Annotated in this window: 38 protein-coding genes and 1 tRNA gene (2 of these 39 cut by a window edge); 20 read left to right on the forward strand and 19 right to left on the reverse strand. The window is 74.7% G+C overall.

All coding sequences use genetic code 11. From position 1 onward, the window contains the following. The 3 genes from ABZ873_RS10810 to ABZ873_RS10820 all read left to right on the forward strand — a co-directional run. Nucleotides 1–12,526 carry the 3' portion of an amino acid adenylation domain-containing protein gene (locus ABZ873_RS10810; protein ID WP_360868393.1) on the forward strand. The gene continues 878 nt to the left of window position 1, outside the view, so 12,526 of the gene's 13,404 nt are visible here — the last part of the coding sequence; its start codon lies beyond the left edge, outside the window; it ends in the stop codon at nucleotides 12,524–12,526. A 6-nt stretch (nucleotides 12,527–12,532) separates the two neighbouring features. Continuing rightward, nucleotides 12,533–13,828: an MFS transporter gene (locus tag ABZ873_RS10815; protein WP_360868396.1), complete on the forward strand. Its 1,296-nt coding sequence runs from the start codon at nucleotides 12,533–12,535 to the stop codon at nucleotides 13,826–13,828. A gap of 219 nt (nucleotides 13,829–14,047) precedes the next feature. Continuing rightward, complete coding sequence (locus ABZ873_RS10820) at nucleotides 14,048–14,281, forward strand: hypothetical protein (protein WP_360868399.1); 234 nt, start codon at nucleotides 14,048–14,050, stop codon at nucleotides 14,279–14,281. A 7-nt stretch (nucleotides 14,282–14,288) separates the two neighbouring features. Here ABZ873_RS10820 and ABZ873_RS10825 read toward each other — a convergent pair whose 3' ends face one another. Beyond that, nucleotides 14,289–17,519: a BTAD domain-containing putative transcriptional regulator gene (locus ABZ873_RS10825; protein ID WP_360868402.1), complete on the reverse strand. Its 3,231-nt coding sequence runs from the start codon at nucleotides 17,517–17,519 to the stop codon at nucleotides 14,289–14,291. A 280-nt stretch (nucleotides 17,520–17,799) separates the two neighbouring features. Here ABZ873_RS10825 and ABZ873_RS10830 point away from each other — a divergent pair, with 280 nt between their 5' ends. Continuing rightward, the gene (locus ABZ873_RS10830; protein ID WP_360868404.1) at nucleotides 17,800–18,831 is read left to right on the forward strand and encodes a hypothetical protein; all 1,032 of its coding nucleotides are present in this window, start codon (nucleotides 17,800–17,802) and stop codon (nucleotides 18,829–18,831) included. Nucleotides 18,832–18,847: 16 nt separating this feature from the next. Here the strand turns inward: ABZ873_RS10830 and ABZ873_RS10835 are convergent, their stop codons facing one another. The 5 genes from ABZ873_RS10835 to ABZ873_RS10855 form a co-directional block, all read right to left on the reverse strand. After that, nucleotides 18,848–19,963 (reverse strand): substrate-binding domain-containing protein, encoded by a 1,116-nt coding sequence (locus ABZ873_RS10835; RefSeq protein ID WP_360868407.1) that lies wholly within the window; start codon nucleotides 19,961–19,963, stop codon nucleotides 18,848–18,850. A 65-nt stretch (nucleotides 19,964–20,028) separates the two neighbouring features. Then, nucleotides 20,029–21,087 (reverse strand): ABC transporter permease, encoded by a 1,059-nt coding sequence (locus tag ABZ873_RS10840; RefSeq protein WP_360868410.1) that lies wholly within the window; start codon nucleotides 21,085–21,087, stop codon nucleotides 20,029–20,031. Further along, nucleotides 21,084–22,637, reverse strand: a complete 1,554-nt coding sequence (locus ABZ873_RS10845) for a sugar ABC transporter ATP-binding protein (protein ID WP_360868413.1) — start codon at nucleotides 22,635–22,637, stop codon at nucleotides 21,084–21,086. The genes ABZ873_RS10840 and ABZ873_RS10845 overlap by 4 nt, the downstream gene beginning before the upstream one ends. A 133-nt stretch (nucleotides 22,638–22,770) precedes the next feature. Next, nucleotides 22,771–25,491 carry a SpoIIE family protein phosphatase gene (locus tag ABZ873_RS10850; protein ID WP_360868416.1) on the reverse strand — a complete coding sequence of 907 codons (2,721 nt, stop codon included), beginning with the start codon at nucleotides 25,489–25,491 and terminating at the stop codon, nucleotides 22,771–22,773. 118 nt (nucleotides 25,492–25,609) lie between these two features. Then, the gene (locus tag ABZ873_RS10855; RefSeq protein WP_360868419.1) at nucleotides 25,610–26,587 is read right to left on the reverse strand and encodes a cyclase family protein; all 978 of its coding nucleotides are present in this window, start codon (nucleotides 26,585–26,587) and stop codon (nucleotides 25,610–25,612) included. Between the two features lie 86 nt (nucleotides 26,588–26,673). Between ABZ873_RS10855 and ABZ873_RS10860 the strand changes: the two genes are divergently transcribed. From ABZ873_RS10860 to ABZ873_RS10870, 3 genes are all read left to right on the forward strand, one after another. Then, nucleotides 26,674–27,825, forward strand: a complete 1,152-nt coding sequence (locus ABZ873_RS10860) for a PP2C family protein-serine/threonine phosphatase (protein ID WP_360868422.1) — start codon at nucleotides 26,674–26,676, stop codon at nucleotides 27,823–27,825. Continuing rightward, a complete protein-coding gene (locus ABZ873_RS10865) occupies nucleotides 27,822–29,423 on the forward strand; it encodes a phospholipase D-like domain-containing protein (RefSeq protein WP_360868425.1) in 1,602 nt (533 codons plus the stop codon). Before ABZ873_RS10860 ends, ABZ873_RS10865 begins: the two co-directional genes overlap by 4 nt. 170 nt (nucleotides 29,424–29,593) lie before the next feature. After that, complete coding sequence (locus ABZ873_RS10870) at nucleotides 29,594–31,036, forward strand: glyceraldehyde-3-phosphate dehydrogenase (RefSeq protein WP_360868428.1); 1,443 nt, start codon at nucleotides 29,594–29,596, stop codon at nucleotides 31,034–31,036. An 85-nt stretch (nucleotides 31,037–31,121) separates the two neighbouring features. On the opposite strand, the gene ABZ873_RS10875 is transcribed toward ABZ873_RS10870, so the two are convergent. The 3 genes from ABZ873_RS10875 to ABZ873_RS10885 all read right to left on the reverse strand — a co-directional run bounded on the left by ABZ873_RS10875 (nucleotide 31,122) and on the right by ABZ873_RS10885 (nucleotide 34,161). Beyond that, nucleotides 31,122–32,315, reverse strand: a complete 1,194-nt coding sequence (locus ABZ873_RS10875; protein ID WP_360868431.1) for an MFS transporter — start codon at nucleotides 32,313–32,315, stop codon at nucleotides 31,122–31,124. Nucleotides 32,316–32,381: 66 nt separating this feature from the next. Then, on the reverse strand, nucleotides 32,382–33,410 hold the full coding sequence (locus ABZ873_RS10880; RefSeq protein WP_360868433.1) for an NUDIX hydrolase: 1,029 nt from the start codon (nucleotides 33,408–33,410) through the stop codon (nucleotides 32,382–32,384). A 121-nt stretch (nucleotides 33,411–33,531) separates the two neighbouring features. Next, a complete protein-coding gene (locus ABZ873_RS10885) occupies nucleotides 33,532–34,161 on the reverse strand; it encodes a LysE/ArgO family amino acid transporter (protein ID WP_360868436.1) in 630 nt (209 codons plus the stop codon). Nucleotides 34,162–34,230: 69 nt separating this feature from the next. Between ABZ873_RS10885 and ABZ873_RS10890 the strand changes: the two genes are divergently transcribed. From ABZ873_RS10890 to ABZ873_RS10910, 5 genes are all read left to right on the forward strand, one after another. Then, nucleotides 34,231–35,136 (forward strand): LysR family transcriptional regulator ArgP, encoded by a 906-nt coding sequence (locus tag ABZ873_RS10890; RefSeq protein ID WP_360868439.1) that lies wholly within the window; start codon nucleotides 34,231–34,233, stop codon nucleotides 35,134–35,136. Between the two features lie 83 nt (nucleotides 35,137–35,219). Then, nucleotides 35,220–35,612 carry a TOBE domain-containing protein gene (locus tag ABZ873_RS10895; protein ID WP_360868442.1) on the forward strand — a complete coding sequence of 131 codons (393 nt, stop codon included), beginning with the start codon at nucleotides 35,220–35,222 and terminating at the stop codon, nucleotides 35,610–35,612. A gap of 120 nt (nucleotides 35,613–35,732) precedes the next feature. After that, nucleotides 35,733–36,815: a magnesium/cobalt transporter CorA gene (corA, locus tag ABZ873_RS10900; protein WP_360868445.1), complete on the forward strand. Its 1,083-nt coding sequence runs from the start codon at nucleotides 35,733–35,735 to the stop codon at nucleotides 36,813–36,815. Nucleotides 36,816–37,082: 267 nt separating this feature from the next. Next, nucleotides 37,083–37,439: a DUF805 domain-containing protein gene (locus ABZ873_RS10905; protein WP_360868447.1), complete on the forward strand. Its 357-nt coding sequence runs from the start codon at nucleotides 37,083–37,085 to the stop codon at nucleotides 37,437–37,439. Between the two features lie 221 nt (nucleotides 37,440–37,660). Then, a complete protein-coding gene (locus tag ABZ873_RS10910; RefSeq protein WP_360868450.1) occupies nucleotides 37,661–39,880 on the forward strand; it encodes an NADP-dependent isocitrate dehydrogenase in 2,220 nt (739 codons plus the stop codon). Between the two features lie 54 nt (nucleotides 39,881–39,934). Here the strand turns inward: ABZ873_RS10910 and ABZ873_RS10915 are convergent, their stop codons facing one another. Further along, nucleotides 39,935–40,348 (reverse strand): hypothetical protein, encoded by a 414-nt coding sequence (locus tag ABZ873_RS10915; protein WP_360868452.1) that lies wholly within the window; start codon nucleotides 40,346–40,348, stop codon nucleotides 39,935–39,937. Nucleotides 40,349–40,801: 453 nt separating this feature from the next. Between ABZ873_RS10915 and ABZ873_RS10920 the strand changes: the two genes are divergently transcribed. Next, nucleotides 40,802–42,535: an endo-1,3-alpha-glucanase family glycosylhydrolase gene (locus tag ABZ873_RS10920; protein ID WP_360868455.1), complete on the forward strand. Its 1,734-nt coding sequence runs from the start codon at nucleotides 40,802–40,804 to the stop codon at nucleotides 42,533–42,535. A 100-nt stretch (nucleotides 42,536–42,635) separates the two neighbouring features. Further along, the gene (locus ABZ873_RS10925; protein ID WP_360868458.1) at nucleotides 42,636–43,796 is read left to right on the forward strand and encodes an aminotransferase class V-fold PLP-dependent enzyme; all 1,161 of its coding nucleotides are present in this window, start codon (nucleotides 42,636–42,638) and stop codon (nucleotides 43,794–43,796) included. 13 nt (nucleotides 43,797–43,809) lie between these two features. On the opposite strand, the gene cobF is transcribed toward ABZ873_RS10925, so the two are convergent. Continuing rightward, nucleotides 43,810–44,562, reverse strand: coding sequence for a precorrin-6A synthase (deacetylating) (gene cobF, locus ABZ873_RS10930; RefSeq protein ID WP_360868461.1), 753 nt, complete (start codon nucleotides 44,560–44,562; stop codon nucleotides 43,810–43,812). Between the two features lie 18 nt (nucleotides 44,563–44,580). On the opposite strand from cobF, the gene ABZ873_RS10935 reads away from it, so the two are divergent. The 4 genes from ABZ873_RS10935 to ABZ873_RS10950 are packed head-to-tail and all read left to right on the forward strand — an operon-like array spanning nucleotide 44,581 to nucleotide 47,857. Next, nucleotides 44,581–45,336, forward strand: a complete 756-nt coding sequence (locus ABZ873_RS10935; RefSeq protein ID WP_360868464.1) for a (Fe-S)-binding protein — start codon at nucleotides 44,581–44,583, stop codon at nucleotides 45,334–45,336. After that, nucleotides 45,333–46,802 carry a lactate utilization protein B gene (locus ABZ873_RS10940; RefSeq protein WP_360868467.1) on the forward strand — a complete coding sequence of 490 codons (1,470 nt, stop codon included), beginning with the start codon at nucleotides 45,333–45,335 and terminating at the stop codon, nucleotides 46,800–46,802. The genes ABZ873_RS10935 and ABZ873_RS10940 overlap by 4 nt, the downstream gene beginning before the upstream one ends. Beyond that, nucleotides 46,799–47,434: an LUD domain-containing protein gene (locus tag ABZ873_RS10945; RefSeq protein ID WP_360868470.1), complete on the forward strand. Its 636-nt coding sequence runs from the start codon at nucleotides 46,799–46,801 to the stop codon at nucleotides 47,432–47,434. Before ABZ873_RS10940 ends, ABZ873_RS10945 begins: the two co-directional genes overlap by 4 nt. A gap of 27 nt (nucleotides 47,435–47,461) precedes the next feature. Further along, on the forward strand, nucleotides 47,462–47,857 hold the full coding sequence (locus tag ABZ873_RS10950; RefSeq protein ID WP_360868473.1) for a VOC family protein: 396 nt from the start codon (nucleotides 47,462–47,464) through the stop codon (nucleotides 47,855–47,857). A gap of 8 nt (nucleotides 47,858–47,865) precedes the next feature. Here ABZ873_RS10950 and ABZ873_RS10955 read toward each other — a convergent pair whose 3' ends face one another. Further along, the gene (locus ABZ873_RS10955) at nucleotides 47,866–48,372 is read right to left on the reverse strand and encodes a DUF309 domain-containing protein (RefSeq protein ID WP_360868476.1); all 507 of its coding nucleotides are present in this window, start codon (nucleotides 48,370–48,372) and stop codon (nucleotides 47,866–47,868) included. Between the two features lie 150 nt (nucleotides 48,373–48,522). Between ABZ873_RS10955 and ABZ873_RS10960 the strand changes: the two genes are divergently transcribed. Next, nucleotides 48,523–48,596: transfer RNA gene (locus tag ABZ873_RS10960), tRNA-Pro, on the forward strand. Nucleotides 48,597–48,677: 81 nt separating this feature from the next. On the opposite strand, the gene ABZ873_RS10965 is transcribed toward ABZ873_RS10960, so the two are convergent. From ABZ873_RS10965 to ABZ873_RS10980, 4 genes are all read right to left on the reverse strand, one after another. Further along, a complete protein-coding gene (locus tag ABZ873_RS10965; protein WP_360868479.1) occupies nucleotides 48,678–49,046 on the reverse strand; it encodes a hypothetical protein in 369 nt (122 codons plus the stop codon). After that, nucleotides 49,043–50,221 carry a helix-turn-helix transcriptional regulator gene (locus ABZ873_RS10970; protein ID WP_360868482.1) on the reverse strand — a complete coding sequence of 393 codons (1,179 nt, stop codon included), beginning with the start codon at nucleotides 50,219–50,221 and terminating at the stop codon, nucleotides 49,043–49,045. Before ABZ873_RS10970 ends, ABZ873_RS10965 begins: the two co-directional genes overlap by 4 nt. Before the next feature lie 164 nt (nucleotides 50,222–50,385). Further along, on the reverse strand, nucleotides 50,386–50,550 hold the full coding sequence (locus ABZ873_RS10975; RefSeq protein WP_360868486.1) for a hypothetical protein: 165 nt from the start codon (nucleotides 50,548–50,550) through the stop codon (nucleotides 50,386–50,388). A 633-nt stretch (nucleotides 50,551–51,183) separates the two neighbouring features. After that, nucleotides 51,184–51,660 carry a hypothetical protein gene (locus ABZ873_RS10980; RefSeq protein ID WP_360868489.1) on the reverse strand — a complete coding sequence of 159 codons (477 nt, stop codon included), beginning with the start codon at nucleotides 51,658–51,660 and terminating at the stop codon, nucleotides 51,184–51,186. 329 nt (nucleotides 51,661–51,989) lie between these two features. On the opposite strand from ABZ873_RS10980, the gene ABZ873_RS10985 reads away from it, so the two are divergent. Then, a complete protein-coding gene (locus ABZ873_RS10985) occupies nucleotides 51,990–52,553 on the forward strand; it encodes a hypothetical protein (protein WP_360868492.1) in 564 nt (187 codons plus the stop codon). Here the strand turns inward: ABZ873_RS10985 and ABZ873_RS10990 are convergent. The 3 genes in view from ABZ873_RS10990 to ABZ873_RS11000 are tightly spaced (at most 26 nt apart) and all read right to left on the reverse strand, a layout consistent with a single transcriptional unit that may run on beyond the window. Beyond that, on the reverse strand, nucleotides 52,538–53,629 hold the full coding sequence (locus ABZ873_RS10990) for a type IV pilus twitching motility protein PilT (protein ID WP_360868494.1): 1,092 nt from the start codon (nucleotides 53,627–53,629) through the stop codon (nucleotides 52,538–52,540). The genes ABZ873_RS10985 and ABZ873_RS10990 overlap by 16 nt on opposite strands. 26 nt (nucleotides 53,630–53,655) lie before the next feature. Beyond that, nucleotides 53,656–57,462: a hypothetical protein gene (locus ABZ873_RS10995; protein ID WP_360868497.1), complete on the reverse strand. Its 3,807-nt coding sequence runs from the start codon at nucleotides 57,460–57,462 to the stop codon at nucleotides 53,656–53,658. Next, nucleotides 57,459–57,671: the 3' portion of a type II secretion system protein gene (locus tag ABZ873_RS11000; protein ID WP_360868500.1), read on the reverse strand. Its footprint extends 354 nt past the window's final position; the window shows 213 of its 567 coding nt (coding positions 355–567); its start codon lies beyond the right edge, outside the window; it ends in the stop codon at nucleotides 57,459–57,461. Before ABZ873_RS11000 ends, ABZ873_RS10995 begins: the two co-directional genes overlap by 4 nt.

A 57,671-nucleotide genomic window follows, 5' to 3' on the forward strand; every position in this document is an offset into this window, starting at 1 on the left:
CCTGGTCCTGCGCACCGACACCTCCGGGGACCCGTCCTTCGCGGAACTCCTCGGCCGGGTGCGCGGCGCCCAGCTCGACGCCTTCGCCCACCAGGACGTGCCCTTCGAACGGCTGGTCGAGGAGGTCAACCCGGCCCGCGCCCTCGGCCGCCACCCCCTCTTCCAGACCCTCCTCGTCGTCCAGAACCACGAGGAGGGCCAACTCGGTCTACCCGGCCTGGAGTCGGACCCCGAACCCCTCGGGCTGCGCGTGGCCAAGTTCGACCTCAACATCGGCGTCACCGAGCGGCACACCCCCGACGGCGCCCCCGCCGGGCTCACCGGCTCGGTGGAGTACGCCGCCGACCTCTACGACCGGGCCACCGTCACCACCCTCTTCGAGCGGCTGGGCCGGCTGCTCGCCGCCGCCGCTGCCGACCCGGACGCGCCGATCGGCGGCCTCGACATCCTCGCCCCCGAGGAGCACGCCCGGCTGCGCGACGAGTGGAACGCCACCGCCGCGCCCGTCCCCACCGGCTCGCTGCCCCAGCTGTTCGCGGAGTGCGCCGCCCGCACCCCGGACGCCGTCGCGCTCGCCCATGACGGGGGCGCCGTCACCTACGCGGAACTCGACACCCGCGCCAACCGCCTCGCCCACCACCTGATCGCCCGCGGCGTCGGCCCGGAGTCCCCGGTCGCCCTGCTGATGGAACGCTCCGTCGACCTGGTCGTCGCCACCCTGGCCGTGCTCAAGGCGGGCGGCTGCTACGTCCCGCTGCACGCGAGCCTGCCGCCCGAGCGGATGGCCGCGCTGCTCGCGGACACCGCCGCGCCCGTCCTGATCACCGACCGCCCCGACCCCGGCTTCCCGCACACCGCCGCCGTGGTCCGCCCCGGCGAGGAGGCGGGCGCCCCGGAGCACGCCCCGGACCTCGTGGTCCACCCGGACGCCCTCGCCTACGTGATGTTCACCTCGGGCTCCACCGGCACCCCCAAGGGGGTCGCCGTACGCCACCGCGACGTGGTCGACCTCGCCGCCGACCGCCGCTGGCGCGACGGCCGCCACGAGCGGATCCTGCTGCACTCCCCGCACGCCTTCGACGCCGCCACCTACGAGCTGTGGACCCCGCTGCTGTCCGGCGGCACCGTGGTCGTCGCCCCGCCCGGCGCCCTGGACGCCACCACCCTGGGTGCCGTCGCCACCCGGCACGCGGTCACCGCCGTCTTCCTCACCAAGGCGCTCTTCGACCTGGTCGCCGAGCAGGCGCCGGAGACCTTCCGCGCCCTGCGGACCGTCTGCACCGGCGGCGAGGCCGCCTCCGGCACCCTCATGCGGCGCGTCCTCGACCACTGCCCCGACCTGCTGCTGGCCCATGTGTACGGGCCCACCGAGGCCACCACCTTCGCCACCCACCACCCCCTCCGGCCCGCCGACCTGGCCGGCCCGCGCCCGCCGATCGGCGCCCCGCTCGACAATATGCGTGCCCATGTCCTGGACGCCCGGCTGCGGCCCGTCCCGCCCGGGGTCCCCGGCGAGCTGTACGTGGCGGGCGCCGGCCTGGCCCGCGGCTACTGGCAGCGCCCCGCGCTCACCGCGGAACGCTTCGTCGCGGACCCCTTCGCCCCCGGCGGCCGCATGTACCGCACCGGTGACCTCGTACGCCGCCGCGCCGACGGGGCGGTGGAGTTCCTCGGCCGGATCGACGGACAGGTCAAGCTGCGCGGCTTCCGCATCGAGCTCGGCGAGATCGAGGCCGTGCTCTCCCGCCACCCCGCCGTCCGCCAGGTCATCGTGGTCCCCCGCGAGGACCGCCCCGGCGACACCCGGCTCGTCGGCTACTGCGCGGTCCCCGGTGCCGCCCTGGACCGCCCGGAGGAACTGGCCGCCGAACTGCGGGAGTTCGCCGCCGCGACCCTGCCCGGCTATATGGTCCCCTCGGCCGTGGTCGTCCTGCCCGCCCTGCCGCTCAACGCCAACGGAAAGGTCGACCGGCGCGCGCTGCCCGCCCCCGAGACCACCGCCGCCACCGGCGGCCGCGCCCCGCGCGACGCCCGCGAGGCCGCCCTCTGCGCGCTCTTCGGGGAGATCCTGGGCTTCGACGACCTCACCATCGACGACGACTTCTTCGAGCTCGGCGGCCACTCCCTGCTCGCCACCCGCCTGATCGGCCGGGCCCGCACCGAGCTCGGCGCCGAACTGGCCATCGCGGACCTCTTCCAGGCCCCCACCGTCGCCGCCCTCGCCGCCCGCCTCGCCACCGGCACCGCCGACCGGCCCACGCTGCGCCCCGAGGCCCGCCCCGAACGCCTGCCGGTCTCCTTCGCCCAGCGCCGCCTGTGGTTCCTCGTCCAGGCCGAGGGCCCCGCCGCCACCTACAACGTCACCCTCGCCCTCCGGCTCACCGGCCCGCTCGACGCGGCCGCGCTCGAAGCCGCCCTCGGGGACGTCGTCGCCCGCCACGAGAGCCTGCGTACCGTCTTCCGCGCGCACGACGGCGTCCCCCACCAGTACGTCCTGCCCGCACCGCCCGCCCCGCTGCTCACCCGCACCGACCGCCCGGCCCAGGAGCTCGTCGGCCACACCTTCGACCTGACCGCCGACATCCCCGTGCACGCCTATCTGCGCGCCGAGGCCCCCGAGGAGCACGTCCTCCTGCTGGTGATGCACCACATCGCCAGCGACGGCTGGTCCCTGCGGCCCCTGTTCCGCGACCTCGCCGAGGCGTACACCGCCCGGCTCGGCGGCGAGGCCCCGGCCTGGGAGCCGCTGCCCGTCCAGTACGCCGACCACACCCTCTGGCAGTACCGGACGCTCGGCGCCGGCACCGATCCGGAGTCCCCGCTCTCCCGGCAGCTGGAGCACTGGCGCCAGGCCCTCGCCGGGCTGCCCGACGAGCTGCCCCTGCCGCTGGACCGGCCCCGCCCGGCCGTCGCGAGCCACCGCGGCGACGTCGTCCCGCTGCGGCTCGACGCCGCACTGCACGCCCGGCTCACCGAGCTGGCCGCCGCGCACGGGGCCACCCTGTTCATGGTGCTCCACGCCGCCTACGCCACCCTCCTGCACCGCTTCGGCGCCGGGGAGGACCTGCCCGTCGGAACCCCGCTGGCCGGCCGCCTGGACCCGGCCCTCGACGACCTCGTCGGCTTCTTCGCCAGCACCCTCGTCCTGCGCACCGACCTCACCGGCCGGCCCACCTTCGCCGAGCTGCTGGACCGCGTCCGCGAGGCCGACCTGGCCGCCTACGCCCACCAGGACGTGCCCTTCGAACGGCTCGTGGAAGAGCTCAACCCGGCCCGCACCCTCTCCCGGCACCCGCTCTTCCAGGTGATGATCGCCTTCGACAACACCGCGGGCGGCGGACCGGAGTTCCCCGGCACCCGAGCCGCCTACGAACCGCTCGGGCTGCCCACCACCGCCTTCGACCTCACCCTCAACCTCTCCGAGCGCCACCACCCGGACGGCGCCCCGGCCGGACTGGAAGGCGGCCTGGAGTACGCCACCGACCTCTTCGACCGCGGCACCGCCGAACGGCTCGCCGACGCCCTGCTGCGGCTGCTCGCCGAGGCCGCCGAGGACCCGCACCGGCCCGTCGCCGCGCTGGACGTGCTCGGCCCGGACGGCCGGGACGCGCTCGCCGCCTGGCACGCCACCGACCGCCCCGGCACCGGCCGGCCGGTGCCCGCCGCCTTCGCCGCGCAGGCCGCCGCGACACCCGGGGACACCGCCCTCGTCTGCGGGGGGACCCGGCTGAGCTACGCCGAACTGGACGCCCGCGCCAACCGCCTCGCCCACGCCCTGACCGCCTCCGGCACCGGCCCCGAGGACGTGGTGGCGCTCGCCCTGCCGCGCTCCGCCGACGCGCTCGTCGCCCTGCTCGCCGTACTCAAGGCCGGTGCGGCCTTCCTGCCGCTGGACGCCGAGTACCCCCGCGAGCGGCTCGCCCATATGCTCTCCGACGCCCGCCCCCGGGCCGTCGTCACCGGTCCCGGCTGGCCGCTGCCCGCCCTGCTCGCGGACCTGCCCGGCACCGCCGTCGTGGACGCCGCCGCCCAGCACGACGCCGCTCTGCCCGCCCACGCGCCCGAGGTGCCCGTGCACCCCGACGGCGCCGCCTACGTGATCTACACCTCCGGCTCCACCGGCCGCCCCAAGGGGGTCGTCGTCCGGCACGGCGGCCTCGCCAACCTGCTCGCCTTCCACCGCGCCGAGACCGTCGCCGCCGCCCGGCAGGGGCATACGGACCGCCGGTTCCGCTTCGTCCAGACCGCCTCGCTGTCCTTCGACACCGCCCTCGAAGGTCTGCTCTGGATGGTCGCCGGACACGAACTCCACCTCCTGGACGACGATGTCCGCCGCGATGCCGAGGCCATCGTCCGCTACGCCGAGCGCAACGCCACCGACGTCATCGACGTCACCCCCGGCCAGGCCGAACGCCTCGTCGAGGAGGGCCTGCTCGACCGTTGCCCGCCCGCCCTGCTCATGGTCGGCGGCGAAGCCCTCGGCCAGAGCCTCTGGGCCGCCCTCACCGCCGCCCCCGGGACCGCCGTACTCAATATGTACGGGCCCACCGAATGCACCGTCGACGCCCTCCACCACCGGCTCTCCGGCGAGCGGCGCCCGCTGATCGGCCGCCCGCTGCCCAACCTCCGCGCCCACGTGCTCGACCAGGGCCTGCGGCCCGTACCGCCCGGCGTCCCCGGCGAGCTGTACCTGTCCGGCGCGGGCCTCGCCCGCGGCTACCTGGGCCGCCCCGCGCTCACCGCCGAGCGGTTCGTCGCCGACCCGTTCACGCCCGGCGCGCGGATGTACCGTACCGGCGACCTCGCGCGGCGCCGCCCCGACGGCACCGTCGAATACCTGGGCCGCACCGACCACCAGGTCAAGGTGCGCGGCTTCCGCATCGAACCGGGCGAGATCGAGGCCGTCCTCGCCGCCCACCCCGACGTGCTCCAGGCCGCCGTACTGCCCCACCACGACGGCGCCGCCGGCACCCGCCTCGCCGCCTACGTGGTCACCCGCACGCCCCTGGACCCGGCCGCGCTGCGCGCCCACGCGGCCGCCACCCTGCCCGAGCACATGGTCCCGGCGGCCTTCGTGCCCCTCGACGTGCTCCCGCTCAACGTCAACGGCAAACTCGACCGCGCCGCCCTGCCCGCCCCCGAGTTCGCGGCGGCCACCGGCGGCCGGGCCGCCCGTACCGCCCACGAGGAGATCCTCGCCGGACTGTTCGGGGAAGTCCTCGGCGCCACCGGACCGGTCTCCGCCGACGACGACTTCTTCGCCCTCGGCGGGCACTCCCTGCTCGCCACCCGCCTGCTCAGCCGTGTCCGCGCCGTCCTCGGCGCCGAACTCGGCATCCGCGACGTCTTCGAGGCGCCGACCGTCGCCGGGCTGGTCCGCCGGCTCGACGGCGCCACCGCCCGGCTCGCCCTGACCGCCGGTGAGCGCCCCGAGCGGCTGCCGCTGTCCTTCGCCCAGCAGCGGCTCTGGATGATCGACCGGATGGAAGGGCCCAGCGCCCTCTACAACATGCCGCTCGCGCTGCGCCTGACCGGCCCGCTCGACGCGGACGCCCTGGAGACCGCCCTCGGGGACCTCGCCGCCCGGCACGAGATCCTGCGCACCGTCATCGCCGAGCAGGACGGCGAGCCGCGCCAGCTGATCCTCCCCGCCGCCGCACTGCCCTTCGTACGCCGCGACTGCGCGCCGGAAGCCGTGGACGGCGAGGTGGACCGGGCCTCACGGGAGCCCTTCGACCTGGCCGCCGAACCGCCCGTCCGGGCCACCCTGCTGCGGGTCTCCGCCGAGGAGCACGTCCTCGTCCTCGCCCTGCACCACATCGTCGGCGACGGCTGGTCCATGGGCCCGCTGCTGCGCGACCTCACCGACGCCTACACCGCCCGCCGCGAGGGCTCCGCCCCGGCGTGGCAGCCGCTGCCCGTGCAGTACGCCGACTACGCGCTCTGGCAGCGCGCCCTGCTCGGCGACGAGGCCGACCCCGACAGCCTCGCCGCCCGCCAGCTCGCCTACTGGCGCGACACCCTGGCCGGGCTGCCCGAGGAGCTGGCCCTCCCCGTCGACCGGCCCCGCGGCACCCGCGCCGACCACCGGGGCGACCGGGTCGCCCTGCCGATCGACGCCGCCCTCCACCGGGCCCTGACCGGGCTGGCCCGCGACCACCGCGTCACCCTGTTCATGACCTTCCAGGCGGCCCTGGCCGCGCTGCTGACCCGGCTCGGCGCCGGGACCGACGTACCCATCGGCTCGGTGGTGGCGGGGCGTTCGGACGAGGCGCTGGACGACCTGGTCGGCTTCTTCGTCAACACCCTCGTGCTGCGCACCGACACCTCCGGGGACCCCACCTTCGCCGAACTCCTGGGCCGCGTAAGGGAGACGGGCCTCGGGGCCTACGCCCATCAGGACGTGCCCTTCGAGCGGCTGGTCGAAGAGCTCAACCCGGCCCGCTCACTGGCCCGGCACCCGCTCTTCCAGGTGGCGATGGTCCTCCAGTCCAACTCCGGCGGCGAACCGGGGCTGTCCGGGCTGGACGCCGAGGCGCTGCCAGCCGACACCGGGGTCGCCAAATTCGATCTCAATGTCACCCTGGAGGAGTTCTTCGGCCCCGACGGGGAGCCCGCCGGACTGGACTGCGCCATCGACTTCGCCACCGACCTCTTCGACCGCGAGACCGTCGAGGCCGTCGCCGCCCGCTTCGGCCGGCTGCTCACCGCGATGACCGAGGACCCCGCGCAGGGGATCGGCCGCGCCGACCTGCTGGCCGAGGGCGAGCGCGCCGCACTGCTCGGCGGCCACCGGCCGCTCCCGGCCGGACTGCCCCTGGTCCCGGCCGCCTTCGCCGCCCAGGCCGCCGCCACCCCGGACGCCATCGCCCTCGTGTCCGGCGCCACCCGGCTGACCTACGCCGAGCTGGACGCCCGCGCCGCCCGGCTCGCCCACGGCCTGCGGGAGGCCGGTATCGGCCCCGAGGACCTGGTCGCCCTGGCCCTGGCCCGCTCGGCGGAGACGGTGGTCTCCCAGCTCGCCGTCCTCCGCACCGGCGCGGCCTTCCTGCCGCTGGACGCCGCGTACCCGCCGGAGCGCACCGCCCACATGCTGGCCGACGCCCGCCCGGCCGCCGTCCTCACCCACGCCGACTGGCCGCTGCCCGAGGTCGTGGACGGGCTCGCCGGGGCCACCGTCCTGGACGCCGGCGAGCGGACCTGGGCCGACCGCCCCACCGACACCCCGCCCTGCCCCGCCGGACCCTCCCACGCCGCCTACGTGATCTACACCTCCGGCTCCACCGGACGGCCCAAGGGCGTCGTCGTCAGCCACGGCGCGATCGCCGGACTGCTCGCCGCCCACCGCGCCGAGACCTTCGGCGAGCCCGAGCGCGCCCACGGCCGGCTGCGCGCCGCGCTGACCGCCTCGCTCTGCTTCGACGCCTCCTGGAACGGCCTGCTGTGGATGGTCGCGGGCCACGAACTGCACCTGATCGACGAGGACCTGCGCCGCGACCCCGCCGCCCTGGCCCGCCACCTGCGCACCACCGGTGTCGACGCGGTGCAGTTCACCCCCACCTACGCCGAACAGCTCATCGAGGAGGGCCTGTTGGAGGAGCCCGCCCCGCGCGTGGTGCTCCTCGGCGGCGAAGCCGTCGGCCAGAGCCTCTGGGACCGGCTGCGCACCGCCCCGGCCACCACCGGCCACAACCTCTACGGCCCCACCGAATGCACCGTCGACACCCTGCTCCAGGCGTTCGCGGACACCGAACGCCCCACCCTCGGCCACCCCGTGCTCGGCACCCGCGCCCATGTCCTGGACGCCCACCTCAACCCCGTCCCCGCCGGGGTGCCCGGCGAGCTGTACCTGTCCGGCGACAGCCTGGCCCGCGGCTACCTCGGACGGCCCGCGCTCACCGCCGAGCGGTTCGTCGCCGACCCGTTCACGCCCGGCGCGCGGATGTACCGTACCGGCGACCTGGTCCGCCGCCACCGCGACGGCCGGATCGACTACCTGGGCCGCACCGACCACCAGGTGAAGATCCGCGGCTTCCGCGTCGAACCCGGCGAGATCGAGGAGGTGCTGACCGGGCACCCCGCCGTCCGGCAGGCCGTGGTCACCGCGCACGAGAGCGCGGACGGCGACCGCCGCCTCGTCGCCCACTGCGCGGTCACCGCACCCAGCCCCGAACTCGCGCTGGAAGTACGCCGGTTCGCGGCGGAAGCGCTGCCCGCCCATATGGTCCCCTCGGCGGTCGTCACCCTGGACGCGCTGCCGCTGACCGGCAGCGGCAAGGTGGACCGGCGGGCCCTCCCGGCCCCCGACTTCCAGCTCTTCGCCGGCGGCCGCGCCGCCCGCACCGCCCGCGAGGAACTGCTCGCCGGTCTCTTCGGTGAGGTGCTGGGCATGAGCGGACCGCCCTCGGTCGACGACGACTTCTTCGCCCTTGGCGGGCACTCCCTGCTCGCCATGCAGCTGGTCAGCCGGGTCCGTACGGTGTTCGCGGCCGAGATCGCCGTCCGCGACGTCTTCGAGGCCCCGACCGTCGCCGGTCTCGTCCAGCGGCTCGACGGGGCCGGGGCCCGGCTCGCCCTGACCGCCGGGGAGCGCCCCGAACTCCTGCCGCTGTCCTTCGCCCAGCAGCGCCTCTGGCTGATCGACCGGATGGAGGGCCCCAGCGCCCTCTACAACCTCCCGCTCGCCCTGCGCGTCACCGGCCCGCTCGACGCGGACGCCCTGGAGGCCGCCCTCGGGGACCTGGTCGCCCGCCACGAGATCCTGCGCACCCTGACCGGCGAGCGGGACGGCGAACCCCGGCAGCGGATCCTCCCGCCCGCCGAGGCCCGCGTCCCCTTCGAGCGCCGCACCTGCGCCCCCGCCGACACGGCGGCCACCCTGGCCGAATGCACCGCGATCCCCTTCGACCTGGCCACCGAACTGCCCGTCCGGGCGCACCTGTTCGCGCTCGCCCCCGAGGAGCACCTGCTCGTCCTCGTCCTGCACCACATCGCCGGTGACGGCTGGTCCATGGACCCGCTGCTGCGCGACCTGTCCACCGCCTACGCCGCCCGCCGCGAGGGCACGGCCCCCGCCTGGCAGCCGCTGCCGGTGCAGTACGCCGACTACGCGCTCTGGCAGCGCGCCCTGCTCGGCGAGGAGGCCGACCCCGACAGCCTCGCCGCCGGGCAGCTCGCCCACTGGCGGACCGCCCTGGCCGGGCTGCCCGAGGAACTGTCCCTGCCCGTCGACCGGCCCCGCCGCGCCGACAGCGGCCACCGGGGCGACCGCGTGGTCCTGCCGCTCGGCGCCGACCTCCACCGCGCGCTCGTCACGCTGTCCCGCGAGCACCGGGTCACCCTGTTCATGACCCTGCACGCCGGACTCGCCGCGCTGCTGACCCGGCTCGGCGCCGGGACCGACGTACCCATCGGCTCGGTGGTGGCGGGGCGTTCGGACGAGGCGCTGGACGACCTGGTGGGCTTCTTCGTCAACACCCTGGTCCTGCGCACCGACACCTCCGGGGACCCCACCTTCGCCGAACTCCTGCACCGGGTCCGGGAGACACAACTCGACGCGCACGCCCACCAGGACGTGCCCTTCGAGCGGCTGGTCGAAGAGCTCAACCCGGCCCGCTCACTGGCCCGGCACCCGCTCTTCCAGGTGATGCTGATGCTCCAGGGCACCGCCCGGGCCGGCGCCGCCGACGCCTCCGGCGGAGCGCCGCTCGACCTGGCCGGGCTGCCCGCCGCCGTCGAACCCGTCGGCGGACACGTCGCCAAGTTCGACCTCTCCGTGGCCATGGGCGAGTCCTTCGACGCCGACGGCGCGCCCGCCGGGCTGGAGTGCGCGATCGACTTCGCCACCGACCTCTTCGACCGCGAGACCGTCGCCTCCCTGGCGGTCCGGCTCGGCCGGCTGCTGACCGCGGCCGCCGCCCGGCCCGATCTGCCCATCGGCCGCGCCGACCTGCTCTCCGCCGAGGAGCACGCCGGACTCCTGCCCGCCGCCCAGGCGTTGCCGCCGGCCGTGCCCCTGCTGGCCGAAGCCTTCGCCGCCCAGGTGGCCCGTACCCCCGACGCGACCGCCCTCGTCCACGGGGACACCCGGCTCGGCTTCGCCGAACTGGACGCCCGTGCCGAGGAGCTGGCCCGCCGCCTGACCGCCGCGGGCGCCGGACCGGAGTCCGTGGTCGCCCTCGCCCTGCCGCGCTCCGCGGAGAGCGTGATCGCCCTGCTCGCCGTGCTCAAGGCGGGGGCCGCCTCGCTCCCGCTGGACGCCGAGTACCCGGCCGAGCGCACCGCCGCCATGCTCGCCGACGCCGCGCCCGCGCTGGCCGTGACCGCCGAGGGCTGGCCTCTGCCCGGACTGCTCACCGGGATGACCGTACTGTCCGCCGTCCCCGCGGAGGATGCGGCTCCGGCCGACGCACCGGCACGCGCCACCGCCACCGCCTCCGACGCCGCCTACGTGATCTACACCTCCGGCTCCACCGGCCGCCCCAAGGGCGTGGTGGTGAGCCAGGGTGCGATCGCCGCGCTGCTCGCCTCGCACCGCTCCCCGGACGGGCCGGTCGGCGCGACCGGAGCCGCGTACGGCCGCCGGAGGTTCGCGCTCACCGCCTCGCTCTGCTTCGACGCCTCCTGGGACGGCCTGCTCTGGCTGATCGCCGGACACGAGCTGCACCTGATCGGCGACGAGGTCCGCCGCGACGCCGCCGCCCTCGTCCGGCACGTCCGGACGCACTCCCTCGACGTCCTGGAGGTCACCCCCTCCTACGCCGAACAGCTCATCGAGGAGGGCCTGTTGGCGGAGCCCGCCCCGCGCGTGGTGCTCCTCGGCGGCGAGGCCGTCGGCCAGAGCCTCTGGGACCGGCTGCGCGCGGCCCCCGCCACCACCGCCCACAACCTCTACGGCCCGACCGAGTCCACCGTCGACGCGCTCACCCAGCCCTTCGCCGCCACCGGGCGTCCCGCCCTCGGCCGCCCCGTGCTCGGCACCCGCGCCCATGTCCTGGACGCGCACCTGAACCCGGTGCCCGCGGGGGTCCCGGGCGAGCTGTACCTGTCCGGTGCCGGACTCGCCCGTGGCTACCTGGGACGGCCCGCGCTCACCGCCGAACGGTTCGTCGCCGACCCGTTCACGCCGGGCGCGCGGATGTACCGTACGGGCGACCTGGTCCGCCGCACCCGGGACGGCGGGCTCGACTACCTGGGCCGCACCGACCACCAGGTCAAGATCCGCGGCTTCCGCATCGAACCCGGCGAGATCGAGCACGTCCTGACCCGCCACCCCCGCGTGCAGTCCGCCGTTGTCACCGTCCACGAGGACACCGCCACCGGCCCCCGGCTGATCGCCCACGTGGTCGCGGACGGCCCGCTCGACCCGGCCGAGCTGCGCTCCTTCGCGGCCGAATCCCTGCCGGGCTACATGCTCCCCGCCGCCGTCGTCCCGCTGGACGCCTTCCCGCTGACCCCGAGCGGCAAGACCGACCGGCGCGCCCTCCCGCTCCCCGACCTGGGCTCGGCGGGTGCCGGCCGGGCCCCCGCCACCCCACAGGAGGAACTGCTCTGCGGCCTCTTCGCGGAGGTGCTGGGGCTGCCCGCCCCGGTCTGCGCCGACGAGGGCTTCTTCGACCTCGGCGGCCACTCCCTGCTCGCGATGAAGCTGCTCGGCCGCATCCGCACCGCCCTCGGCGCCGACCTCGGGATGCGGGCCCTCTTCGAAGCCCCCACCCCGGCGGCGCTGGCCCGCCGCCTGGACCCGTACGCGGACACCGCCGCGCAGGACTCCCGCGGCTCCCTGGACGTCCTGCTGCCGCTGCGCCCCGGCGGCACCGCCGACCCGCTGTTCTGCGTCCACCCCGCCGCCGGCATCAGCTGGGTCTACTCCGGGCTGCTGCGCCACCTCGGCCCGGACCGCCCGGTCCACGGCCTCCAGGCCCGGGGGCTGCGCGGCGGCTCCCCGTCCTCCGTCACCGAGATCGCGGAGGACTACGTACGGCAGATCCGCGCGGTCCAGCCCGAGGGGCCGTACCACCTGCTCGGCTGGTCCTTCGGCGCGGTCGTCGCCCAGGCCATGGCCGTCGCCCTCCAGGCCGAGGGCCAGGAGGTGGCGCTGCTCGCCCTGCTCGACGGACTGCCCGCCGACCCCGACCGCTACGCGGCCGACGGCCCGGCGGCCGCCGACGAGCCGGCCGACACCCTCGCCGAACTGCTCGCCTCCCTCGGCCTCGACCCGGCCGCCGACCGCGGGCCGGCCGGTCTCACCGCCCTGCTGGGCGAGGCCGCCGGGGTCCTCCCCGACGTCTTCGACCAGCACCGCAAGCTGATGGCCGAGCACGTGCCCGACCGCTACCGGGGGGACGCCGTCTTCTTCGGCGCCACCCTCGACAAGCCCGACGGCTGGCCCTTCGGGGCGGCCTGGCACCCGTACGTCGACGGCCGCGTCGAGGAGCACCGCATCACCTGCACGCACGGCGCCATGACGCAGCCGGAGCCCGTCGCACGGATCGCCGCCGTGCTGGCCCAGAAGCTTGGAGAGTGACCCGCCATGACCACAGCCCCCGTCAAGCCGCCCTCACCCCCGGTGGGGGACGCGCCGCAGCGGACCCGGTGGGGTCTGTGGGCGCAGGCCAACTTCCGCCGGCTCTGGATCGGTGAGACCACCAGCGGCCTCGGGACCGCCGTCGGCAACGTGGCGCTCGCCCTGGTGGCCGTGGTCACCCTGGAGGCGTCCCCGTTCATGGTCGGCGTGCTGACCGCCTCCGCCTGGGTGCCCTGGCTCTTCCTCGGGCTGCTGGCCGGTGCCTGGGTGGACCGCTGGCCCCGGCTCAAGGTGATGCTGGTGTGCGACCTGTTGCTGCTGGTGCTGTTCGGCAGTGTCCCGGTGGCGGGCTGGCTGGGGCTGCTGACCATGGCCCAGCTGGTGGGCGTGGCGCTGCTGGCCGGCGCGGTGAAGGTGTTCCTGTCCACCGCGAACAGTGCGGTCCTCCCGGCGCTGGTCGCCAAGGAGGACCTGCTGGAGGCCAACGTCAAGCTCCGCTCCGGGGACGCGGCCGCGGAGATCGCCGGACCGGGCCTGGCGGGCCTGATCTCCCAGGCGTTCGGCGCCGTCACCGGCCTGCTCGTGGACGCCCTCACCTACCTGGTGGCGGCGCTGTGCGTGGGCCGGATCCGGGTGGAGGAGAAGCCGCCGCCGGTCTCCGCCCGCCGCGGGATCCTGCGGGAGATCAAGGAAGGCGTCCGCTTCCTGGTGCACGACCCGTACCTGCGTACGCTGGCCGGTTTCGCGGCGGTCGGCAACCTCGGGCTCAACGGCATCCAGGCCGTGCAGACGATCTTCCTGGTGCGCAGCGTCGGTGTGACGCCCGGCGGGATCGGCATGGTCTTCGCGGTGGTCTCGGTCGGCGGTCTGGCCGGGGCCGCCCTGGCCGGGCGGATCGCCCGCCGGTTCGGCACGGCGCGCGGGCTGCTGCTCTGCGAGCTGGTCGGCGCCCCGTTCATCCTGCTGCTGCCGATGGCGGGGGAGCGGCTGCCGCTGGCGGTGAGCGCGGTGGCCTGGTCGGTGGCCGTCTGCGGGGTCATCGCGGGGAACGTCATCGCCGGGAGCTTCTACCAGGCGTACTGCCCGCCGGAGATGATCGGCCGGATCCGGGCCAGCGCCTCGACGGTCAATTTCAGCGCGATCCCGGTGGGGGCGCTGCTCGGCGGCTGGCTGGGCGGGGTCCTCGGGGCCCGCACCACGCTGTGGATCATGGCGTGCGTGCTGCTCTCGGCGGGTGCGGTCCTGCTGGCGAGCCCGCTGCGGCGGCTGCGGAACTTCCCGGAGCGGCCGGGGGCGCTCTGACTCCGGACCGGCCGGGGGTCCTCCGACCTCGGACCCCGGGCGACGGCCCCGTCAACGCCCTGGTCGATGCCCGGATCAACGCCCCGATCAACGCGGCCGGTCGACGCACGGTGCTCGTGCGTCGATCGGCTGTTGAACGTGCCTTGCCATGCTCCTCCCATCAGCCCGGAACGCCCCGAACACCCGGGGAAACTCCGGAAGACACCTCAGGGAGCAGTCATGGCGAAGCACGCGAACCACACCACCGGCACCCGCGTCGCCCTGGCCCTCGCCGGTCTCGGCCTCGGCACCCTGATCGCCCTGGGCGCGGCCGGCGCGGCGATGGCCGACGGCACCGGCGCCGGACAGGGTGCCGGACAGGGCGGCGGGACCGTGGGCACCACCCAGGCCACGGTGCCCACGCCGACCCCCACCCCGTCCGACGACAAGGACTGGAACAGCACCGGCTCCTGAACCGCCCTCAGGCTTCCCGCCCCCCGCAGCGCCCCGCCGCCGAGGCGTGTTCCTCCAGCAGCCCGGCCACCTCGGCCGCCTCCGGCAGCCCCAGGCGCGCGAAGATCTCGTACGCCTGCCGCAGCCGCGACCGCGCCTCCTCCTCGCGCCCGAGGTCGGCCAGCGAACGGCCCAGGACCACCAGCGCCTGCGCCTGGTCCCGTTCCGCCCCCAGCTCCTCGCACAGCGCCAGCGCCTGACCGGCGTGGTCCAGGGCCTCGTCCGCCCGGCCGAGAGAGCGCAGACTGTCCGCCAGCCGGTAGCGCGCGTGCGCGGCCCGGTCCCGCAGACCGGCCCCCGTCGCCACCGTCAGGCACTCCCGGAACCAGGTCACCGCCTCCGCGTGCCGCCCGAGCCCGTGCAGCGCGAGGCCCAGGACGTACAGGGTGTACGCCCGCCCCGGATCGTCCTGCCGGGTCCGCAGTTCCGCGAGTACCGCGTGGCAGATCTCCACCGCCTCGTCGGCGCGCCCGCTCCGCACCCGGGCCAGCGCCGCGTTCACGGTGGTCACCAGGGCGCCCGAGCGGTGCCCCAGCGCGTTGGCCAGGACCAGTGCCTCGTCGTAGTGGTCGACGGCCTCGTCGTAGCGGCTGAGGAACTGGCAGATGAGCCCTAGGTCGTTGAGCGCCTGGCGGAGGATCACCGTGTCACCGGCGGCCCGCGCCGCGCACACCGCCTGCCGGGAGGCCGCCTCCGCCGCCTCCAGCCGGGTCGCCGCCAGGGCCACGTTCCCGCGCAGGAAGTGCGCCCGTCCGGCGGCCCGCAGATCACCGTGGACGGCGGCCGCCTCGGCCAGCGCGTCGGCGGTGGCAGCGAGTTGGCGGCTCGGCGGGGTGAGTACGAAGGGGGTGAGCGCGATCAGCAGATCGATCGCGGCCCGCAGCGCCGTCCCGGCCGCACCGCCCTCCCCGGCCGCACCACCCTCCCCGTTCGCACCGCCCGCACCGTCCGTCCCCGCCGCGCAGCCGCCGGAGGCGCCCGTACCGGAGGCGCCCGTACCGGCGTCGGCGGCGACCTGGGCCGCCAGGGCCACCGCACCCGCGCGTTCCGCCGCCGTCCACTCCCGGGCCGCGTCCCACCCGGCCAGGGCCACGCCGGGGGAGCGGGCCGGGCCGAGGGCGCCAGCCGCCGGATCGCCCGGCACCGCGTGCTGGAAGGCCGTACAGGCCGTGGCCAGCAGATGGTCCAGCAGCCGGTCGCGGGCGGCCAGCGCCTCCCCGCTCTCCGCCGCGACCCCGGCCGCCGCGCAGGAGCCCGCCGGGCCGGCGCCCTCCACCGGCCGCCGCCGCGCGAACACGCGCAGCAGGTCGTGGTAGCGGTAGCGGCCGGGGAACGGCGACTCCACCATGGCCACGTCCACCAGGGCCTCCAGCAGGTCCTCCGCGTCGTACTCGTCGAGGTCGAGCAGCGCCGCGGCCGCGGGCAGGCCGATGTCCGGGCCGTCCACCGAGGCGACCAGCCGGAAGGCGCGGGCCTGGTCGGCGGTGAGCTGGCGGTAGCTCAGCTCGAAGGCGGCCGCCACCGCGAGGTCCCCGATACGCAGTTCGTCGATCCGCCGCCGCTCCACCTGGAGCCGGCGGCTGAGGGTCTCCACCGTCCAGCGGGGCCGGGCCGCGAGCCGCGCCGCGACGATCCGCACCGCCAGCGGCAGATGCCCGCAGGCCACCACCAGCTCCCGCGCCGCCTCCGGCTCGGCGGCCGTGCGCTCGGCGCCGATGGTGCGGGCGAGCAGGTCCAGGGCCTCGGCGGGCTGGAACACGTCCAGGTCCACCCGCACCGTGGCGGGCAGCCCGGCCGGGCGGGTCCGCCCGGTGGTGAGCACGGCGCAGCCGAAGGCCCCCGGGAGCAGGGGCCGGATCTGCGCCGCGTCCTTGGCGTTGTCCAGGACGACGAGCAGCCGCCGGCCGTCCACCACGGAGCGGAACAGCGCCGAGCGCGCGTCCAGCCCGTCCGGTACGGCGTCCCCGGGCACGCCGAGCGCCACCAGGAAGCCGCTGAGCACCGCTTCCGGGTCGGCCGGGACGGGGTCGGAGCCGCGCAGGTCCACGTACAGCTGCCCGTCCGGGTAGGTGTCCCGGACGCGGTGGGCCACGTGCAGCGCGAGGGCGGTCTTGCCGACGCCGCCCATGCCGACCACGGTGGCGATGACCAGCGCCCGGGCCGAGCCGGCCGCCAGGGTCTCGTGCAGGACCCGTACGGGCGCGGTACGGCCGGTGAAGTCGGCCGCATCGGGCGGGAGCTGGGCCGGTCTCGGCGGGGCGGGCGCCGGTCTGGACGGCTCGCCGCCCTCGCCGCCCCCGCGGTCCTCCCGCCGGTCCGGTCCCGCGGCCCGCGCGCCGGGTCCGCTCCCGGGGGCGGTGTCCTGCGGAGGCTCGGCCCGTCGCCGGGCCGCCTCCGAAGTCCCCTTCTGGTCGCCCTTGTCGGAGCTGTCGGCGGCCATCGGGGCAGCCAGTTCCGGATCGCTCTCCAGGATCCTCCGGTGCAGCCGGTCCAGCTCCGGGCCGGGCGGTACGCCGAGTTCCGCCAGGAACAGCTGCCGCACCCCGCGGTACACGGCGAGCGCGTCGGCCTGCCGTCCCGCCTGGTACAGCGCGCGCATCAGCAGCCCGTACGCCCGCTCGTGCAGGGGGTGTTCGGTAGTGAGCGCGGTCAGCTCCGGGATGCAGCGCGAATGCCGGCCGAGGGTCAGGTCCAGCCCGATCCGCTCCTCCAGCAGGGTCAGCCGCAGCTCCTCCAGCCGCTGCCGGTGCCGTTCCGCGAAGGGGCCGGGAATACCGGCCAGCGGCTCGCCCTGCCACAGCGCCAGCGCCTGGTTCAACAGGTCCCGGGCACACAGTGGTTCGGTGCGCGCGAGACGTTCCGCCTCGGCTGCCAGGGCCTCCGCCTGCGCGGAGTCCACGGCGAGCTTCGGCAGCACCAGCCGGTAGCCGTCGCCCATCGACACGAGCACGCTGGAGGGCGCCTTCCCGGCCACCTCGCCCTCCGCGCCCTTCCCTCCCGCGTCGAGCACCTTGCGCCAACGCCAGGCGTAGGTGCGTACGGTGGTCATCGCCGCGCCCGGCGGCTCCTCGCCCCACAGCGCGGCGATGAGATCGGTCGCGCTCGCCGCGTATCCGGGCCTGAGCAGCAGGACCGCCAGCATCGCCTGCTGCTGCGGGCTACCGATCTTGAGCGCGTCGGCGCCCCGGTGAGCCTGCATCAGACCGAGTAACGAGAAACGGAGATCGCCCAAGTCCTGCCCCCAGCCCCCAGAACAAGTGCCCGCCCCGTTCGCGCACATGTCTAAATTTGTGTCACCTTTTAACCACAGCGTCGTACCCCGTGTCGAGAGTCCGTTGAGCCTGTGGTGATCAGGTGTTGAACCCTGCCGTACAGAATCGCCGTGCCGCGGGCACGCCGGACACGGTCCGGTGCCGCCAGCCCGCCCCCCTCGGCCGCCGCGGCGCCGGGCCTGACCATACATTCGGAGGCGGACGTCCGTGAACACCGCACTGCTGTACCGGCTGCTCGACCTCGACCCGGGCGCCGGTCCGGCCGAACTGCTCCACCGCTCCCGGGCCGGCCGCCACCTGCCCCATCTCGTACTCTCGGCGCTGCACCGCGACGGCGTCCGGATGGGCGGCCCCGCCCGCGCCGAGCTGGGCCGCGCCCGCGACCGCGCCGCCCACTACGCCCGCCTCGCCGCCGAACTGGGCTGCTGTACGGGCGTCCGCGCCATCGGGAGCCTCCCGCTGGCCGGGCACTACCCGGCCGGGCTGCTCCGCCCGGTCGGCACCCTCGACCTCGTCGCCCCCGACGAGGCCGCCCTGTGGCAGGCGGTGGTCCGCCTGGTCACCGACCATCCCGTGGAGCACATCGACGTCTCCCTGCTCGGCGAGCGCCCGCACCACACCTCCGTCACCGTGCACTGGCCCGCCGAGGACCCCCTCGCCGACCCCTGGTACCGCGTCCACCTCAGCACCGCCGCCCTGCCCGGCGACGGCCGCGCGGTGCCCGTACGGCCGTACCTGGTCGCGGAGGAGCCCGTGGAATGCCTGATCGCCCTGGCCGAGGCCCACCTCCGCCGCCCCGCGCTGCCGCCCGCCCCGCTCACCGTCCTCGACCTCGCGGGCCTGACCGCCGCCCCCTTCGAGCCCGCGGAGACCGCGGCCGTCCTCGCCGCCTACCGGCTGGCGCCCGAGGCGGCCGTCCTCCTCGACCACGCCGCCGCGCACCTCCCCCTCGGCCCGCTCGCCGCCGTACGGGACGCCCTCGCCCCGGAGCTGGCCCCCGAGCACCGCCGCCGCACCGCGGCCGCCCCCGCCCGGCGTCTGCCCACCCGCCGCGGCACGCTGCTGCGCCGTACGGTCATCCGCCACACCTGGGACACGGCCCGCCTCCTCACCCCCACCCCGGACACCCACCTGCTGCTCACCCCGGTCGCGGACTACCTCCTCCCCCCGACCCCGGCCACCCCCACCACCCGCACGGCAGCCCTGAACGCCTTGCACCACTGGGACACCTTGTGCTGATCCCGCCGTCCGGCCGCTAGCCGCGCCAGATGCGTTCGTATGCCTCGCGGTAGCCGGGTGGGTTCCAGGACGTGGTGTCGGCGCTGTTCTTGGCCGTGGCCACGTGGACGGGGGCGACGTAGTCGCTGGCCGGGCGGTTCGCGAAGGCGCGGTTGAACTCGTCGGTGATCTGCCAGCCCTGCTGCGACAGGGGTTCCGGCACGGTGGCGGACTGGTACTGGTCGCCGTTGATGCGCTGGAAGGCCGACGGGTCGCCGTCCCCGGCGCCGATGTTGAAGGGCGGCCCCGCCCCGGGCCTGCCCGCCGCCCGCAGGGCCGGGGCCGCGTCGGCGAAGTAGAGGTCGTTGATGGCGACCGAGTCCGTCCACTTCGCGCCGAAGCGGGACAGCAGGGAGGAGACCTCCTGCGCCGTGCGCTGGCTGGCGTCCGGGATGGGGATGTTCGCGTACGCCAGCAGGGACACCCCGGGGCAGTCGGCCAGCCGGCGGCGGATCAGCTCGGCCTTGGAGCGGGCGAAGGGGATCGAGTCGTCGGTGAAGAGCACCGCCCCCGACCGGCCGCCGGAGCGGGCGATCACCCAGTCCGCGCTGATCCGCGCCACCTCCGCCACCTTCGTGGTGACGTTGGTGAACAGCGGCGGGTCCGCGCTCGGGCCGGGCGCGTCGACCGCGTGCCAGCCGACGAGCGGGATGCCCGCCGCCCGCGCTCCCGCCACCTGCTGCGCCGTCAGGCGGGGGTCGAAGCCGCCGATGACGATGCCCGAGGGCCGGAGTGCGACGGCCTGGCCCATCGCGGCCTGGATACCCGCCGGGCTGCCCTGACCGTCGATCACCCGGACCTGCCAGCCGATCGTCCGGGCCGCCTCCCGCACCCCCTGCGCCACCCCGGCCACCCCCGGGTTGGTCATGGTCTGCGCGACGTAGACCAGGGTCTTGCCGGGCACCGCGGCGGGGCCGGTCGTGGGCCCGTTCCACGCGGTGTCGGTGCGCTCGGCCCGCGCCACGGCCGCCTGGGCCTCCCGCAGGACGGCCGGGCAGCCGGCCGCAGCGGGGGCGGTCGCGCCCGGCGGCCCGTCGCCGCTGCCGCCACCGCAGCCGGTGACGGCGGCCGCCGCGAGCAGGACCGTGGCCATGAGGGCGGTCGTACGGTGGGGGTACACGGTGCTCCCGGAGGCTGGTGGGTACGGCGGTGGGCGGATCAGGCCGGGGGTGCGCTCCCCTTCGCCGGCGGGCCCGCCCGCCCGCCCGGGAACGCTCCGGCCGCGCCCGTACGCAGCCGCCTGCGGGCCGAGTAGCCGGCCAGGCCGACCGCGATGAGCAGGGTGGCGCCGTTGAACAGCGGGGTGGCCCAGAACTGCGCGCCGAGCTGGCCGATCCCGGCCAGCCCCACGGCCAGCACGGTGACCGCCACCAGCGTGCCGAGCGCGTTGACGCGGCCCGGCCGGATGGCGGTGGAGCCGAGCAGCGCGCCGACGAAGGCGGGCAGCAGGTAGTCCAGCCCCACGCTCGGGTTGCCGGTCTGCTGCTGCGCCGCGAGGAGGACCCCGGCGAAGCCGACCACCAGCCCGGAGCCGGCGAAGGCGTACACGGAGTACCGGTGGGTGGGGATGCCGAGGATCGCGGCGGCGCGCGGGTTGGAGCCGATGACGTAGACGTACCGGCCGAACGGCAGCCGCTCCAGGACCACCCACAGCAGGACCACGAGCGCGAGGACGTAGAAGGCGGGCAGGGGCAGCCCGAGGAGGCGGGAGTCGTACAGACCGGGGAAGGCGGCCGGGAGGCCGTCCGGGCCGGGCACGATCCGGCCGCCGTCGGTGATCCAGCCGCTGACCGCGTACATCATGCTGCCGGTGCCGAGCGTGGCGATGAAGGAGTCGATCCGGGCGAATTCCACGATCACGCCGTTCACCACCCCGGCCAGCCCGCCGCCCAGCACCACCGCGAGGCAGGCCCACGGCCAGGGCCAGCCCGCCTCCACGACGAGGTACATGACCATGACGTGCGCCAGGCCCAGCGCGTACCCCAGGGACAGGTCGAAGCGGCCCGCGGCGATGGGCAGGGTGGCGGCCAGGGCCAGCAGGGCGGGGACGGACTGGTTGGAGAGGATCGCGGAGACGTTGTCCAGGGTGGGGAAGGTGGCCGGCAGCAGCAGGGAGAAGACCAGGAAGAGCAGGACGGTGAGCGCCAGCAGGCCGTAGGTGCCGACGGGATGCCCGTGGCCCGGCAGGGAGCGGCGGCGGGTGGACGGGGGCGTCACCGGCCGGTGGGGTTTCCGGTGATGGCGGGCAGGGCGGAGGCGGTCCGGGTGAGGGCGGCGACGCTCAGCTCCGGGCCCGCCAGCTCGGCCCGTACCGTCCCGCGGCCGAAGACCAGGGCCCGGTGGCAGAGCCCGGCGACCTCCTCGAAGTCGGTGGAGACCAGCAGCACGGCGAGACCCGCGTGGGCCGCCTCCTCGATGATCCGGTGGACGGCCGCCTTGGCACCCACGTCCACGCTGGCCGTCGGCTCCTCCAGGATCAGCAGGCGCAGCGGCCCGTGCAGCCACCGGCCGACCACCACCTTCTGCTGGTTGCCGCCGGACAGGGTGGCGAGCGGGACCTCGCTGTCGGGCGGACGCACCGCGAAGCGCGCGATCAGGGCGGCGGCCTCGGCGCGCTCGCGGCGCGGACCGGTCCACCGCCAGGCGGGGACACCGGTGGCCCGGGGATTGGCCAGCAGGTTCTCCCGCACGGTCAGCCCCGCGGCGCAGCCCTCCTCCTGACGGTCGCCCGGTACGAGGCCCACCCCGCGCCCGAGGGCCGCGGCGACGGTACGCGGCCGGTACGGTCGCCCGTCCAGCAGGATCCGGCCGCCGAGCAGGGGCAGCGCCCCGGCGAGGGCGCGGCCCAGCTGCTGGTGGCCCGCGCCCGTCAGGCCCACCATGCCGACGATCTCGCCCGCGCGCAGCTCCAGGCCGACGGGCGCGGTGCGCTCGGTGGCGACCCCGTCGAGGCTGAGCACCACCGGACGCGGAGGGCCGGACGCGGGCGCGGCGGTCGCGGGTGCGGCGGTCGCGGGGCGGCGGCGCTCCGGTTCGCGGCCCACGATGTCGCGCACCAGGCGGTCGGCCGGGTACTCCGCGAGCGGGCCCCCGCTGACGACGCAGCCGTCGCGGAGCACGGCGAAGCGGTCGGCGACGGCGTACACCTCGTCCAGGCGGTGGCTGACGTAGAGGATGCCGTGCCCCCGGTCGCGCAGGGTGTGCAGGACGCCGAAGAGCCGCGCGCAGTCCGCGGCGGGCAGGGTGGCGGTCGGCTCGTCGAGTACGAACAGCTCCGCGCGCCGGGCCAGCGCGCGGGCGATGGCGACGAGGGAGCGCTCGGCGGGGGCGAGGTCCGCGACCCGGCTGCCGGGGTCCAGATGCCCGGCGACGGTGTCCAGGGCCTCGGCGCAGCGCTCGCGGGTGCGCCGCCAGGAGATCAGTCCGCGGCGGCGCGGATAGCCGGTGCCCAGGGCGATGTTCTCGGCGACGGTCATCCAGTCGACGAGGGCGAGGTCCTGGTGGATGAAGGACATCCGCCGCGAGGCGGCCTCGGATCCGAGCGGGTGCCCGGCCACGGTGACCTCGCCCGCGTCGGCCCGGTGGACCCCGGCGAGCACCTTGATGAGGGTGGACTTCCCGGCGCCGTTGGGCCCGAGCAGCGCGAGCACGCTGCCGCCGCGCAGGTCGAGGTCCACGGAGTCCAGCGCGAGGGTGCCGCCGAAGTGCTTGCGGAGGCCGCGCATCCGGACGAGCGGCGGCCCGCCGGGCCGCGCGGGCGGGCTCATCGGGGGGACGGGAGTGTCATGCACGGACTTCTCCGGGGCCGCCTGGGGTTACTGCTGGGGACTGCGTGACGTTCAGGATGGTACGTGGACGTACGCCACCAAGTCCGGCATATCGGCCCCCGGTGGCGGCGGGTCATGCCGCGTCGAGGGCGCACTCGGCCCAGATGACCTTTCCCCGGGGCGTGTAGCGGGCGCCCCACGCCTGGGAGAGCTGCGCGACGAGGAACAGGCCGCGCCCGCCCTCGTCCGTCGAGGCGGCCCGCCGCAGGTGCGGGGCGGTGTTGCTGCCGTCGGAGACCTCGCAGACGAGGGTCCGGTCGTAGATCATCCGTACCCGGACCGGCTCCGAGCCGTAGCGGACGGCATTGGTGGCCAGCTCACTGAGCATCAGCTCGGCGGCGAAGGCCAGCTCGTCCAGCCCCCACGCGGCCAGCTGCCGGGTGGCGGCTGCCCGCAGGTCGGACACGCGGGCCGGGTCCGGCGGCAGGTCCCAGGAGGCGATCCGGTCGGCGGGCACGGTACGGGTGCGGGCGACGAGCAGGGCGATGTCATCGGCGGGATGCGCGGGCGCCACGGCGTCGATGACGGCCCGGCAGGTGTCCTCCGGCGGCCGGTCGGGGTGGCCGAGCGCGCGCCGCAGCCGGTCCAGGGAGAGGTCGATGTCGCGGTGGCGGTGGTCCACCAGCCCGTCCGTGTAGAGGACGAGGGTGCTGTGCTCGGGGAGTTCGAGCTCGGCGGTCTCGAAGGGCAGGCCGCCCAGCCCCAGCGGCGGCCCGGCGGGCAGATCGGGGAAGCTCACACCGCCGTCGGGGTGGACCAGCGCGGGCGGCGGGTGCCCGGCGCGGGCCATCACGCACTGCCGGGAGGTGGGGTCGTAGTTGACGTACAGGCAGGTGGCCCCGGCGATCCCGGTGCTGCCGGTGGCGTCCTCGCCGCCCTCCTCGCGGTCCAGGCGTACGAGGAGGTTGTCCAGATGGGTGAGGAGTTCGTCGGGGGCCAGTTCCAGTTCGGCGAAGTTGCGGGCGGCCATCCGCAGCCGGCCCATCGTCGCGGCGGCGTGCAGACCGTGGCCGACCACGTCCCCGACGAGCAGGGCGACCCGGGTGCCGGAGAGCGGGATGACGTCGAACCAGTCGCCGCCCACCCCGGATTCGGCGGGCAGATAGCGGTGCGCCACCTCGACGGCGCCCTGTTCGGGCAGGCCGCGCGGCATCAGGCTGCGCTGGAGGGCCAGGGCGAGGGTGTGCTCGCGGGTGTAGCAGCGGGCGTTGTCGACGGACAGCGCGGCGCGCGCGGCGAGTTCGCGGGCCAGCCGCAGATCGTCCTCGCCGAAGGGGGACGGGTCCTGCGCGCGGTAGAAGGATGCGATGCCCAGCAGGACCCCCCGGGCCAGCAGGGGTACGCAGATGAGGGAGTGCACCCCGTGGGCCAGGATCCGCGCGGCGTCCTCGGGGCTCTGGGCCGTCCACCCGGCGGCGGCGCTCAGATCGGGCTCGAACACGGCCGGTTCGCCGTCCAGGCAGCGCAGGTGGGGGCTGCCGGGGGCGGGTACGACGGGGGTGCCGACGGGCAGGAAGGGGCAGTCGGAGCGGATGCCGTGCACCACCGTACGGTGCAGATCGGCCCGGGGGTCGGCGGACTCCTCGCCGCGCAGGACGGCCTCGGGCACGTCGACCGTGACGTAGTCGGCCAGGCGCGGCACCGCCGTCTCGGCGAGCTCGCGGGCGGTGCGGCGCACGTCCAGGGTGGTGCCGATCCGGGTGCTGGCCTCGGCCAGCAGCTCCAGGCGGCGGCGGGCCGCGACGGCGTACTTGCCCACCTCGGGCTCCCCGACCAGCACCAGCCCCCGCACCGCGCCGTGTCCTGTACCGGGTGCGTGCGGCGGCAGGTTCACCGCGTACTCGGAGGTGGCGTGGACGGAGGCGGCGAGGTGGTGCGCGGGTCGGTCCCCGGCGAGGACGGCCTCGACGACCACGCCCTCCACCCCGGAGTCGCTGGTGAAGGGCCGGCTCACGAGGGTGACCCCCCGGCCGTGGTGCAGCGGCACCTCGACGGCGGCCCGCCGGGTGGAGCAGATCAGCTCGGTGGCCTTCTCCTTGAGGACCATCTGGTCGTGCCGGTCGAGCCCGCCGTCGGTCAGTTCGTCCAGCCCGACGGGGTGCCCGTCCCCGGCGGCCTCTCCGGCGCGGGCGAGCAGCCGCGCGTCCAGGTAGCCGCGCAGCAGCGCCTGCTCGCGGGCCGAGCACTGCTCGGTGAGCCGCCGCTCGATGGCCCCGGCGGCCCGCTGGACCAGCATCGGCAGCGCGGGGTCCTCGTAGCCGCGCGGGTAGCCGAAGCACAGGACGCCGACGACGTGCCCGCTGAACTGGTCGCGGATCGGGGTCGCGGCGCAGGCGCTGGCCTGGGAGCGCTCGGCGAAGTGCTCGGCGGCGTAGACCTGGCAGAGCCGCCGCTCGGCGAGGGCCAGGCCGATCCCGTTGGTGCCCGCGTACCGCTCGGCGAAGACGAAGCCGGGGACGGCCTGGATGGGCGGCAGGCTGCGGGCCAGCGCCGGTTCCCCGAAGCGGCGCTGGAGCACGGTGCCGTTGCCGTCGGCGAGGGAGATGTTCAGCAGGCTGCCCGCGAACCGGGCCTGGAGCTGGTCGAGCACGGGGACGGCCGCGCGGACCAGCCGGCTGTCGGGGTCGAAGTCGTCCCGGTAGGGCAGTTCGGTCTGGTCGGGGGAGAGCCCCAGCAGGCGGCTGCGCGTCCAGGAGTTCAGGATCGCGGCCCGCACACCGTCCTGGACCGGCTCGCCCCGCAGGAAGCGCTCACGGGAGCGTGCGGGGCTCCTCTGGCTTCCCGTGAGCCCCATCTGCACCACTTCCCTTGCCGAGCCGCCGCACCGGGATGTCCGCATCGAGCGAGTGCTTTCCGAGTATATTCCTCCGCTTTTGTACTTATATGGGCGGCGCAGAAGGGATCACGGCGGCTCACAGGACGGCGACCGGGTTCACCGGCGAGCCCGTGCCGCCCGGCACCGCCAGCGGGGTCACCACGATCATGAACTCGTACCGCCCGGCCTCCGCGCACGCGGCCGACAGCTCCTCCAGGTCCAGGTTGTCCAGCAGCGGCACCCCCATCGCGGCCACCGCGAGGGTGTGCACGGGGGAGTGCACCCCCTCCACCGGCGAGGGCCGCAGATCGCTGTCCCCGTCCCCGCCGAGCAGGGCGATCGCGCGCTCCGCCAGCAGGGGCAGGGCGTCCACGTGGAAGCCCGCCCCGGCCGCCCCGAGGTCCCAGGGGCCCCGCTCCCGGCGGCGGCGGAAGCGGCCGGTGCGCAGCAGCACCGCGCAGCCCTCGCCGGCCCGCACCCCGAGGGCCTCCTCCGCGTCAAGCACGTCCCGGGCGCGCACCGCCTCGCCGGGCTCCAGCCAGGGCCTTCCGCGGACGGCGGGCAGGTCCAGCAGCACCCCGCGGGTGACGAGCGGGCCGAGGGCGTCCACCGCGCCGAAGCGGGCCCCGCCCGCGCCGACCGACTCCCGCGCCGGGCGGCCGTCGTAGAGCAGGCCCCGGTAGGCGATGTGGGAGAGCGCGTCGAGATGGCTCACGGACTTGCCGTGGTAGTCGGCCCCGATGAAGTCCTTGTAGGTGGCGGGCTCGGGGGCCTCCACATCGCCGAGGTCCGTCATGTGGTGCAGGGCCGGCCGCTCGCCCTCGGTGCCGGGCGCGGTGTTCCAGGGCAGCCCCAGGGGCACCGTCCGCCCGGAGCGGACCAGGGCCGCCGCCCGGCGGACGTGCTCCCCGGTGACCCGGTTCCAGGCCCCCCGGTCGGCCGGGCTCCAGCGTCCCCAGGTCCGTACCGCGGCGAAGATCTCGTCGAACTCCCGGCGCGGAACCGCGGGCACCCGGCCGCCGCCGGGGCCCTCCGGAGGCGGCGTGGCCGGGTCCCCGGCCGGGCTGCTGCTCATCCGTCGATCGTGCACCCCGCGAGCCGATACGGCGCCCCGGGCCGCCGGGAGTGGCGGCGAGAGGCCCCGGCGGGGAGGCTGGAGCCATGCGGGTGCCATTGCGCTCCCCGCCCCGGCCGGGAGCGAGGGGCCGCCACCAGGTCCTCTTCGTACTCGCGGAGTGCGTGCCCTTCGCGATCGCGCTGCTGGTGCTCGTCATCGAGCTGACGCCCATGCACTTCCTCTACACCGGCCCCCTGCTCACGGCGACCCCGGCGCTGGCGGCGGTGACCTCCGGGCCCCGGGGGACCCTCGCGGCGACCGCGCTGGCCGTGGCGGTGAGCGTCGCGACGGCCACGCACAACAACGCCTGGGTCAACCAGATGGTCTACAGCAACTTCCTGGCCCTCTTCCTGGTGTCGGCGGCCAGCTTCACGATGAGCCGCGCGGTGCGTACCCGTACGACGCACGAGCTGAACCGGATCCGCCGGATCGCCGCGGCCGCGCAGGCGGTGCTGCTGCGGCCCGTCCCGGACCGGCTGGGCCCGGTGCGCGCCGCCAGCCTGTACGTCGCCGCCGAGAGCGGCGCGCAGATCGGCGGCGACCTGTACGAGGCGGTGCAGACCCGCTACGGGGTGCGGATGATCGTCGGGGACGTCCGGGGCAAGGGCCTGCCCGCCGTGCGCGCGGCGGCGGCCGTACTGGGCGCCTTCCGGGAGGCCGTGCACTACGAGGACGACCTCGTGGAGGTCATCCGGCACTGCGAGGAGGCCCTGCGCCGGGACGCCGCCGTGCCCGGCGCGGTGGACGAGGAGGCGCTGGTGGAGGGCTTCGTCACCGCCCTGGTCGCGCAGGTCCCGGACGGGGCGGTGGTCGAGCTGGTCAACCGCGGCCACCCGCCCCCGCTGCTGCTGCGCGCGGGCGAGGTCCGGCCGCTGCAGCCCGCCGTACCGCTGCCGCCGCTCGGCCTTGGCGAGTTCATCGCGGGGCCGCCGGGCGCGACGGACGCGTACCCCTTCCTGCCCGGGGACCGGCTGCTGCTGCACACGGACGGGGTGATCGAGGCGCGGAGCCCGCAGAACGCCTTCTTCGCCCTGCCCGAGGCCATGGAGGCGGCGCCGCCCGGGCGGAGCCCGCGCGAGTTCCTGGACACCCTGCGGGAGGACCTCGTACGCCACACCGGGGACCTGCTCGCGGACGACGTGGCGATGCTGCTCGTGGACCGGGACGACGGGGCCGGAGCGGAGCGGCAGCCATGAACCGCGCCGACTGGCTCCTCCTGCCCGGTGAGCGCGGCAACCCCGCGACCCGGCTGGACGCGCGCCGCCCCGGGGGAGCCGCCTGGACCCCCGGCAACGAGGCCCGGCCGCTCGTGCACGGCGCCGCCTACTTCGCCGAGCTGCTGAGCGGGATCAGCGCCATGGAGGCCGGGGACCTGCTGCTGTTCACCGACTGGCGGGGCGACGCCGACGAGCGGCTGGACGGGCCCGGCACCGAGATCGGCGCGGTCCTGTGCCGGGCCGCCGCACGCGGGGTCGTCGTCAAGGGCCTGCTGTGGCGCTCGCACCTGGACGGCCTCCACTTCAGCCAGGAGGAGAACCTGGCCCTGGGCGTGGAGCTCGCGCGGGCGGGCGGCGAGTGCCTGCTCGACATGCGGGTCCGGCCCGGCGGCTCCCACCACCAGAAGCTCGTCGTCCTGCGCCATCGCGGCCGCCCCGAGCGGGACGTGGCTTACGTCGGCGGCATCGACCTCTGCCACAACCGCAACGACGACGCCACCCACAGCGGCGACCGCCAGTCCCTCCCGCTGGCTTCCGCCTATGGTCCGCACCCGCCGTGGCACGATGTGCAGCTCGCCCTGCGCGGGCCCGTCGTCGGCGATGTGGAGGCCGTCTTCCGGGAGCGCTGGGAGGACCCGGCGCCGCTCAGCCGGAGCCCCTTCAACCGGATGCGGGAGCGGCTGGCCCACGAGGACGTCACCGCCGACCCGCTGCCCCCGCAGACCCCCGACCCGCCGCCCTGCGGCACGCACACCGTCCAGCTGCTCCGCACGTACCCGAACCGCCTGCTCTTCGGCTACCCCTTCGCCCCCGACGGGGAGCGCAGCATCGCCCGCGGCTACCTCAAGGCCCTGGAGCGCGCCCGGGTGCTGATCTACCTGGAGGACCAGTACCTGTGGTCGCCCCGGGTCGTGGCCGGCTTCGCGCGGGCGCTGCGCCGCCACCCGGGGCTGCGGATGATCAGCGTCGTGCCCACCGTCCCCGAGCAGGACGGCTGGCTCACCCTGCCGATGAACCTGATCGGCCGGATCAACGCCCTGGCCGATCTGCGCCGGGCGGGCGGCGGGCGGGTGGCGGTGTACGGGCTGGAGAACCGGGCGGGGACACCGGTCTACGTCCACGCCAAGGTGTGCGTGATCGACGACACCTGGTTCTCCGTGGGCTCCGACAACGTCAACCTCCGCTCCTGGACCCATGACTCCGAGCTGAGCTGCGCCGTCCTCGACGAGAGCGGCGACCCGCGCCCCCCGAAGGACCCCGGCGGGCTCGGGGACGGGGCCCGCGTCCTGCCCCGCGAGCTGCGCCTGGAGCTGATGCGCGAGCACCTGGACCGCGACCCGCCGGCCGCGGAGCTGTGCGATCCGATGGCCGCCTTCGACGCCTTCGCGGAGTCCGCCGCGCGGCTCGACGCCTGGTACGCGGACGGCCGCCCCGGGCCCCGCCCGCCGGGCCGGCTGCGCCGCTACGTGCCCGAGGACCTGTCCCGGCTGCGCGGGCTGCTCGCCCGCCCGCTGCACCGCGCACTGGTCGATCCGGACGGCCGGCCGATGGGGATGCGGCTGCGGAAGGGCTTCTGAGCCGGGGCGGGCCGGGGCGATCCGGGCTGATCCGGGACGGAATCGGGGGCGAAAATCCGGGGTGAATCGGTCCAAAGGCGGTCGGCGTCCCAGCCCGTGGGCACCCCTTAGGCGACCGAAACAATGGTCGGGTTAGCATATGAGCACCGCCTAGCTCGAAAGATAAGCCTGTGACTGTTGAGGACTCGTTCACCAGCTGGAAAAATCGCGAGGAGATCGCGGAATCGATGATCCCGATCATCGGGAAGCTGCACCGGGAGCAGGACGTCACGGTCCTCCTCCACAGCCGCTCCCTGGTGAACAAGTCGGTCGTCAGCATCCTCAAGACCCACCGATTCGCCCGGCAGATCGACGGCGAGGAGCTCTCGGTCACCGAGACCCTGCCGTTCCTGAAGACGCTCACCGCCCTCGATCTCGGCCCGTCCCAGATCGACATCGGCATGCTCGCCGCGGACTACAAGACCGACGACCGCGGTCTGTCGGTCGAGGAGTTCACCGCCGAGGCCGTGGCCGGTGCCACGGGCGCCAACAAGATCGAGCGGCGCGAGGGCCGCGACGTGGTCCTCTACGGCTTCGGCCGCATCGGCCGCCTCGTCGCCCGCCTGCTGATCGAGAAGGCCGGCTCCGGCAACGGCCTGCGCCTGCGCGCCATCGTCGTGCGCGGCGGCGGCGAGGCGGATCTCGTCAAGCGCGCCTCCCTGCTGCGCCGCGACTCCATCCACGGCCAGTTCCAGGGCACCATCACCGTGGACGAGGCGAACAGCACGATCGTCGCCAACGGCAACGCGATCAAGGTGATCTACGCCAACGACCCCTCCGAGGTCGACTACACGGCGTACGGCATCAAGGACGCCATCCTCATCGACAACACGGGCAAGTGGCGCGACCGCGAGGGCCTGTCGAAGCACCTGCGCCCCGGCATCGACAAGGTCGTCCTGACGGCCCCCGGCAAGGGCGACGTCCCGAACATCGTCCACGGCGTCAACCACGACACCATCAAGCCGGACGAGCAGATCCTGTCCTGCGCCTCCTGCACCACCAACGCGATCGTCCCGCCGCTCAAGGCCATGGACGACGAGTACGGTGTGCTGCGCGGCCACGTGGAGACCGTCCACTCGTTCACGAACGACCAGAACCTGCTGGACAACTACCACAAGGCCGACCGTCGCGGCCGTTCCGCGCCGCTCAACATGGTCATCACCGAGACCGGTGCCGCCTCGGCCGTCGCCAAGGCGCTGCCCGACCTCAAGGCCCCGATCACCGGCAGCTCGATCCGCGTCCCCGTCCCGGACGTCTCGATCGCCATCCTGAGCCTGCGCCTGGGCCGCGAGACCACCCGCGAAGAGGTCCTGGACTACCTCCGCGACGTCTCGCTGCACTCGCCGCTCAAGCGCCAGATCGACTTCACCACCGCCCCCGACGCGGTCTCGATGGACTTCGTCGGCTCGCGCCACGCGTCGATCGTCGACGCCGGTGCGACCAAGGTCGACGGTGACAACGCGATCCTGTACCTCTGGTACGACAACGAGTTCGGCTACTCCTGCCAGGTCATCCGTGTGGTCCAGCACGTGTCCGGCGTCGAGTACCCGACGTACCCGGTCCCGGCTGTCTGATCCGTCCCGGTCCGCCGGAGCCCGCGCTCCCTCCGCCGCCCCGCAGCCCCTCCGGCCGCGGGGCGGCGGCGTACCCGCCGGGCGCTCACGCCTCGGCGGGGACCACCGGCCGCCGGAGCAGATAGACGGCCGCGGCCACCACCAGGGCCGCCATGCAGGCGATGAACACCAGCCCGGCGCCCTCCAGGCCCATCGGGCCCACGAGCAGGCCGACGCCGATCACCGGCACCGAGATGCCCGCGTAGGCCACCACGAACAGCGTGGAGATCACCGCCGCCCGCCGGTCCGCCGGGGAGGCCGCCGCCACCGCGGACAGCGCCCCGCGGAAGGCCAGCCCCTGCCCGGTCCCGCCCACCACCGCGCTCGCCACCACCAGCGCCAGCAGCTCCCACCACAGCGCACCCGCCAGCAGCGCCAGCCCCGCGAGCAGACCCGCGCAGCCCAGCGGCAGCGAACGCCCCACCCCGACCCGGCCCACCGCCAGCTGCCCGGCGGTCGAGGCGAAGAAGGCCAGGGCGACGACGAGCCCGCTCACGGCCCGGTTGTGCACGTCCAGGGACTCGGCGAGGAAGGCCGGGCTGACCGAGGTGAACACCCCGAACAGCGCGAACCCGACGAACGCGGCGGTCGCCGCGGGCCCGAACACCGCCCGCACGCCGGGGGGCACACCGGGCCGCTGCGGCCGTACGGTGCTCAGCGGACGGCGGTCGCGGACGGTCTCCGGCAGCCCCAGCAGCACGGCCGCCGAGGCCGCCACCAGGGCGAGGTGCACCACGAACGGCAGGTACAGCGGGGCGGGCGCGTACTCGGCGAGGATCCCCGCGAGCAGCGGCCCGCAGCCCAGCCCGCCCATGTTCGCCGCGGTCGCCACGAACGTGGCCCGCGAGGCACCGCCCGGCGGCGCCAGCTCCATCACGTACACCGTGGCCGCCCCGGTGAACAGCCCGGCCGACAGCCCCGACAGCAGCCGGCCCGCGTACAGCCAGCCCATCGCGGTGGCGCACAGGAAGCAGACGGCGCTGGCCGCGGAGAAGCCGAGCCCCCACAGCAGCACCGGCCGCCTGCCCACGGCGTCGGAGGCGTTGCCCGCCAGCAGCAGCACCCCGATGACCCCGAAGGCGTACACCGCGTACACCACGGTCACCACCAGCTCCGAGAAGCCGAACTTCTCCTGGTAGAGCCCGTAGAGCGGGGTCGGCAGGGTGGTGCCCGCCATGCACACGGCGAAGACCGCCGCACCGAGCACGCACTGCCGCCGGCCCCGGCGCTCACCGTCCATGCCGCCGACGGTAACCCCGCCGGGGCGGCCCGGCGCGCCGGAGCGCGACCGGCCGGGTGCCGCCCGTCAGGGGCGGCCCGCGTGCAGCTCCAGCGGACCGGCCCCGGAGGCGCGGGCGCCCAGGCAGGCGGTGATCTGGCGGCGGAGGGAGGGCTTGACCAGGGTGCGCAGCTCCGCCGGGGTGACGGTGCGCCACTGGAGCAGTTCGCTGCGGTCCAGCCGGATCCGGCCGAGCGTGGCGTCGTCCAGGACGCCGCCGTCGTAGAGGAAGCGGATCCGGGCGGGCCGGCCCGGCTTGTGCGACCAGTTCACCGCGAGCAGCCGGCCGGGGGCCAGCTCCAGGCCCAGTTCCTCGTGGACCTCCCGGCGCGCCGCCTCCCGGGGGATCTCCCCGAGGTCGCTGTCGATGCCGCCGCCCGGCAGGTTCCACCGGTCGCTGCGCCCGTACGCGGGCTGCACCACCAGGATCCGCCCGTCCTCGGCGGTGAACACCACGCTCGCGGCGGTCAGCGCCTTGGGGCGGTTCGCCCGGTGGCTGGCCGCGTCGAGGGCGCCCGCGTGCTCCAGGGCGGCCCGCCGGGCCGGGTCCAGACCGGCCGGGGAGCCCGGCTGCGGCACCCCGTCGACCAGGTGCGCGAAGGAACCGGTGTGCAGCGCGGCCAGCCCCGCGCGCAGCCGGGCCCCGATCCGCTCGGGCAGCGCGGCGCGGGCGTCCTCGGGCGACAGCCAGCGGGCGTCCGGAGCCGAGGCGCCCTCCGCGAGGGAGATCACCTCGGGCGGCAGCGGGCCGACCAGGTGCACGTGCACGATCACGGACCGCCCGAACGCGCCCGGCGGCCGGGAGTCCACCGCCAGCAGCCGCCCCACCGGCGCCTCCAGGCCCAGCCCGGCCCGCAGCCGCCGGGCGAGCCCCGCCTCCGGGGTCTCGGTGTCCTCCACCGCGCCACCGGGCAGCCCCGGGCCGGACCCGCCGGAGGGGGCGAGGACGAGGACCCGCCCGTGGCTGTCCAGGACGATCCCGGTGGCGGCCACGAGCGGCGCCGGCCGGGTGGCGTCGTACGCGCACACCGCGTCGGGGGAGGGGCGGTCGGGCACGGCGGAACTCCTGGAGGTCGGGACATCGGCAGGAACACTCTGCCTGGTCACGAGGGGTGCTCCGGACCACCGCGCGCTCCCGGGCGGCGCGCGGCGGCCCCGCGGCCGGGCGCGCCGGGGCTCAGGCGCGGGCCAGGAGCATGCCGCCCATCGTGACCATCGTGGCCGCGACGAGCCCGTCCAGCACCCGCCAGGCGGACGGCCGGGCGAGCAGCCCGCTCAGCAGCCGCGCCCCGTAGCCCAGGCTGGTGAACCAGGTCAGGCTGGCCAGGCAGGCGCCGATGCCGAAGGCCCAGCGCAGGTCCCCGCGGTCGGCGGCCAGCGAGCCGACGAGCAGGACGGTGTCCAGGTAGACGTGCGGGTTGAGCCAGGTCATCGCCAGGCAGGTCAGCACGGCCCGCCGCCCGGAACCGGGCAGCGGGGCGGCCCCGTCCGCGGTGAGGGCGGCGCCCGGGTCGGGCCGCAGCACCCGGCGGGCGGCGAGCACCCCGTAGCAGACCAGGAAGGTGCCCCCGGCCAGGCCGACGGCGGTCAGCGCGGCGGGCCAGGCGGTGACGAAGGCGCCGACCCCGGCCACGCCGAGGGTGATGAGCAGCGCGTCGGAGACGGCGCAGATGGCGACCACGGCGAGGACCGCGTGACGGCGCGCCCCCTGGCGGAGGACGAAGGCGTTCTGCGCGCCGATGGCGACGATGAGGGAGAGTCCGGTGCCGAAGCCCGCGAGGGCGGCGGTGATGATGCCGTGTGTCATGACTCCGACCGTAGGCAGCCTGCGCTTTTCAGTACAGCTAAAGATTTTTACGTACCATTAGCGCTCGTGATGGACGAGCTTCCCCTGGACCAGGTGCGCACCCTCCTCGCGGTCGTCGACGAGGGCACCTTCGACGCCGCTGCCGCCGCCCTGCACGTGACCCCCTCCGCCGTCAGCCAGCGGGTGAAGGCCCTGGAGCAGCGCACCGGGCGGGTCCTGCTGATGCGGACCAAGCCGGTCCGGGCCACCGACTCCGGGGAGGTCGTGGTCCGCTTCGCCCGGCAGCTGGCCCGCCTGGAGCGCGACGCCCGCGCCGAGCTGGGGCTCTCCGAGGGCAGCGGGCCGGTCCGGCTGCCGATCGCGGTGAACGCCGACTCCCTCGCCACCTGGTTCCTGCCCGCGCTGGCCCGCGTCCCGCAGGATCCGCCGATCTGCCTCGAACTGCACCGCGAGGACGAGTCGCACACCACCGCCCTGCTGCGCGAGGGCCAGGTGATGGCCGCGGTGACCTCCCAGCCGGATCCGGTGGCCGGGTGCAGCGTACGGATGCTGGGCCTGGCCCGGTACCTGCCGACGGCCAGCCCCGCCTTCGCCGCCCGGCACCTCACGGGCACCCCGGAGCGGGACCTGCCGAGGGCGCCGACCATCGTCTTCGACCGCAAGGACGACCTCCAGGACGCCTACGTCCGCTCGCTGACCGGCGACCCGGCCGGCGGGGCGGGACCGGTACGGCACCACGTACCGACCTCGGAGGGCTTCCGGGACGCGGTGGTCGCGGGGCTGGGGTGGGGGCTGGTGCCCGAGCAGCAGGCGGGACCGCTGGTGCGCTCGGGGGTGCTGGTGCTGCTGGCGCCCCGGCCGCTGGACGTCCCGCTGTACTGGCAGCAGTGGAAGCTGGACTCGCCCGCCCTGTCCACGGTGGCGGAGGTGGTCGCGCGGGCGGCGGCCGAGGCCCTGCGCGCCCCTTCGGCATGAGCGCCGCGGCCACGCCCCAGGGCCTGTCCGGCGGATCAGGGCCGGGGCCGTGGTCCGCCGGACAGGCCCTACTCTTGCGCACCATGGAGTCCTACACGATCGGCCAGGCGGCGCGGCTGCTGGGTGTGAGCGTCGACACGGCCCGCCGCTGGGCGGACGCCGACCGTTTCCCCACCCGCCGCGAGGGCACGAGACGGATGGTGGACGGGCCGGACCTGGCCGCGTTCTGCGTCGAAGCCGCCCGGGAGGGGGCCGAGGGCGAGGAAGCCGCGTACACCTCGGCGCGCAACGCCTTCCCCGGCATCGTCACCGCGGTGAAGCTGGGCACGGTGGACGCGCAGGTGGAGATCCAGGCCGGACCGCACCGCATCGTGTCGCTGCTGACGCGGGAGGCGGTGGAGGAACTCGGCCTGGAGGTCGGGGCCCGGGCCACGGCGCGGGTGAAGTCGACCAGCGTCTTCGTCGACCGGGTCTGAGGCGGCCGCCCCCGGTCGGCCGGCGGCGGGCCGGGCCGGACGGCGGTGAGCCGGACGGGACGGTTCCGGGGCCGATGGCAGACTGGCCGCTGATCCGCCGAAGGGGAGTACGCCTTGTCCATGTTCAGCAACCTGCGCCGGGCCGTGCGCCGCAGCTACCGAAGGGCCGTCGACCTCAGCCACCCGGCCCGCTCCCCGCTCGGCAGCGCGGTGGTCAACTGCATCGTCTACCGCGACGGCGTCCGGCAGGAGGACTGCTCGGAGGTCGAGGAGGCGCTGCGCCGGGTCCGCAAGACGGGCGAGGGCTTCGTCTGGATCGGCCTGCACGAGCCCGCCCAGTCCGAACTGGCCGGTCTCGCCCAGCTGTTCGGGCTGCACCCGCTGGCCGTCGAGGACGCGGTGCACGCGCACCAGCGGCCCAAGGTGGAGCGGTACGACGACACGCTGTTCTCGGTGTTCAAGACCGTGCGCTATGTGGAGCACGAGGAACTGACCGCGACCAGCGAGGTGGTGGAGACCGGCGAGCTGATGGCCTTCACCGGCCCGGACTTCGTCATCACCATCCGGCACGGCGGCCGCGGCACCCTCGGCCCGGTCCGCGAGCAGCTGGAGGCCGACCCCGAGCAGCTGCTGCGGGGGCCCGCGGCGGTCCTGCACGCGATCGCCGACCACGTCGCGGACGACTACATGGCCGTCACGGACGCCGTGCAGAACGACATCGACGCCGTGGAGACCGCGGTGTTCAGCGAGAACGGCGGCCGCGGCGACGCCGGCCGCATCTACCAGCTCAAGCGCGAACTCCTGGAACTGCGCCGGGCGGTGGCCCCGCTCAGCCGCCCGCTGGAGCAGCTGGCCACCCAGCCGATACCGGTCATCCCGGCGGAGATCCGCGCCTACTTCCGGGACGTGGCCGACCACGTCACCCGCGCCACCGAGCAGATCAGCGGCTACGACAACCTCCTGGACTCCATCCTCCAGGCGCACCTCGCGCAGGTGACGGTCGCCCAGAACGAGGACATGCGCAAGATCACCGCCTGGGCGGCCATCGTCGCCGTCCCGACGATGGTGTGCGGGGTCTACGGCATGAACTTCGACCACATGCCCGAACTGCACTGGACGTACGGCTACCCGCTCGTCCTCGGCGTGATGGCGGTCGCCTGCTTCGCCATCCACCGCGGCTTCCGCCGCAACGGCTGGCTCTGACGTGCGGTGTCGCGGGGCGGTAACGATGTGGCTAACGATCTGATCATGGGGCGGGGTGTCAAGTAGGCCCGACGGGCGGATCTTTCGGACGTTCAGGGACATGACACCCTGGCCGTGTCCCGAACGCGTAACTGCGGTGCCGGAAATCGGGCACTGCGGCCGATTTGCGCGCCCCGTAAGTGGCTTGACCCCGACGTAAGGGGGGCATAAGTTCTGCCCCGGCTTGCTCCAGCAGGACGGGCCCACTCACCATCCTCTGGGGGGACCATGCACTACTACACCGACGTCCTGAAGAAGTACACCGTGTTCTCCGGCCGCGCCCGCCGCCAGGAGTACTGGATGTTCGCCCTCTTCAACCTGATCGCGCTGATCATCGTCGCGGTGATCGACAACGTCATCGGCACCTACCCGCTGCTGTACGCGATCTACGCGCTGGCCGTCTTCCTGCCCGGCCTGGCCGTCGGCGTCCGCCGCCTGCACGACATCGGCAAGTCCGGCTGGTGGCTGCTCATCGCCCTCGTCCCGCTGATCGGCGGCATCTGGCTGCTGGTCCTCATGGCCACCGCCGGCCAGCAGCAGCCGAACGAGTACGGCCAGGACCCGAAGGCGTACGCCGCCGCCTGATCCACCGTACGGCCTGCTCACAGGCCGCACGCCTGAGCGCCGCCCCGGCCGGAACCGCCGGGGGCGGCGCTCTCGCCGTTTCCGGGGGGCCGCGGGAGCCCGCGTGACACGCGTCTCCCGGGAACGCGGCAGGGGGCTGTCCTGACAGCCCCGATCACGAGATATCTTGATGTCGAGCAATGTTGCAGACGAGAGACGCAGACTGTGGAGCGGAGCATCCGGTGACTGACTCGACCATCATCTACACGCACACTGACGAGGCCCCGGCCCTCGCGACGTATTCCTTCCTGCCCGTGGTGCAGGCGTACGCGTCGACGGCCGGTGTGAATGTCGAGACCCGTGACATCTCCCTGGCCGGTCGGATCATCGCCGTGTTCCCCGAGTACCTCCAGGAGAGCCAGCGGATCGCCGACGCCCTCGCCGAGCTCGGCGAGCTGGCGAAGACCCCGGAAGCCAACATCATCAAGCTTCCGAACATCTCGGCCTCCATCCCGCAGCTCAAGGCCGCGATCGCCGAGCTCCAGGGCCAGGGCTACGCCCTCCCGGACTACCCGGACGACCCGAAGAGCGACGAGGAGCGCGAGATCCGCGCCCGCTACGACAAGGTCAAGGGCAGCGCCGTCAACCCGGTCCTGCGCGAGGGCAACTCCGACCGCCGCGCCCCCGCCTCGGTCAAGAACTACGCCAAGACCCACCCGCACCGCATGGGCGCCTGGTCCTCCGAGTCGAAGACGAACGTCGCCACCATGGGCGCGAACGACTTCCGCTCCACCGAGAAGTCCACCGTCATCACCGAGGCGGGCACCCTGCGCATCGAGCACGTGGCCGCCGACGGCGCCGTCACCGTGCTGCGCGACTCCGTACCGGTCCTGGCCGGCGAGGTCGTGGACGCGTCCGTCCTGCACGTCGACGCCCTGCGCACCTTCCTCAACGACCAGATCCAGCGCGCCAAGTCCGAGGGCGTCCTGTTCTCCGTGCACCTCAAGGCCACGATGATGAAGGTCTCCGACCCGATCATCTTCGGTCACGTGGTCCGCGCCTTCCTCCCGAAGACCTTCGCCCGCTACGGCGAGACCCTGGCCGCCGCCGGCCTGTCCCCGAACGACGGCCTCGGCGCCATCCTCAACGGCCTGGGCGCGCTGCCCGACGGCGACGCGATCAAGGCGTCCGTCGAGGCCGAGATCGCCGAGGGCCCGGCCCTCGCCATGGTCGACTCCGACAAGGGCATCACCAACCTGCACGTGCCGTCCGACGTCATCGTCGACGCCTCGATGCCGGCCATGATCCGTACCTCCGGCCACATGTGGGGCCCGGACGGCGCCGAGGCCGACACCCTCGCCGTCCTCCCGGACAGCAGCTACGCCGGCGTCTACCAGGCCGTCGTCGAGGACTGCCGCGCGCACGGCGCCTTCGACCCCTCCACCATGGGCTCGGTGCCGAACGTCGGCCTCATGGCGCAGAAGGCCGAGGAGTACGGCAGCCACGACAAGACCTTCGAGCTGGCCGCCGCGGGCACCGTCCGCGTCGTCGACGCCGCGGGCGATGTCGTCCTGGAGCAGGAGGTCGCCGCCGGTGACATCTTCCGCGCCTGCCAGACCAAGGACCTGCCGATCCAGGACTGGGTCAAGCTCGCCGTCACCCGCGCCCGCGCCACCGGCGCTCCGGCCGTCTTCTGGCTGGACGAGGACCGCGCCCACGACGCGCAGCTGATCGCCAAGGTCCGGACGTACCTGGCCGACCACGACACCGAGGGTCTGACCATCAAGATCCTCTCCCCGGTCGAGGCCACCGCCTTCTCCCTGGAGCGCATCCGCCGCGGCGAGGACACCATCTCGGTGACCGGCAACGTGCTGCGCGACTACCTGACCGACCTCTTCCCGATCCTGGAGCTGGGCACCAGCGCCAAGATGCTGTCGGTCGTCCCGCTGATGAACGGCGGCGGCCTCTTCGAGACCGGCGCCGGCGGCTCCGCCCCGAAGCACGTCCAGCAGCTCGTCAAGGAGAACTACCTGCGCTGGGACAGCCTGGGCGAGTTCTTCGCGCTGGCCGCCAGCTTCGAGCACCTGGCCGCCACCACCGGCAACGCCCGCGCCCAGGTGCTGGCCGACACCCTGGACCGCGCGACCGGCACCTTCCTCAACGAGGACAAGTCGCCGAGCCGCAAGCTGGGCGGCATCGACAACCGCGGCAGCCACTTCTACCTCGCCCTGTACTGGGCGCAGGAGCTGTCCCGCCAGATCGACGACCCGAAGCTGGCCGCGGCCTTCGACCCGGTCGCCAAGACCCTCGCCGAGCAGGAGAAGACCATCGTCTCCGAGCTCGTCGCGGTGCAGGGCTCCCCGGCCGAGATCGGCGGGTACTACCAGCCCGACGCCGCCAAGGCCGAGGCCGTCATGCGCCCGTCCGCGACGCTGAACAAGGCGCTCGCGCTGCTCGGCTGACCGGTTCTCCGGCCGCCCCGTCCGGTGACGGGGCGGCCGGAGCCCGGGCCCCGGTCAGAGGCGGTGGATCCGCTCCTGGTCGAAGGCCAGCGGGGAGCACCCCGCCGCCAGGATCCGCAGCCCCGGGGCCCTGGCCAGTAACCCGCGCAGCCAGGCGAGGGCGTCCGGGCCCAGCTGGTCCACGCCGTCCAGGACGAGCAGCATGTCCCGCTCGGCCAGCCACGAGGCCGCGTTCACCCTGCCGCAGGGCAGGGCGGGCACCTCCGGGGCGCGGCCCAGCTCGGCCGTGAACTCGCGGACGCCGTAGCCGCCGTGCAGCGGGTCCAGGGCGATCACCGAGACCCCGTCGCAGAAGTTCGACGCCAGCCGCCGGGCGATCTCCCGCACCAGCAGACTGCGCGGCTCCCGGAAGCCGCCCGCGACGGTCAGCACCCGCCCCCGGCGTACGGCGGTGAGCAGCCGGGACATCTCGGCGGAAGTCGCCGGCAGCCTTCCGGCCGGCCCCGGTTCCCGCGTTTCCCCCATCGGCACGATGCCCCCCAACGCATACGTGACCACATGCGGCAGCAGGGATCGTTCGAGCCGCGTGAGGTCGATTATGCGCCACGCGCGCCACGAGACCAGGGGAATGCCGCACTCCGATACGGGCTTTCCCCGCGCCCCCGGGTCCGCCCGGTGCCCCAGGGTCAGCCCGGTGCCGTCGCGCCCGCCCGGTGTCGGCGCTTCCGCGCGCCACGGCGGTGCGCCGGCGGTCCCCGCGTCCCGCCCGGGCCCGCCGCCCCCGGCCCGACCGCGTAATTTCCGTCGCCCGAGTGCTGTACGTACCCGGGGCCCGGCCCTGCGAACGGTTGTCCGGGAGCCGGTAATCGGCTCTACTGCTGTCCAGCCCCCACCGGGGGCATATTCGTGGGAGGGGCCAGCATGACAGCGGACCGGGGAACGGACCGGCGAGCACGGCGGCGCGCGAAAGCCGGGCACCGGGCCGCACGGCCCGTCTCGCACCGGCGGCGCCCGGCATTCCGGGGCCGCAAGTCCCTGCTGACCCTGCTCCTCTCCGGCTTCCTCCTCGTCGGCGTCTGCGCGGCCACCGGCATCGCCTGGGACCCCCGCCAGGGCGCCACCGCACAGGCCGGCGCGGAACCCGGACCCGACGCGCCCGCGTCCCCCGCGCCCGGCACCGTGACGGAATCCGCCGCACCGCCCACCGCGAGCCCGGAGCCGAGCCCGTCGCCCACCGGCGGCGCGGCGGACGAGGGCGACACGGCGGGCGGCACGGACACCGGAGCCACCCGCTCCACCGGCGCCCTCCCCTTCGACCTGCCCCAGCCGGCCGCCCTGCGCTCCGGCGGAGCGGGCAAGAAGCTGGTGTTCGCCCACTACTTCACCCCGTACCCGCTCTCCCTCGACAACGCGAGCGCGGACAACGACTACTACACCCGCAACTACCTGCGCCCCGAGGGCGAGAACGGCAAGCACGACCGGTACGGCGGCCTGCTGCGCGACCGCCCGCAGCCGGTGGCCCCCAAGCCCGGCGACTGGGAGTACGCCAACCTCCAGCAGGAGGTGCGCACCGCCCGCGCGGCCGGCATCGACGGCTTCACCCTCGACCTGCTCTCCCTCTCCGGCAAGAACTGGGACCGCTCCAACCTCCTGATGGCGGCGGCCCGTTCGGTGGACCCCGCCTTCAAGATCATGCTGATGCCGGACATGACCTCGCTCAAGACCGACGACCCCAAGGTCCTCGCCGAGGCCCTCGCCACACTCGCCGACACCTCCGCCGCGCACCGGCTCCCCGACGGCCGGCTCGTCGTCTCCCCCTTCAAGGCCGAGGAGAAGAACGTGGCCTGGTGGACGGAAATGATCCGCGTCCTCAAGGCCGACCACGGCATCCGCACCGCCTTCGTCCCGCTCTTCCTCGACTTCGGGGCCCACAGCGGCGCCTTCGCCCCCATCAGCCACGGCTTCTCCGAATGGGGCAGCCGCAGCTACGTCGGCCAGGAGAGCTCCACCCGCGACATCGAGCGGGCCCACGGCATGGGCAAGATCTGGATGCAGCCCGTCTCCGTCCAGGACGCCCGCCCCAACCAGGGCATCTACGACGAGGCGGGCAACACGGCGACCCTGCGCGCCACATGGACCCGGGCCATCGAGGACGAGGCCGACTGGGTGCAGCTCACCACCTGGAACGACTACTCGGAGGGCAGCCAGTTCGCCCCCTCCCTGCACAACGGCCACGCCTACCTGGACCTGACCTCCTACTACCTGACCCGCTTCAAGACCGGCGCCTGGCCGAAGATCGTCCGCGACACGCTCTACCTCACGGCCCGCACCCAGTTCACGGGCGCCGACCCGACCGGCGACCAGTCCCTGCTGATGACCCTGCGCAGGGGCAGCGCCCCGCCCCGGGACACGGTGGAGGTGCTGAGCTTCCTCACGCGGCCCGGCCTCGTCCGCACCACCGTCGGCACCGCCCAGGACACCCACGAGACCCCGGCGGGCCTCACCTCCCGCCTCCTGCCCCTGCGGCCGGGCACCAGCGCCTCCCAGGTCGTCCGCGACGGAACGGCCACCGCCAAGGTGTCCCTGCCGCGCCGGGTCGACCACACCGTGGCGGTCCAGGACCTCCAGTACCAGGCGGCCACCAGCGGCCGCTGAGGGGCCGGCCGGGCATCGGCCGGGGAAGGGCTTCCCGGTCACGGGTGGGGCGGGAGATGATCCGAACGGCAGCCGCACCCCGCCGGACACCGGAGGTTCCATGAGTCTGACGTATCGTTCCGCCGAGCCCGCCCCGCCGCCCGAGTTCCCCGGCGGAGCAGGGCTCTTCCGGCTCGATCCGGACATCTCCCACCTCAACCACGGCTCCTTCGGCGCCGTCCCCCTGCCCGTGCAGGAGGCCCAGGCCGCCCTCCGCGAGGAGCTGCACGCCGACCCCGACGCCTTCTTCCTCGCCGTCCCCGACCGGCTGGCCCGGGCCCGCGCCCAGGTCGCCGCGCACCTGTCCGCCGACCCCGACGGCATCGCCTTCGTCTCCAACGCCACCGAAGGCGCCAACCTCGCCCTCGACGCCGTCCCCCTCGCGGAGGGCGACGAGATCCTGGTCACCGACCACGGCTACGGCACCGTCGTCGCGGCCGCCGCCCGCCGCGCCCCCGTCACCACCGTCGCCCTGGACCCCGCCCTGCCCGACGAGGACGCCGTCCGCGAGACCGTCCTGGCCGCGCTGACCCCCCGTACCACGGTCGCCGTCCTCGACCACATCAGCTCGCCCACCGCCCGGCTCATCGCCTCGCCCGCACTCCTCGCGGAGCTCCGCGAGCGCGGCGTCACCACCGTCGTCGACGGCGCCCACGCCCCCGGCATGCTCGCCGACCCCCTCGCCGGCGGCGCCGACTTCTGGTTCGGCAACCTCCACAAATGGGGCTACGCGCCCTCCGGCACCGCCGTGCTCGCCGTCGCCCCGCAGCACCGCCACCGCGTGCGGGCCCTCGTACCCTCCTGGGAGGACGCGCACGGCTTCCCGCGCTCCGTCGAGAACCGCGCCACCGCCGACTACACCGGCTGGCTCGCCGCCCCCGACGCCCTCGACCTCCTGCACCGCCTCGACGCCGGCAAGGTCCGGGCCCACAACAGCGCCCTCGCCGCCCACGGCGCCGCCCTGCTCGCGGAACTCCCCGGGATCACCCCGCTCCCGCACACCGACGGCCTCGCCATGCGCACCCTGCGCCTGCCGCCCGGCATCGCGGACACCCACGAGCGCGCCTCCGCGCTCCGCGAGCGGATCGCCGCCCGGCACCGCATCCGCGTGCTGATCTGGCCCTGGCCGGGCGGCGGCGGCATCCGGATCTGCGGGCAGATCTACAACCGCGCCGAGGAGTACGCACGCCTCGCCGCGGCCCTGCCCGCCCACCTCGGGTAGGACCCGGCCCGGCTCAGCCGCGCCGCAGCAGGTACGTGTCCATGATCCAGCCCTTGCGGGCGCGGGCCTCCGTGCGCAGCTCCTCGATCCGGCCCGCCACCTCCGCCAGCTTCCCCTGCACCAGGATCTCGTCCGGGGTGCCCACATAGGCCCCCCAGTAGATGTAGAGGTCCTGGTCCAGGTGGGCGGTGAAGGCGTGCCGGGCGTCCAGCATCACCACCACGTCGTCCACGTCCTGCGGCCAGCCCTCCGCCAGCCGCCGGCCGGTGGTGATCTGGACCGGGCGGCCCACCCGGTTCAGATTCGTCCGGTGCCGCGCCAGCAGCGCCGAGATGCTGCTGATCCCCGGCACCACCTCGTGCTCGAAGGCCACCCGGCCGCGCTCCCGCACCTCGTCGAGGATCGCGAGCGTGGAATCGTAGAGCGAGGGATCGCCCCACACCAGGAACGCGCCCGTCTCGCCCTCCGCCAGATCCTCCGCGACGAACCGCTCGAAGATCTCGGCCCGCGCGCTGCGCCAGCCGTCCACCGTCGGGGCGTACTCCGCCGGAGTCCGGTCCCGGTCCGGGTCGCGGCCCTCCACCAGCCGGTGCCCGGGGCGGGCGTGCGCGTCGAGCATCGCCCGCCGCAGCCCGGTCAGATCCGCCTTCTCCTCGCCCTTCTCCAGGATGAGGAACGCGTCCGCCGCGCCGATCGCCCGGACCGCCTGGAGAGTCAGGTGCTCCGGGTCGCCCGCGCCTATGCCGATCACTGAGAACTTCTTCACCCCGCTATTGTGCCCACCATGCGTGCCGCCCTGTTCGTCACCTGCGTCAACGACGCGCTGTACCCCCGCACCGGCATCGCCGCCGTACGCCTCCTGGAGCGCCTCGGCGTCGGCGTCGACTTCCCCGCCGCCCAGAGCTGCTGCGGGCAGCCGCAGTACAACACCGGCTACCGGCGCGAGGCCGAACCCCTGCTGCGGCGGACCGCCGCCGCCTTCGCCGGCCACGCGTACGTGGTCACGCCCTCCGCCTCCTGCGCCGCCATGCTCCGCGAGCACTACCCGCGCATCGGCCGGGAAGCCGCCCGGGAGGGCCGCGGCACGGAGCTGGCCGAGGCCGCCGAAGCCCTCGCGCCGCGCGTGTACGAACTCACCGAGTTCCTGGTGGACGTGCTCGGCGTGACCGACGTCGGCGCGTACTTCCCCCACACCGTCACCTACCACCCCTCCTGCCACGGCCTGCGCGGCCTGCGCCTCGGCGACCGCCCCCGGCGGCTGCTGGCCGCGGTGAAGGGCCTGGACCTCGTCGACCTGCCGGGCGCCGAGGAATGCTGCGGCTTCGGCGGCACCTTCGCGGTGAAGAACCCGGCGGTCTCCGCCTCCATGGGCACGGACAAACTCACCGCCGCGGCCACCACCCCCGCCACCGTCCTCTGCGGCACCGACAACTCCTGCCTCACCCACCTGGACGGCCTCGTACGCCGCACCGGCACCGGGCCGCGGACCCTGCACATCGCCGAGATCCTGGCCGCCACCGAGGAGGAACCACCGCTGTGACCGCGACCCACCTCGGCATGCCCGCCTTCCCCGAGGCCGCACGGAAGGCCGTCCAGGACCCCGTCCTGCGCGCCAACCTCCGGCACGCCACGCACACCATCCGCGACAAACGCGCCCGCGCCGTCGCCGAGCTGGCGGACTGGGAGCGGCTGCGGGCCGCCGGGAAAGCCGTCAAGGACCACACCCTGCGCCATCTCGACCACTACCTCCTCCAGTTGGAGGCGGCCGTCACCGCCGCCGGCGGCACCGTGCACTGGGCCGTCGACGCCGAAGAGGCCAACCGGATCGTCACCGACCTCGTCCGCGCCACCGGGGAACGCGAGGTCGTCAAGGTCAAATCCATGGCCACCCAGGAGATCGGCCTCAACGAAGCCCTGGAAGCCGCCGGGATCGCCGCCTACGAGACCGACCTCGCGGAGCTGATCGTCCAGCTCGGCCACGACCGCCCCTCCCACATCCTCGTCCCCGCCATCCACCGCAACCGCGCCGAGATCCGCGACATCTTCCGCACCGAGATGGGCCGCTGGGGACGCCCCGCCCCCGAAACCCTCGGAGACGACCCGCGCGAACTCGCCGAAGCGGCCCGCCTGCACCTGCGCGAGAAGTTCCTGCGCGCCAAGGTCGCCGTCTCCGGCGCCAACTTCATGGTCGCCGAGACCGGCACCCTGGTCGTCCTCGAATCCGAGGGCAACGGCCGCATGTGCCTCACCCTCCCCGAGACCCTGATCTCCGTCGTCGGCATCGAGAAGGTCGTCCCCACCTTCCGCGACCTGGAGATCTTCCTCCAGACCCTGCCGCGCTCCTCCACGGCCGAGCGGATGAACCCGTACACCACCATGTGGTCCGGCACCACCGAGGGCGACGGCCCCACCGCCTTCCACCTCGTCCTCCTCGACAACGGCCGCACCGACACCCTCGCCGACGAGACCGGCCGCCAGGCCCTGCGCTGCATCCGCTGCTCCGCCTGCCTCAACGTCTGCCCCGTCTACGAACGCGCCGGCGGCCACGCCTACGGATCGGTCTACCCCGGCCCCATCGGCGCCGTCCTCAGCCCCCAACTGCGCGGCACCACCAGCGAGATCGACGCCTCCCTGCCCTACGCCTCCACCCTGTGCGGCGCCTGCTACGAGGTCTGCCCCGTCGCCATCGACATCCCCGAGATCCTGCTCCACCTGCGTGAACGCATCGCGCAGGGCGGCCCGGCCACCCGCGAAGGCGTCCGCGTCCGGCTCCGCCCCGCGCACGGCCACACCGCCGAACGCGCCGCGATGCGCGCCGCCCGGCTGCTCCTGGACCGGCCCGGCGCCCTGCGCGCGGGGGAGCGGCTGCTCGCGCGGGCCCGCCGGCTGGCCCCGCGCCGGCTGCCCGGAGCGGGCCGCGCCTGGACCGACACGCGCGAGCTGCCCGCCGTACCGGCCGCCTCCTTCCGCGACTGGTGGAGCCGGGAGCGAGGGACGGGCCGATGAGCAGCAAGGACCGCATCCTGTCCCGTATCCGCCGGGCGGTGGGCCCGCCCGGCGCCGGCCCGGCCGAGGCGGCGATCCCGCGCGACTACCTCCCCGTACACGGCACCCGCACCCCGCGGCAGCGGACCGACCTGCTCGCGGCGAACCTCACCGAGTACCGCGCCCGCGTCCACCGCACCGACGAGCATGGCTACCGCGAGGTGCTGGACGCCCTGCTCGCGGACGCCCGTACGGTGCAGCTCCCGCCGGAGCCCGGCTTCGACTGGCGGCCCGGACCCGCCACCACCTGCACCTCCGCGCACACCTCCGCCCGCGACCTCGACCGCGTCGACGCCGTGGTCACCGGCTGCGCCCTCGCGATCGCCGAGACCGGCACCCTCGTCCTGGACGGCGGCCCGGGCCAGGGCCGACGGCTGATCACCCTCGTCCCCGACCACCACATCTGCCTCGTACGGGTACCCGCGCAGGTGGTGGACTCCGTACCGCAGGCCCTCCGCCTCCTCGACCCGGCCCGGCCCCTGACCTGGATCTCCGGCCCCTCCGCCACCAGCGACATCGAACTGGACCGGGTGGAAGGGGTCCACGGCCCCCGCCGACTGGACGTACTCCTCGTGGCCCCGGCCGGGGGCTGAACCGGGGACGCGCGCACAATGGGCCCCATGTCATCCCGTATCGCCCTCACCGCCCTCGTCGTCCACGACTACGACGAGGCCATCGACTTCTACACCCGCGCCCTCGGCTTCGACCTCGTCGAGGACACCGCCCGCCCGGACGGCTCCCGCTGGGTCGTGGTCCGCCCGCCCGGCGCCACCGAGTCGGCGCTGCTGCTGGCCCGCGCGAAGGACGAGGCCCAGCGCGCGCGGGTGGGCGACCAGACCGGCGGCCGCGTCGGCTTCTTCCTGTACACCGACGACTTCGCCCGCGACCACGCCCGTATGAGCGCCGAGGGCGTCCGCTTCCTGGAGCAGCCGCGCCACGAGCCGTACGGCTCCGTCGCCGTCTTCGAGGACCTGTACGGCAACCGCTGGGACCTCCTCCAGCCGGCCACCGTCTGAGGAAGCCCCTACGCCTCCCCGGCCAGCCGCGGCGCCTCCCGCGCGGCGTCCACGGCCGGGCCTCCGCCCTCCACCCGCGGGGCCAGCGCCCGCGCCCAGCGGACGAGCCCCGGCACGTCCATCCCGTACGTGTCGGGGGCGGCGGCCGGGCCGTCGCCGTCCGCGAACTCCGCGATCCCGGCGGCGCCGCGCCGCAGCAGCCTCGCCCCGCCGACCGTGTTGCCGCGCGCGGCGTGGGTGAGGCCGACGGCGAGCTGGGCGAGCCCGCGCCACAGCGGGGCGGCGGTCCGCGGCCCGGACTTCCAGGCGTCCTCGAATACCTCGTGCGCGTGGAACGGCATCCCGGCGTCCAGCAGCCGCTGCGCCTCCCGCACCGTCTCGGCGGGCGAGCGCACCACCCCCTCGGGCTGCCGCTCCACGCCGGGGGCGCCGTAGGCCAGCGGCCGCCCCAGCCCGTCCCGCGGCCGGGCACTGCGCGCCCGCCCTCCGGCATCCCGATCCCGTGCGTCGTCCACACCTCATCTTCTCCTGCGGATCTCGTGCGGCTCTCCTGCGTCTCCCCGGCGGCCGCCTGCGCCGATTACCGGTGCATGAACATCCCTCGGCGTGCGGTAATGTTCTGCATGTGCCGCCGGGCAGGGGGAAACCCCAGGTCGCAGGCACAACGGGACGTGGCGCAGCTTGGTAGCGCACTTGACTGGGGGTCAAGGGGTCGCAGGTTCAAATCCTGTCGTCCCGACTTGCGAGTACGCAGGTCGGAGGCCGTGTCGGAAGTATCCGATACGGCCTCGAAGTCGTTTTGGGGGCCTGCCGCGAGGTCTCATGGGTGGTGGTGCGTGGTGTGCCGCGCCAGGAAGCGGACCTTGCCGGGGGACAGGCCCGTGAGGGCGGCGGTGTCCTGGGCGCTGTAGCCGAGGGCGGCGAGGGTGCGGATGTCGTCGCGGTCGGTGGCCGGGGCGTCGTGGTGGCGGTGGACCTCGGTGCGCAGGTGTTCCCAGGCCCGCTGGGCGGGGGCCGGGTCGGTGATGATCTCCCGCCAGGCGCCGAGGACGGTGGTGAAGGTGTCGCGGACGGCGCGTTCGGCCTCGCGGGGGTCCAGATGGGCGTGGGCGTAGGCGGTGTAGTGGCTGTGCTGGAGGAGGCGGAAGGCTTCGAAGGCCAGGTGGTGTGTGCTGGGGCGCGGGTTCATGGGGTGGGCTCCGGTTCGGGGCCGGCGGGTGGCGTGGCCCGCTGCTGCGGCGGGTAGGGCGGATGCGGCTGGGTGGCCTGCCAGAGGGCGCGGAGCTCGGCGGGGCGGCCGCGCAGGGCCACGATGATCCGGGCGGTGGTCTCCCAGTCGGGGACCTGGCCGCCGTTGAGGATGCGGGCGATCTCGCCGACGCGCAGACCTTGGCCGGAGCCGGCGCCGCAGGCCCGCTGGATGGTCCACAGGTCCGGGCTGCCGGTGGCGAGGTGCAGGCTCTTGAGGGAGAGCCGCAGTTGCCGGGCCGCGGCCTCGCGGTCGGCCGGCGGGGGTGCGGGGGCGTGGCTGGGGGGTCGCTGGGCCGCTTCCCAGAGCACCCGTAGGACGGTGGGGTCCGCGTCGACTACGGCGGCGAACTGCAGGACGACGGGCCAGGAGGGTCCGCGGCTGCCGGCCACGACGCGGGACAGGTGCGAGGGGGAGATCCCCATGTCCAGGGCGGTCTCCTTGAGGGAGCGCTTGGTCTGGCGCTGGAGGAAGGAGAGGGCGGAGGCGAGCTGTTGCCGTGGGTCCTCGGGCGGTTGCAGGGGTACGCGCACGCCCGTGCTCCCGTCGGCGCCGTCGGCGGTGGTGGCGGGGGAGGGCTGGACGGGCACGGACACGGACATCGACAGGGACGCGGACAGGGCGGCGTTCGTCGACGCGGGCAGCGATGTCGACGCGGGCACGGCGGGACGGGCGGCGCGGGCCTTCCGTACCCGGGCCAGGCGTCTCGCGACCCGGTCCGGGGTCCACTGCTTGCGGAGGTGGTCGGGGCTGACGCCGGAGCCCTCGGCCATGTCCCGCCACGAGTCGCCCCGTGCCCGGCCGCGGGCGACGGCGGCGGCCTTGGTGTCCTCCACCAGGTTCTCGATGGTGAGGAGCTGGCGAAGGATGTCCGGGGTGCGGGGCTCGGCGAGCTGCTGGGAGACCAGGCGGGTGACTTCCAGCTGGAGGTCGTGGGTGGCGGCCTGGAGGTCCTGGTCCTGTTCGGAGCAATCGGGAGGCCCGGAGGTGCGGGAGGCGTAGCGGCATTTTTCCGAGCAGTGGGACCGGGGCCGGCCGGGGCCGACGGGCACGGAGTAGGTGGTGCCGCAGTGTGCGCATTTACGGAAGTGCCGGCGCGGCGCGGGGCTGGGCATCGGGTGCCCCTTTCGGGGGAAAACGCCGAGGGATTTGGTGGCACGCTGCGGTCTGTACGGCCGCTGGAGAGACAGAACCCCTGCGTAGCGGTGTGATCGGGCATGGTGGGCTGGCATGTACCACCGGCCCGGGTGCCCGGGCCGGTGGCAGGGGGTGGCGAATTTCAGAATCGGCGAACCCGCTTGTAGGCGAGTCGGCTGCCCGCCGCGATCACCGAAATAGCTATGGCCAGAGCCGCCAGGACCGCGGGGTCGGTGACCCCGGTGATGAGGATGACCGGCAGTACGGGCAGGGCGATGAAGAGCCCGCCGCCCGCCGTGACCGCCAAGTCATCGGCCCTGCAAGTTTCCCCTGATGCAAAAGGGGCCATGATACCGTCGGCACCTGATTCCGGCGCCCGTAAAGGACGTTGGCGGCGATTGCGGTTGTACGGCACGTAGTGCTCCTTCGGGGCATGGGTGTAGCGCGATCGGACTCGCACGGTTGAACAAGGCCCTGGCTGTGGTTTGCACGCCCCCGCCAGGGCACTTGTCGTTTCCGGCATACACCGGTGACCGGGACGATAACCCCGGAGCGCTGCGCAGCGCCACGCGCACGGAGGGTTATGGCCGCATGCGCCCAGTTGGGCACACAAACCCCTGTTCACCCCATGAACCGCAACAGTTCAAGTGTGTGCACGCGCTGGCGTCACATTCGAACAGGAACGATCCGATGATGCATCAGAACGACAATCGGCGCGGCCTATGTCATGGATCGTGGCGCACTCCGGGAAGGTCATGTCACCCCCTGTGGCACCCCTTTCCCCACCGCTGAAAACCCCCGAGTGACCAACGCCACGCCCAGCCACCCCCCACCGGCGCAAACCCCGGAGCACGCGCCCCCGGGGCTCGCAACAGCCGCTGCGGTTGGACCAGTCGGGCGGGCCGCCCCCGCTCGGACCACTCCGGCGGGGCCGAGTCCTTCACATGGCGAAGCCCTGGAAGGTGCCCCGGGGATCCTCCATGGCGGCTTCCTTGAAGTCGCTGAAGGACAGATTCGCGATCATCAGGTTCGCGTGCATCTCATGGATGCCGGCGGGGACGATGCGGATCTCGCCGCTGTCCTCCTCGAACTCCTCGTCGCTGTCGCACTCTTCCCGGACCAGCACCGACACGGCCAGCAAGGTCGTGGGCCCGTCACGCATCGAGTCGCGGTCGGCGAGGAACACCACGCTCAACTCCTCGTCGGCGGACGCCGCGGAGAGAATCTGGTCCGAGGTCCATCCCGCCCACCGCGGATCGTCGACGATGTGGTGATGCGGCTCGCCGTCGCCGTCGCCCCAGCTCCTGATCAGCTCCGCTTTCACCACGGCCCATGCCTGTTCGTCGCTGTAGTCGGTTCTGATGATCAGCGCCGCGTGCTGATCACGTTCCGCCAGCCACTCGATACGGTCACTCACGCCGCTTCCTCCCTCCGCGCAGGTCACAGCCCGCGCATCATTCCGCAGGCACGCTACGCGAGACCACTGACAGGCGCGTGGGCGGTTCGGCCGGCACGGCTCGCCAACCACCCCGCTCCGTCGGAGGGGGCAGTGCGCGCGCGGCGTACGGGCTCGGACGGCTTCCGCCCGCGGCAGTGCACAGACCGGTTTGTGCGGTGGGAGTTTTGGTGGATCCGGGTGTGGGGGTGGGTGGCTGCTGCACGCTGGGAGGGGTCGGGTCGGGATCGGTTCCGTCTGTGCGGGCTGTTGGGAAGGGGCGGGGTGTGGTGGACCGGGTGTTGGAGGCGATGGGTAGGGCGCACGAGGGGTCGATCGGGGTGCTGCTCGCGGACCGGACCGAGCCGGGGCCCGTGTACTTCGACGTAGGCAGTGGCGCGCACGTGCCGTCCTCGACGCAGTGGCACGCCTACGACGGCCGGGTCGGCCGGCCCAAGGCCGCGCTGCTGCGCGGGGCTTGTGCGTGCGGCTGGCGGGGGGCCGCCGAATATCCGCTGGACTGGAGCGCGCTCGATCAGCGGAGGCCGCTGTACGAGGCCGATGTGGATCTGGACGGGCCCATCGCGGACTACAAGGCGCATCTGATGGTGGTGCGGGAGGCCGCCGTGGCGCTGCCCGCGTCACTGGTCGGGTTGTTGGCCTCGTTGAAGGGGGAGCTGGAGAGCGCGGCCCTGCAGGAGCCATTGGTGGCGTTGAAGGCGCTGGCCGATCTGCGGTATCTGATCGACGCGGTGGGATCGCGGGCGACATTGGCGGTGCAGGCCGGGAGGGTGCCGCTGGAGACGGTCGCCACCGCGCTCGGTACGAGTGAACCGGCCGCCCGGGGATATCTGCGCGGCTACCGCTGGCCCTGACGGGCGTGGGCCGCGTACGGGTGCTGGATCTCCTCCGGGTGGGCCGTGTGGAGGACCGCCTGTTCCGGGGTGATGATGCCTGTGGAGACCAGGGCGTTGAGGCCCGCCTCCAGGGTCTGCATTCCCTCGCGGTGGCCCGTCGCGATCATGTTGCGGATCTGGCGGGTCTTGCCCTCGCGGATCAGGTTGCGGATCGCCGAGGTGCCCACCAGTACCTCGAAGGCGGCCACCCGGCCCCCACCGGCCCGGGGGACGAGCGTCTGGTTGAGGATGCCGGCCAGCGTGTGCGCCAATTGCAGCCGGATCTGCGGCTGTTGTTCAGCCGGGAAGACGTCGACGATGCGGTCCAGCGTCTGTGACGTGTCGTTGGTGTGCAGGGTGGCGAAGACCAGGTGCCCCGTCTCGGCGATGGTCAGGGCGGCCGAGATGCTTTCCGGGTCGCGCATCTCGCCGAGCAGCAGCACATCCGGATCCTCGCGCAGCGCCGAGCGCAGTGCGGCGGGGAAGGAGTCGGTGTCGGTGCCGATCTCCCGCTGGCTGACCGCCGCGCGCTTGTGCGGGTGCAGGTACTCGATCGGGTCCTCGATGGTGAGGATGTGCACCGGCCGGTACGTGTTGACGTGGTCCAGGAGCGCCGCCAGGCTGGTCGACTTGCCCGAGCCGGTCGGCCCGGTGACCAGGACCAGCCCGCGCGGCAGGCCCGCCCACCCGACGACGACCGGCGGGAGCCCGAGCTGTTCGGCCGAGGGCACGGTGAAGGGGATGATCCGCAGCGCCAGTGCCGACGCGCCGCGCTGGACGAAGGCGTTGCCGCGCAGCCGGGCCCGCTCCCCCCAGCTGAACGCGAAGTCGACCTGTCTCTCCCGGCGGAACCGTGCCGTGAGTTCCGTACCCAGGACGCCGCTCACCAGGCGGTCCACCTCGGGCTCGGTCAGTACGGGCCCCTCGACCGGGCGCAGGGCTCCGTCCACGCGGAGGAACGGTGCCGAGCCGGCGGTGAGGAGCAGGTCGCTGCCGCCCCGCTCCCAGAGGTCACTGAGCAGGTGGTCGATGAGCGTGGCACGGGGGCCGGGCATGGCGGTCTCCAAGGTGGCGTGTCGGCTCAAGGCAGCACCGTCCACTGCTTGACGGTGCTGGTGTGGCCGTCGAAGGACACGGCGGCCCGGAGGAGGGGCCCGGACAGCAGGTCGATCCGGGTGCCGGCGAGCCGCCCGGTCACGCCGCCGCTCCCGCCGGTGACGGCGTAGGTCACGGTCAGCGCGGCCAGTTGGGAGGCTTCGGTCAGGCCGCACGGGGTCAGGTCGAACTGGTCGGTGACCGGGGCGCCGGAGCCGGGACGGACCGGCACGGTCAGTGCGGTCTCGGCATCGGCGCAGGTGCTGCCGGGGAAGATCACCGACAGTCGTAGCGCTGCCACGTCGCCCTCCTCGTGGTGCGACAGGTGCAGGACGGTGTGGTCGAGAGGGCCCGTCCGGGCCGGTGGGGTGTAGCCGCCGAGGGTGAGGGAGGCCCGGCCGCCGCCGGGGACGGTGGCCTCCGTGACGTCGACCGGCGCGCCGGGGGCCGGGGGCGTGAAGCCGGTGACGGCGGTGGCCGAGGCCGGCTTCGCGGTCACGGCCGGATACGTCGTGAACAGCACCGGCTCCGGCGGTATCCCGATCACGGGGCGGAGATATCCGGCGGCCGGGCTGATGCCGAGGGCGATGGTCCGGGCGATGATGCCGCGGGTGACCACCTGCGAGCCGACCCGGCTCATCGACAGGTCGACGGCGGCGGTCGGCGCGTACACGGTGCCGTGGATCAGCAGGCGGCTCTGAGCGCCGGCCGTGTCGGCGTCGGCGGTGGACTTGATCACCGCGCAGCCGCTGCCCGCCGTGAGGCAGCCGGACAGGGGCCTGAGGGAGGGGGCCCGGAATACGAGGTCGAGCTCGACGCCGTCGAGCCGGACGGCCGCGTCGGTGCTGCCCGTGCCCAGCCGCGCCCCGTAGTCGGCGGCGAGCCGGGACAACTGCTCGGCCTTCGTGATCCCGCAGGCGGCGAGGTCGATCACGTCGACGCCGAGTGCCCCGCGGTGGGCGGTCAGGGCGTGGCTCGCGTCGCACGCGGTACCGGTGCCGGAGACCGTCAGCGCGGCCGTGGGGGGCTCCGGGGCGGAGGGCGGGGCCGGGGTGGTGTCGTCGCCCTGGTGGGCCACCCGTAGCAGGACCTTGTCGATCACCGCCCCGGCCGGCAGGGGCAGCGTCGCGAAGCCGCCGAGCCGGATCGAGGCCGAGGGGGTGGCCGTGGCGAGGGTCGCGGTCGAGGCGGCGGTGTCGATCGCTTGCGCGTTCTTCGGGGTGAGGAAGGCGGCCGTGCCGGTCGCCGTGGTGGGGCGGATCGACAGCGGGGGGCGGTGGGCCAGTTCCAGGGCTACGCCGTCGAGTTGAGCGGTGGCGGTGGTGCCGCCGGTGCCGAGGGTGGCGGTGTAGGTGACGGCCAGGCCGGTGAGCTGGGCCGGGTCGGTCAGCCCGCAGATGGCGGCCAGGTCCAGGGTGTCGGTGCCCAGGGCGCCCGGGCGTGCGGTGAGCTTCTGCGGGGTGGTGCAGGAGCGGGGGAGGGCGGGCCCGGTGAGGGCGACGGTGGCCGTCGGTGGCGGGCCGCCGGCCGCGCCGGGGTCCTCGCGGTGCGCGATGTGCAGCAGGGCCGCGTCCAGGGCCGAACCGGGCGCCACCGCGGGGGTGTCGAAGCCGGTGAGGTCGATGGTGGCCGTCGGCTTGACCCGGTCGAGTGGGGCGCGGGCCGTCTGTGTGCCGTCGATCGCCTGGGCGTCGGCCGCCGGGACGAACGCCGTCGATCGCACGCTCGTCGCGGGGCGGGGCGGCGGCGGATCCGCGACCACTTCCAGCCAGATGCCGTCCAGGGCGTGGGCGCCCTCGGTGCCGCCCGCTGTCAGCCCGGCGGTGTAGGTGGCGGTCAGGCCGGTCAGCTGGGCGGGGTCGGTGATACCGCAGGCTTTCAGGTCGATACGGTCGTCACCGAGGGCGGCGGGCCGTGCCGTGAGCGGCAGGTCAGTGCACCGGCCCCCGCCGCCCGCCGGGGCGACATGCAGCCGGGGCGCGGCCGCGTCGCCGGTCTCCCGATGCGCCACGCGCAGTAGGGCGGAGTGGATCGTGGACCCCGGCGGTAGGGGCGGCCGGCCGAAGCCGGCCAGGGTGATCGACGCGGACCGGGCCGCCGGGGTCAGCTCGGCGCCGGCCACCGACGGGACGGGCTGCTCCCCGATCTCCAGGGCGTGACCGGGCTCCGTACCGGCGGCGGTGAACCCGGTCGACGCGGTCACGGCAGTCGGCTTGAACGTGGTCGGCGTGCGGTAGGCGACCTCCAGCCGTACGCCGTCCAGGCGCGCCGTGGCGCGGGTGCCGCCGGGGTCAAGGGTGGCGGCGTAGGTCACGGTCAGACCGGAGAGCCGGGCCGGATCGGTGAGCCCGCACGCGCCCAGCAGGTCGATCGGGGGATCGATGGCCAGGGCCGGGTGCCGGGGCAGGCGGTCGGTGCGGCAGGTGTCGCCGCCGACGGCGGTGGTGACCTGCACGGCGCCCTCGGCGGTCAGGTCGCCCTCGTCCGCGTGGCCGATACGCAGGGTCGCGCCGGTGATCACCGAGCCGGGCGGCACCCGTGGGGCGAAGCCGCCGAGCTGTAGGGAGGCCGAGCGGCGTCCCGTCGGGTCGAGGGCGGCGTCGGCCGTGCAGCTCGCGGTGCCCGTCGGCTGCGGACAGCCGGGCAGGGTCGGGCGTTCGCCGCCGGTCAGGGCGTGGGCCGGGTGGGTGAAGCCGGTGTTCGTCACCACCGCCGTCGGTGTGAGGGTGTGGGACGGCTTCGGCGGCTGGATCCCGTACACCGCCAGCTGCTGGGCGTCCGGGGTCACCGGCGCGCACAGCTCGACGTGCCCCCGGTCGACCTGGAACCGGCTGCCGCCGCCCATCATGATCTCGACCCCTTCGGGCCGCGTCGCATCGCATCCGCCCGGGCTGGGGACGGCCGGGCGGGTGGCGGCTCCGGGATCCCAGCCCGCACGCGTGCCGCCGACCACGCTGACCGTGGGGTCGTCGACCGTCCAGAGCGCGGAGCCGCCGGCGAAGGTGAAGTCGAAGGAGTACAGGCCCGGTTGGAGCCAGACGACCACGCCGGGGCAGCCGCCGTCGGTGAGACGGGTGAGGGCGCGGGCGTCGTCGTAGTAGCCGGGCTGCAACCGCACCAGCCAGGAACCGGGGGCGGGGCACACGGGCACCGTCCGCCGGACGGGGACGGCCGTGGCGGGCGGGGCGTGGTCCGGGTCGCCGCCGACGGCCGTGTCGGCGGGAGAGGGCGGGGTGTCGTCGGCGCAGTTGTGGGCGTACGGGGCCTGGGTGGCGGGCAGTTGGGCCTGGGACACGGCACGTGAGCAGTTCCCGACGGCGGACACGTCGCCCGACACCACCATCGAGGCGCCGGTGCCGGTGGTGATGCCCGCGTGGGAGAACACGCTGCCCTGCACGCGCAGTCCGGGCGTGGTCACATGGATGCCGTCCCCCGCCGCCCGGCCCAGGCTGCGCAGCGCGTCGGGCGGTTGGGTCGCGCGGGCGGTCGCGGGGGAGGCGTTGAGAGGATCGCAGTGCACGATCATCCGCGCGCCGTTGATCGGCGGGGCGGTGTAGTCGGCGCAGGGGTTGCCCTGCGAGAAGTTCTCGATCGCGAGCTGCGTGGCACCGTCCGCGCTGTAACCGCGCCTGCCCTGGTCGGCGTACACGCTCGCGGCTCTGAGCCCCGCGCCCGCGAAGGACAGGAGCGAGACGGCGACCAGGGTGAAGACGAGGACGAAGGCCAGCGCGAGGATCAGCGTCGCGCCCTCCTCGTCCCTGCGCGGACGGAGCCGGTCGCGGCGGGCGGTCATGACGCGCTCGATCGTCGGACGGCGGTGAGGGCCGTCGGGGGCGCGGCGGGGTCGCTCCGCACGGTCAGTGTTACCTCCATGGGCGAGGTGCACGAGGTCTCGGCACCGCAGCTCAGCGTCACCGGAAGGGTGGACGGGGTGCCGGTGAACCGGCCCAGCACTGTGGTGACGGCGGCGCCCGCGTCGGTGCACCTCACCCGGCGGAGGGC

The sequence above is a fragment of the Streptomyces sp. NPDC047014 genome (assembly GCF_040644195.1).
Classification (GTDB): Bacteria; Actinomycetota; Actinomycetes; order Streptomycetales; family Streptomycetaceae; genus Streptomyces.

Coding starts and splice junctions, on each gene's coding strand:
- ABZ873_RS10905 (WP_360868447.1), top strand. CDS start 37,083: ATGCACTACTACACCGACGTCCTGAAGAAGTACACCGTGTTCTCCGGC.
- ABZ873_RS10845 (WP_360868413.1), bottom strand. CDS start 22,637: ATGAGCCCGCCCGCGCGGCCCGGCGGGCCGCCGCTCGTCCGGATGCGC.
- ABZ873_RS10990 (WP_360868494.1), bottom strand. CDS start 53,629: ATGCCCGGCCCCCGTGCCACGCTCATCGACCACCTGCTCAGTGACCTC.
- ABZ873_RS10860 (WP_360868422.1), top strand. CDS start 26,674: ATGCGGGTGCCATTGCGCTCCCCGCCCCGGCCGGGAGCGAGGGGCCGC.
- ABZ873_RS10925 (WP_360868458.1), top strand. CDS start 42,636: ATGAGTCTGACGTATCGTTCCGCCGAGCCCGCCCCGCCGCCCGAGTTC.
- ABZ873_RS10995 (WP_360868497.1), bottom strand. CDS start 57,462: ATGACCGCCCGCCGCGACCGGCTCCGTCCGCGCAGGGACGAGGAGGGC.
- ABZ873_RS10825 (WP_360868402.1), bottom strand. CDS start 17,519: ATGCAGGCTCACCGGGGCGCCGACGCGCTCAAGATCGGTAGCCCGCAG.
- ABZ873_RS10970 (WP_360868482.1), bottom strand. CDS start 50,221: ATGCCCAGCCCCGCGCCGCGCCGGCACTTCCGTAAATGCGCACACTGC.
- ABZ873_RS10945 (WP_360868470.1), top strand. CDS start 46,799: ATGAGCAGCAAGGACCGCATCCTGTCCCGTATCCGCCGGGCGGTGGGC.
- ABZ873_RS10850 (WP_360868416.1), bottom strand. CDS start 25,491: ATGGGGCTCACGGGAAGCCAGAGGAGCCCCGCACGCTCCCGTGAGCGC.
- ABZ873_RS10820 (WP_360868399.1), top strand. CDS start 14,048: ATGGCGAAGCACGCGAACCACACCACCGGCACCCGCGTCGCCCTGGCC.
- ABZ873_RS10985 (WP_360868492.1), top strand. CDS start 51,990: ATGGGTAGGGCGCACGAGGGGTCGATCGGGGTGCTGCTCGCGGACCGG.
- ABZ873_RS10915 (WP_360868452.1), bottom strand. CDS start 40,348: ATGTCCCGGCTGCTCACCGCCGTACGCCGGGGGCGGGTGCTGACCGTC.
- ABZ873_RS10890 (WP_360868439.1), top strand. CDS start 34,231: ATGGACGAGCTTCCCCTGGACCAGGTGCGCACCCTCCTCGCGGTCGTC.
- ABZ873_RS10935 (WP_360868464.1), top strand. CDS start 44,581: ATGCGTGCCGCCCTGTTCGTCACCTGCGTCAACGACGCGCTGTACCCC.
- ABZ873_RS10950 (WP_360868473.1), top strand. CDS start 47,462: ATGTCATCCCGTATCGCCCTCACCGCCCTCGTCGTCCACGACTACGAC.
- ABZ873_RS10835 (WP_360868407.1), bottom strand. CDS start 19,963: ATGGCCACGGTCCTGCTCGCGGCGGCCGCCGTCACCGGCTGCGGTGGC.
- ABZ873_RS10875 (WP_360868431.1), bottom strand. CDS start 32,315: ATGGACGGTGAGCGCCGGGGCCGGCGGCAGTGCGTGCTCGGTGCGGCG.
- ABZ873_RS10865 (WP_360868425.1), top strand. CDS start 27,822: ATGAACCGCGCCGACTGGCTCCTCCTGCCCGGTGAGCGCGGCAACCCC.
- ABZ873_RS10855 (WP_360868419.1), bottom strand. CDS start 26,587: ATGAGCAGCAGCCCGGCCGGGGACCCGGCCACGCCGCCTCCGGAGGGC.
- corA (WP_360868445.1), top strand. CDS start 35,733: ATGTTCAGCAACCTGCGCCGGGCCGTGCGCCGCAGCTACCGAAGGGCC.
- ABZ873_RS10965 (WP_360868479.1), bottom strand. CDS start 49,046: ATGAACCCGCGCCCCAGCACACACCACCTGGCCTTCGAAGCCTTCCGC.
- ABZ873_RS10920 (WP_360868455.1), top strand. CDS start 40,802: ATGACAGCGGACCGGGGAACGGACCGGCGAGCACGGCGGCGCGCGAAA.
- ABZ873_RS10895 (WP_360868442.1), top strand. CDS start 35,220: ATGGAGTCCTACACGATCGGCCAGGCGGCGCGGCTGCTGGGTGTGAGC.
- ABZ873_RS10885 (WP_360868436.1), bottom strand. CDS start 34,161: ATGACACACGGCATCATCACCGCCGCCCTCGCGGGCTTCGGCACCGGA.
- ABZ873_RS10815 (WP_360868396.1), top strand. CDS start 12,533: ATGACCACAGCCCCCGTCAAGCCGCCCTCACCCCCGGTGGGGGACGCG.